This window comes from Rheinheimera sp., from assembly GCF_036782235.1.
Lineage (GTDB): Bacteria > Pseudomonadota > Gammaproteobacteria > Enterobacterales > Alteromonadaceae > Pararheinheimera.
In genome coordinates this window covers 1-57671 of record NZ_DAIPZL010000016.1, presented here as the reverse complement: position 1 = coordinate 57671, position 57671 = coordinate 1, and the positions used below count along the sequence as shown (strand labels likewise).

Here is a 57671-nt window from a genome sequence, read left to right as displayed (position 1 = left end):
TACCGCGGAGTTTTTCAGTTATTTTGAATAAAGTCTGACTATTTGCTTTAGCCAAAACCCACCCCTTAAGGAGTGGGTTTTTTCTTGAAAGCAAGTGACCATAAAAAAAGCCATCGTGAAGATGGCTTTTTTATGGTTAAAGCGCAGAGGCTTTGATTAGAAGTCGGCGTTGCCCGGTGTCCGAGGGAAGGCAATCACATCACGGACGTTGCCCACACCAGTGACATAAGACACCAGACGTTCAAAACCTAACCCAAAGCCGGCATGGGGCACTGTGCCGTAACGGCGCAAGTCGCGGTACCAGCTGTAGTCTTCTTTGTTCAGACCCATGGCGTCCATCCGTGCGTCGAGCTGCTCTAAACGCTCTTCACGCTGTGAACCACCGATAATTTCACCAATGCCCGGTGCCAGAATGTCCATGGCAGCAACAGTTTTGCCATCTTCGTTCATGCGCATATAAAAGGCTTTGATGTCTTTTGGATAGTTTTGCAGAATCACAGGGGCGCCAACATGCACTTCAGCTAAATAACGTTCATGTTCAGACTGTAAGTCCACACCCCATTCCACCGGGTATTCAAACTTCTTGCCGCAGGTTTTTAAGATCTCTACCGCTTCGGTGTAATCCATCCGCACAAAGCTTGAGCTGACAATATCCTGTAGACGGCTGATGGCTTTATCGTCAACACGCTCGGCAAAAAATGCCATATCATCGGCACGCTCTTCCAGCACAGCTTTAAATACAAACTTCAGCATGTCTTCTGCAAGCTGTGCCACGTCTTTTAATTCAGCAAAAGCCACTTCTGGCTCAATCATCCAGAATTCAGCTAAGTGACGGGTGGTGTTGGAGTTTTCCGCACGGAAAGTCGGGCCGAAGGTGTACACTTTTGACAAAGCACAAGCGTAGGTTTCAACGTTCAGCTGGCCAGATACAGTTAAGAATGTTTCTTTGCCAAAAAAGTCCTGTTTATAGTCCACTTTGCCTTTATCGTCACGTGGCAGGTTTTCCATATCTAAAGTACTGACGCGGAACATTTCACCAGCGCCTTCAGCATCGGCACCGGTAATAATAGGGGTGCTGATCCAGTAAAAACCACGTTCATGGAAAAAACGGTGAATGGCTTGTGCCAGGCAGTGACGAACGCGGGTAATGGCACCAACCATATTGGTTCTGGCACGCAAATGCGCCTGTTCACGCAGGTATTCCATCGAATGGCGTTTTGGCGCCATAGGGTAAGTATCCGGATTTTCAACAAAACCCAGTACTTCAACCGAATTGGCCTGAATTTCATAAGCCTGACCCTGACCTTCAGAGCGGGCAATAGTACCGGTCACCACCACAGAACAAGCTGTGGTCAGGCGTTTAATATCTGTTTCGTAATTATTTAATTCGGCCGGAGCGACGGCTTGCAGTGCATCAAAACAGCTGCCGTCATGTACGGCGAGGAAAGAAATACCGGCTTTGGAATCACGACGGGTGCGGATCCAGCCTTTGACGGTAACCAGGTCGCCGACTGCATATTTGCCGGCTAAAACATCTTTAATCACTGCATGCGTCATGCAATAGGCTCCAACTTGCTGCGTGTAAACATTTGAATTTAACTTAAGAGGTGTAATCATACGCAGGCGGCGGTTCAACACAAGCAAAAATTGACGGGAAGCCCGATTTGACTGAGCAAAATGTATCATTACCGAAAAAAAACCGCCGTCATGGTCCGGACTGGCTGTTACAAAGCATCAACTGGCTGTCGATTGCCGGTTGGGTGGTGTTTGTGATTGCGATGGGCATTAGTCATCTGGCCAAACCTGAAGTGCAGTTTGGCTTTTTGCAATATCTGAATATTCAGGTGAGGGATTATTGGGATCCCACGCTAACGGCCAGACTGATTTATTTATTGTGGTGGTGCTGCGGCATCAGTCTGTTTAGCTTGTTTTTAAACAGATTCAGGTTAAAACGCGCTGAAGATCACCTGAGTTACAACGTGGTGGTGTTATTGCTGATGTCATCGGCTGTGTTGTTATATCTGGCGTTTATTTTATAAAGCAGGCATTCAGTTTGGTGCACTTAAGGTAGCAATATTGTAAAAATATTGGATGTTAAAATGCGTAATCATATGATTATATTTATTTTATTGGCTCTGTTTGGTTGTGTTCAGGTGCAAACCGGCAACGATGTGATTGATGCCACATCAGCAGTAGCGAGTGGCGTTTACCTGCAGACCCAAGCCGATAAACAAAAAGAAAAATCCGGCAAAGCTGACCCCTTTAGGAAAAAAGATCCCAAAGTCGCCGCAATAGATGAGGCGATCAATAAAGCCCGTGCCAAACAACGGGGTGAGTTACAGCCTGAGTAAAGGCTGCTACAAAATAAATAGGGACCTTTGCGCTTGGTATCAACACAATCAGGCGCCAGGTAAAGGTGCCTGTGTTGTCAGGATAGGTTGTTGACAGACTTTGACTATGGCCTGGGTCAGGGCAGTCAGTTCGCTGCTGCTGATCAAAAAAGGTGGCATCAGGTACAAGAGTTTGCCAAAAGGCCGCACCCAAACCCCGAGCTCAACAAAAAGCCGCTGACATAAAGCCACATCCACATTACCCGTCATTTCTACCACACCCACAGCGCCTAATACCCGCACATCGGCAACCTGCGCTAATAACCTGGCAGGCGCAAGTTCAGTGTTAAGTTGCTGTTCAATGCACTGAACCTGCTGTTGCCATCGATTCTGTGCAATAAGCTTAAGGCTTGCCACTCCCACACTGCAGGCCAGCGGATTGGCCATATAAGTAGGACCGTGCATCAGGGCGCCCGCAATGCCGTCAGCGACTTTATCCGTGCAAAGTGTAGCGGCAAGGGTGATGTACCCACCGCTCAGTGCTTTGCCCAAACACAGAATATCCGGGCTGATGGCTGCATGGTCACAAGCAAATAATTTGCCGGTACGGCCAAAACCTGTGGCAATTTCATCACAAATCAGCAGCACATTAAATTCATTACACAATGCACGGCAAACTTTTAAATACTCTGGATGATACATCCGCATACCGCCGGCGCCCTGCAGCACGGGCTCTATGATCATGGCTGCCAGCGTCTGATGATGGCGCTCAAATAGCTGCCGCAGTTTCTGACCTTCTTCTTCTTGCCATGCGCCGTCAAAGCGGCTTTGTGGTGCTGGCGCGAACAAATGGGGGGTTAGCTGACTGCGAAATAAAGTATGCATGCCATCGTCAGGGTCACATACCGCCATAGCGGCAAAGGTGTCGCCGTGATAAGCCTTACTCAGGCTTAATATTCTGCTCTTGGCCGACACACCCTTTGACAACCAATATTGCAACGCCATTTTTAGCGCCACTTCCACAGCTATAGAGCCGCTGTCAGCAAAAAACACTTTGTTTAAACCAGTTGGCACCATCGACAGTAGCAGTTTGGCTAAATCCACTGCGGGTTGATGCACTATGCCGCCAAACATCACATGGCTCATATTGGCAAGTTGGGTGTTGACAGCAGCGTTGAGCTCTGGGTGGTTATACCCATGCACCGCCGACCACCAGCTGGAGGTGCCGTCTATTAAACTGCGGCCATCTTCCAGAAAAAGCCTGCAACCTTCAGCCCGCACCACAGGGTATACCGGCAATGGATTTTTCAGCGAAGTATAAGGATGCCAGATATGTTCACGGTCAAAAGCAAGATCAATAGCCATAAGTGCTCACAAATTAGCCAGCAGTAAACTTGCGTAACTGGTTGGCGTTGACTTCAAAAGGCAGGCGGCTAGACTAGCGGCAAATTCATCGAACTACAATGCCGCTATTTAAGGCTTACAGGGAAATTTATGTCGAATTCAGCAGTGCGCCACAACTGGACACTCAATGAAGTGAATGCACTTTTTGCGTTGCCTTTTAATGAACTGATGTTTCAGGCACAGCTTGTGCACAGAGCCAACTTTAATCCGCAAGAAGTGCAGGTGAGCACGTTGTTATCGATTAAGACCGGTGCCTGCGCGGAAGACTGCAAATATTGCCCGCAAAGTGGCCACTACAACACCGGCCTCGAGCGGGAACGTCTATTGGAAGTGGAAAAAGTACTGACCCAGGCCAAAGCTGCCAAGGACAAAGGTGCCAGCCGTTTTTGTATGGGCGCCGCTTGGAGCAACCCAAAACAACGTGATATGCCTTACATTATGGAAATGGTGAAAGGGGTTAAAGCCATGGGGCTGGAAACCTGTATGACCCTTGGCAAGCTCGACGCCGGTCAGGCGCGTGAGCTGGCAGAAGCCGGTTTGGATTATTACAACCATAACCTTGATACCTCGCCGGAGTTTTACGGTGAAATTATCACGACCCGCACTTATCAGGACAGGTTAGATACGCTGAGCCATGTGCGTGATGCCGGTATGAAAGTTTGTTGTGGTGGCATTGTTGGTATGGGTGAAAGTGCCAATGACCGCTCAGCGCTGTTAATGCAAATTGCCAATTTACCGGAGCACCCACAAAGTGTGCCTATTAATATGCTGGTGAAGGTGGCAGGTACACCACTGGAAAACGTGGAAGATCTCGATGGTTTTGAGTTTATCCGCACCATTGCCGTTGCCCGTATTATGTTGCCAAAAAGCCATGTGCGTTTATCGGCCGGCCGTTCACGGATGAATGAGCAAATGCAGGCGTTATGTTTTATGGCTGGCGCCAACTCAATTTTTTACGGTGACAAACTGTTAACCACAGAAAACCCGGAAGCAGACGCCGATATGCAGCTTTTTGCCAAACTTGGGTTAAAACCTGAACAGCGTCATGATGTGTCGGATGAAGCTTATGAAGCTGCCATGGCCGATGCCATACAGGAACAAAATATTCCATCGTTATTTCATGTGGCCAGCTGATGTATAACCAGCCGGACAGAGGGCAAATCAGGTGCAAATAGCTCAAATGCAGCAGCTGTTGGCAGAGCGTGAGCAGGCGGGGCTTTTGCGCCGGTTAAAAACGGCGCAGCAAGTGAGTGGCCGTTTTATCCGTTATCAGCACCGCGAACTTTTGAACTTTTCCGGCAATGATTACCTCGGCCTGGCTACTGCGCCTGAAGTTGTGACTGCACTGCAGCAAGGTGCCGCCGATTATGGGGTTGGCAGCAGTGGCTCACCGCTGGTCTGTGGTCAGCAGGCACCCCATCAGGCACTTTGTGATGAAATTTGCGACTGGCTTAATGTAGAGGCAGTGTTGTTATTCAGCTCAGGCTTTGCCGCTAATCAGGCAATGTTATTGGGGTTGGCTGGCGCGGATGAAACTTTATTGCTGGATAAACTCAGCCATGCCTCAATGATTGATGCGGCGTTGCAGCATCAGGGCGGGTATCAGCGTTTTTTGCACAATAATTTGGGCTCACTGCAAAAGCTGCTGCAAAAACACGGCAACAAAACCGTGGTTGCCACCGAAGGTGTGTTTAGCATGGATGGTGACAGCCCGGATCTGAGGCAATTAACACTGTTATGTCAGCAGTATCAGGCGCCATTGTTACTGGATGACGCCCATGGTTTGGGTGTATTTGGCCCTGAAGGTGCGGGTTCTTTGGCCGCAGCTGGCCTTGCCACCAGCAACAGTCAGTGTTTGATGGCCAATTTTGGCAAAGCGCTGGGCGGCCAGGGAGGTTTTCTTGCGACCAGCAGCTTAGTGGCAGATTATCTAACCCAGAGTGCCCGCCATTTTATTTACAGCACGGCCTTGTCGCCGGCGCTTGCAGTTGCGATGCGCCAGAGTATTCAGCTGTGCCGCAGCCAACAGTGGCGGCGCGATAAACTGATGGACAATATTCAGTATTGCCGCGAGCTGGCGGCGCAGTTTGAGCTCAAACTGTTGCCATCCACAAGTGCAATTCAGCCTTTGTTGATTGGTGATAACCACAAAGCGATGCGGGTCAGTCAGCAACTGGCAGAAAAAGGTATTTGGCTGAGCGCCATCCGCTCGCCGACAGTGCCAATACATCAGGCCAGATTACGTATTACCCTCAGTGCGCTGCAGAAAAAAGAGGATTTAAAGCGGCTCTTTACCACACTGAAGGAGTTGTTATGACGGCCATTTGTATTAAGGCTTCAGGCGCAGCAGCTGTACCTGCACAAATAGCAACAGTTTGTGCGATGCCTGACTCAGTTCAGACAGTCGCAACAGCGGATCCCCAAATCCGCCGGCATTTTGATAAAGCGGCACAAAGTTACCGGCAGGGGGCTTGTCTGCAGCAGCAGGTTGCCACCGATTTACTGGCGCTGCTGGCCAGCACGCCGCAGCTGTATCGCTCCCAAGCCAGAATGTTGGATTTAGGCTCTGGTCCGGGCTGGTTGCACCCCGAGCTAAAAAAACACTGTAATGAGCTTTGGGCGGCAGATTTAAGCGAAGCCATGCTGGCCGAGGCCGAAACATTGCACCTTGCCAGTCGTTATATTCAGGCCGATGCCGCTGCGCTGCCTCTGCCGGCGCATAGTGTCAGCTGTATTTTCAGTAGCCTGATGCTGCAATGGTGCCCAAAGCCGGAGGCAGTATTTGCCGAGTGTTACCGGCTATTAGAACCCGGCGGTCAGTTGTATCTGAGCACCCTGGTGACGGATTCCATGGCGGAGTTTCAGCAAAGCTGGGCCCAGGTGGATGATAAACCTCATCAGTTGGCCTTTTTGCCATCAGAGGCGCTGCTAAAAGCGGTCAAAGCGCAGGGGTTTAGCTGTCAGAGTCAGCAGTTGACCTATCAGTTGTTTTATCCGGATGTGCTGCATCTTTCGCGTAGTTTTAAACAAATTGGTGCCAATTTTGTGGCAGGTCGCGCCAACACTGGCCTTGGCGGGAAAAAACGCTGGGCTGCTTTTGCCAGTGCCTATGAAAAGTTTCGTACTACCCAAGGTTTGCCACTCAGTTATCAGGTGCTGCAAATAGTGGCCACCAAATCAAGCTGACATACGTTTAATTGATGTTTATAGCGGGTTTTAAAGCATACCGCTTGCCCCTTATCAGGATCTGTCCATGCAATCTGTTTTTATTACCGCAACCGACACTGATGCCGGTAAAACTTTTATCAGCAGTGTGCTACTGAAAGGTTTTGCCAGGCTGAATATTCCGGCTATTGGCCTCAAACCCATAGCGGCCGGTGTTGATGCAGATGGCAAAAATGCCGATGCCAAAATGCTGCAGACTTTGTCAGCGCTGGCGCTTAGCTACGCCAGTGTAAACCCTGTGCTATTTGACGAGCCGGTAGCGCCACATCTGGCGGCAACTTTACATCAAACCCGCATCAATACCGCAGTGCTGGATGCGCAGCTTGTTGAGACAGCGAAGCTGCCGGTTAAGCTTCGGCTGATTGAAGGCGCAGGTGGCTGGTTATTACCGCTTGATGATCACAGTTATCTTGCCGATTGGGTGCTGGCGCAAAAATTACCAGTGTTACTGGTGGTGGGCATGAAGCTTGGGTGCCTGAACCACGCCATGCTGACAGCGCGGGAGCTGGAGCGCTCGGGGGCCAGGGTGCTTGGCTGGGTTGCCAACTGTGTCGACCCACAGATGTTATTGCTCAACGAAAATATTGCCGATTTACAACAACGTTTACCCTGGCCTTGTCTTGGTGTGATGCCTTATCAGCCGTCTGCTACAGCTAATCAGGAAACGACGCTTGCAGAGCAACAGACAGCACTGGCCCAAGCGTTGGCAAACACACTGTCATTGACATAACAGTGGCTTGCCATGGCTGCCTGTACTTCAGAGCAGTAAAAATGCCGACAAATCAGCCCCCGGCAGCAGTGCGGTTTTACTGCCACCGATAAATAAATAACCGTCGCTCTGGCCTTGATAGGTTAAAGCAGCGCCATCGCGCACTAATGCTGTGCCTTCAGGCAGAGCAATGACCGCAGTCTCTGGATTTAACTGCATAAACTCGCCAAGGCGCATATCGCGGGTTTCACCATGAAAACCTTCAGGTTTGTAGTCGCTGTAATGGGGGTTTAGTTGCAGCGGCAATAAATCCAGAGCGGTAAAAGAAGGTGGCTCTACCACCGGCATATCATTGGTGGTGCGGATACTGAGCCCGGCAATATTAGAGCCTGCGCTCCAGCCAACATAAGGCACGCCTTTATTCACCTGGGCTCTGATCTGGTCAATCAAGCCATGGCGGTACAACTGCTGTAATAACACAAAAGTGTTGCCACCACCGACCACAATCGCCTCTGCCTGTTGCACGGCCTGCAGCGGATCTGCGTGTTGGTGAATACTATCCACTTGAATATCAATGGCTGAAAATGCCTGTTGAACCATCTGTTGATACGCATCGTAACTGAGGCTAACAGCGGCATATGGAATAAATAACACAGTCGCAACGCCCTGCAGATGGCTGGCAATCTGCGCCAGGTTAGGCGCCAGATAAGCACTATTGCCGGCGCGGGACGAACTTAATAACAATAATTTCATACGGACTCCATCAGGGATAAAACGCCACAGTGGCAGCAGACCTGACATCAACCTTTACAAATCAGGCACAAGCCAAGGTTGAAAACTAACGGTAAGCCCATATAGTAGCAACATCAAATGAAGTAACCGAGGTATTTATGAAGCGTATAGTGCTGTTTTTATTGACCAACTTAGCTGTGATGCTGGTGTTGTCTGTGGTTTTAAGCATCATTTTTAAAGTGTTTGGTATCGATCGCAGCAGCATGGGCGGTTTGTTGGTGCTGGCCGCCGTTTTTGGTTTTGGTGGTTCTTTTATCTCGCTGGCCATGTCGAAATGGATGGCCAAACGTTCTACTGGCGCAGTGGTGATTGAACAACCCCGCAATGCCACTGAGCAATGGCTGATGAGCACTGTGGCCCGTCAGGCACAACAAGCCGGTATTGGCATGCCAGAAGTTGCCATCTATGACTCACCGGAAATGAACGCTTTTGCCACAGGCATGAACCGCAACAACGCGCTGGTTGCCGTCAGCACAGGTTTATTACGCAATATGCGTGAAGACGAAGTGGAAGCCGTGCTGGCGCACGAAGTGTCACACGTGGCTAATGGCGACATGGTGACACTGACGCTGATCCAGGGTGTGGTGAATACCTTTGTGATTTTCCTGGCCCGTTTAATTGCCGGTGCTATTTCCAATGCTGGCCGCAGCAGTGATGAAGAGTCGTCCAGCGGTGGTTTTGCCTATATGATGACTGTGATAGTGTTGGAAATGATTTTTGGTGTGCTGGCCAGCATCATCGTGATGTGGTTCTCACGCCAACGTGAATACCGCGCTGACGCAGGTGCAGCCAAACTGGTGGGTGCCAATAAAATGGTGGCGGCGTTGGAACGTCTGCGTAATAACCATGAAAGCCAGCTAGAAGGTTCAATGATGGCTTTTGGTATTGCTAACAAACCTGCCGCTTCTGAGCTTTTTATGAGCCACCCACCACTGGAAAAACGCATTGAAGCTTTGCGCCAACAGCGTTAAATAAAAAATATACAGCCCCAGTCTCTGGCACTGAGGGAGTCAAAACGGGTTGCCTTGGCAACCCGTTTTTTTTGCTGACCTTGGGTGTTTACAATTTTCTTTGGCTGTGAAACAGTGTGAAACAATTGCGATTCAGTCACTTGGCTGTTTCATTTTCTGATTTGTTCTGGCAACTTTAGAAAATAACCAGAGTCACAGAACGAACAAAAGCTGAGTTTTGCAAGTCCGGTGTGCCGGCGCAAAGCGAACATCAACAACGGTTGTGCTGGTTCAGGATAAAACCAATGCCGGAAACATCCGTTTAAGGAGCAATAATGAAACCCTGGATTTTCTTTTTTGTATTGCTAAGCGCCTTGTTAAGTGGTTGTGCCTCACATCAGGGCAAAAGTGTATCGCAACAGCGTCAGGCTATTGAAAATATGCGTGCAGAAACCCTGAATACGCTGTACCGGCAAAAACCTTATGCTGCCGATACCATCGAACGTTCTGCCGGATATGCGGTGTTTAGCAATGCGAATGTGAATCTGCTGTTTGCCAGTGCCGGTGGGGGTTATGGTGTAGTACACAGCAATAATGGCACTGTCACTTACATGAAAATGGGGGAATTGGGTTTAGGCCTGGGTTTAGGGGCTAAAGATTATCGTCTGGTGTTTGTGTTCCATACCAAAGACGCACTGCGCCGTTTTGTAGAGCATGGCTGGGCTTTTGGTGGGCAGCTGGACGCAGCTGCCAAGGCCAAGGATAAAGGTGACGCCATAGGTGGCGAGATTACAGTTGATAGCATCACTATTTATCAGCTGACAGAGTCAGGCCTTGCTTTGCAGGCCACTATTAAAGGTACTAAATTCTGGCGTGATGACTCGTTAAATTAATACCCTGCGCTGGCGCTTACTCGCTTGTGCAGACCAAGCTGGACACAGCAATCACAAAAGGAGGCTTTATGCCTGTAAATGCTGATCTGAATGCCGAAATCCGTATTCTGAATTTATTTAATTTAGACAGTAGCCTTGAGGGCATCAAAGCCCATAAAGACGCCGACGACGCCAGTAAAGCCGCTATTGCCAGGCTTTATCACAAAGGACTGGTAACCCAGGAAGATGGTGGTTACCTGACCGATCTTGGCCGAACCTGCGCCGAACATATTCAGGTGGCACTGCGCATTCTGGCCGTAAAAACTGAGGTTTAAACAGCACTGCGCTCTGATAAAATAACTTTCCAATCACAACGCCGCGTCAGCGGCGTTGTTGTTTTAGCAGCTTTTTCAGTTGCCGTACTTCTGCTCTGAGTTGTTTTTCCGCTGAACCGTCACCAGCAAACACCAGCTGCTGATAATGGGTTGCCACAACTGCAGTTTGTTGCGTCAGAGCAGTTGGCTCGCGGCCCTCATTGCCCAAAGTGGCCAGATATTGCAGCACAGTTTGTGCGGGCGCCTTGGCTTGCCAGGGGCTCAGTTCGCGCACAAGCCAGACCGAAATGTCGGGTGCAGCTGTGGTCAGACGCAGCCATAACAGCCTGCTTAACAAGGCCGCGGTCAGCAGCAACAACACTATTTTGCTGTAATGCCACCAGTCCAGCGCGGCCAGCTCTAATAGCCGGTTTTTCACGCTGCTTAATAACGACTGTTGCTGTTCATTATCAAAACCAAGCACCCAGCGCGACCAGTAATAATCCAGATCTTCCAGTTGTTGCAGCAGTTGTTTGGCAAAACCGGCACGTCCCAGCCAATTGCCTTCCAACCTTAATAAATCAGCAGCTGATAACAAATCTTCCAGGCTGGCAAATAGTCGTTGTGGTGCCACCTGCAGTGTTGGATCAAATTGATGCCAGGCGCCCTGATGCAGATATTCCACCCAGGCGTGGGCAGCCCTTTGTGTGACTTCCAGATAACTTTGGTTATCCCGCCATTCGCCGCCCAGATAACCGCCGACAATACGCGCCGGTACACCAGCCGCCCTTAATAAAAAGGTGGTGGTCTGGGCATAATGGCTACAAAAACCACTTTTGCTTTGCCATAAAAACATATCAATCTGATCGCCCGACAAAGCTGGAGGGTTCAGGCTGTATCGAAAGCCGCCTTCACGTAGATAACGGCCAATGGCCAGCACCAATTGTTCCGGTGTTTTATGTTCAGCCGCAAGTTGCGCGGCAAGCGCCCGGCTTTTTGGGTTTCCAGGCGGTAATTGTAAATTGGCACTGTTTTTTGCACCCGGGAAATCAGGCACAGGTGCAAGCACAGACTGCAGCTGAAAACTGGCGCGTTGGCTCAGCACGCTGCGGCTACTCAGTAGCGCATCTGTATCGATGCGCTGCGGATAACTGACCTTCAGTGGCACGCCCAGGCTATACAAATGCCGCTGCTGATGTGGTTCAACAATAATTTTGTAGCTGAAGCTCAGGTTGCTGTTGTGTTTTATCTTACTAAAGTCAGCCAGATCGTTGTTATAACGCCGCCGCCAGCTGCTGCCATCAAAAGTATCGTAAATGCGGGCGCGCCAATACAGTTCATCGGGCTGTGGCAAGCGGCTTTGAAATTCAACCCGAAACGCCAGCTCGTCGCTTTCGACCAAACGTTCAATACTACCCGGGTTCAGTTCATCACCAAGGCCCGTCATCGCCTGTTTGGCACCGGGCAGTGCCCAGAGTGGGGCAATGCGTGGAAACAGCAAAAACAGACTTAACCACAAAGGCACAAAGATCAGGCTGGTTTTCATCGCAGATTTATAGGGAAATGTACTGCCGGGCGCGGCAAAAGCCAGGTAATGACTTTGCAGTTGTAATAACAACAGCATAAATACCAGAAGCGCCATGCCAAGTGCCTGGTGCAAAATAAAACAACAGGCAAATAAAAAATACTGCACCCACAACAGCTGCTGCACATCGGCATGATCGTGTTCACGAAAACCCAGCAGTCGTAAAATAGCCGCCAGCAGCAGCAGGTGGATCATCAGATGCAACACCCCCAGATCCCGGGCAAATAACAACAAAGCGGACACTATCGTCAGCGCAAGCAAATTGGATAACTTTAAACTCCAGGCCGGTCTGTTGAGCAACAACTGTGGCAGTTTGGCCAGCAGCAATAATGCAAAAATGGCCAGGCTCCAGAAATTAAAAGCCGGCGCCAGTAACAACAATAACAAACTTTGGATCAGCCACAATCGCCAGATCACAGGGGTTGGCACTGCGGGGTAGGATGCCTGATTTGCTAACATAAACTCAGTGCCTCCAGACAACGTTGTCGGTGCAGCTCTTCGCTGCTAAGGCCCGGCTGCGGCGCAGATTGTCCGCTTGCGTTTTGTGCAGTTGTGAGTTGTTCTCTCGTGAGCAGCCGGCCTTGTACTTCCAGGGTATAAGGCAGATGCCGGTGACTCAAATGCAGAATTTGCGCACAAATCTGCGATAGTGACTGTTCAAGCGCAGCGCCTGACAAGGTGGGCACCACCAGCTGGTGCAGCTCAGAGCCCTGTTGGCTGAACACCTTCACTACCGGCTGAGACGGCTGGCGTGATAGTCTTTTCCAGTCAATACGTTGCAGTGCATCGCCCATCTGATAAGGGCTTAAATGCGACCATTGCAACTCACCATCACCCGTTGGCAGATGCTGCTGCATTTGTTGTTGCAAGGGATTGGGATACACCCAATAACTTTGATTTAGCGCCGGATAACACCAGCAGCGTATTAAACCAAAAGGGTACAGACTCTGAATTTTAAAACGCGGCAGCCGGTAAAAACCACGGCGGGAACTGTCTACCTGCAACATCACCTCTGAGGGCAAAGTCCAGAATAACTGTCGATCGCCGTTTAAGCTGAACTCCAGCAACTGACGCCCCTGTTGATTGGCAAGGCGTAGCCGCACATTCAGCATGTCACCGGCAAAAGCGGCCGTGGTTTCGCCACTTTGTAGTACCAGACCATGCAGATTCTTAAAAGCGAGGATAATGGCCAGCAGCAGCAGTCCAATCAGCAAAAAACTGAGTAATAAAATCAGATTATTCTGATAGTTACTGCCTAATAAATACAAAATTGCCGCCAGCGCAAACAACGAAATGCCATATTTGCTTGGCAGCACATACAAAATGTTCTGGCGCAGTATCAGCTGACTGACAGGCGGCTGGCGCCGCTCCAGCCAGGCCCATATTTTATGCTTCACCCAGCTTTGCAGCTTTTGTCTCAGCAGCTGCATGGGGTTTCCTGAATTAACAGCGCACTGAGGTTGGACTGATGCTGCTGTTGCCGAGGTTGTAGTCTGTGTTCGGCGACTGCGGCAAACACCGCTTGCACGTCTTCAGTGGTGACAAACTGGCGCTGCTGTAAAAAGGCATAAGCTTTGGCGGCCCGCACCAGACCCCGTGCCGCACGCGGTGACAGCGGCAGCATGTCTGAGCGCTGCCGGCTTTGCCGGATGAGATCCAGCATATAACCCAGCACAGCGTCGGTGGCGGTAATTTGGGGCACCAGTGCCTGCAGTGCCCGAAGCCGCTCTGTGCTCAATAGCGCTGGCAACTGTTGCTGCTGGCGGTTTTGTTGGTCCTGTTGTAGCAATTGCAATTCGGCGGCGCGCTCCGGAAAACCTAAGGTCAGGCGCATTAAAAAGCGGTCAAGCTGTGATTCGGGCAGCGCATTGGTGCCACTGTGAAACAAGGGGTTTTGCGTGGCTATCACAAAAAAAGGTGCCGGTAAGGGCCTGGTTTCACCATCAACCGACACTTGCTGCTCTTCCATGGCCTCAAGCAGGGCGCTTTGGGTTTTGGGGCTGGCTCTGTTAATCTCATCGGCCAGCAGCACCTGGCTAAACACCGGGCCTGGCTGAAAGTTAAATTGCTGCGAGCGGGCATCAAAAATACTAAAACCGGTCAAATCGGCCGGCAACAGGTCGCTGGTAAACTGCACCCGGCGATAACTTAAACCCAGACTTTGTGCCAGTGCGTGGGCCAATGTGGTTTTGCCCATACCGGGTAAATCTTCCAGCAATAAATGGCCCTGCGCCAACAGGCAGGTCAGCGCCAGCCGAATTTGTGGTGCTTTGCCGAGGATCACCTGATTCAGTTGCAATTCTACTTGTTGAATATCTGTGTGCACTGTTTGTCCTTGGGTCGGGAAAAGCCGTTGATGGCGATAAAATGACGCTTTGGCAAATAGTTACAAAGTTCGTATACTGCCGCAAGCGCTATTTCCGGAATGTTTTTGTGATGAAAATACTCTTTGTTTGCCTGGGTAATATTTGCCGCTCGCCAACAGCCCACGCCATTTTCCGTCAGTTGGCGGCGGAAAATAACTTTGCCTGTGAAGTTGAATCGGCCGGCACCAGCGCCAGTCATAAAGGCGCTCCGCCAGATCCACGCAGCATCAAAGCGGCCATCGATGTCAGTTTTAAAGGCATTTATTCCCGCCCGGTACAGACGAACGACTTTGATTATTACGATTTGATTTTAGCCATGGATCTGGAAAATCTCGCGGCATTAAAACGCCGTTGTCCGGCGGAGCATCAGCACAAACTCAATTTGTTGATGAGTTACCACCCGGATTACGCCAGCCAACCCGAAGTGCCGGATCCTTATTATGGTGGTACCCGTGGTTTTGAGTTGGTGCGTCAGCTGATAGAACAAGCCTGCGAGCATTTATTGCTTGAATTACAGCAAAGGCGCTAATGGCGCTTTTGTTGTTTTTTTACCTCAGAATGCACATTGTCTTGGCTTTTGTGCTGCATTTTTCGCCAACAGACGGCTAAATTCTAGGTTATAACAAATTAGCGATTGAAATTGGCCGGTAATAAATTTACTTTGTCCTTGGATTAATAGCCAAAGTGAATCAATTCCCCATTTCATAACCTTAATAGGATACGCAAAGTGACGACCTGGACGCCTCAAAGTTGGCGAGCATTTCCCATCCAACAACAACCCCATTACGATGATCCGGCCCTGCTGGCCAGTGTGGAGCAGCAGCTGCATTCGTTTCCGCCTTTGGTTTTTGCGCAGGAAACCCGGGATCTCTTTAGTCAGTTAGGGCAGGTTGCCGAAGGCAATGCCTTTTTACTGCAAGGCGGCGATTGTGCGGAAAGCTTTAGTAACTTTAATGCGCCAAAAATCCGCGATACCTTTAAAGTGTTATTGCAAATGGCCGTGGTGATGACCTTTGCCGGTGGTTGCCCTGTGGTGAAAGTGGCGCGGATGGCGGGACAATATGCCAAACCGCGTTCAAGCGACCTAGAAACGGTGAACGGCATCAGCTTGCCAAGTTACCGTGGCGACATTGTGAATAGTTTTGAATTTACCGAAGCGGCGCGCCGGCCCGATCCAAACCGGTTATTAACGGCTTACCATCATTCGGCTGCAACCCTTAATTTGTTGCGTGCTTTTGCCCAGGGTGGTTTGGCCGATTTACATCAGGTCAGCCGCTGGAATATGGGTTTTGTCGAAAGTAACCCATTAAAAGGCCGGTATCAGGACATAGCGCAGCGTATTCAGGAAGCGCTGCGTTTTATGGAAATTTGTGGCATCAGCGCGCAAAATTCGCCGTCTATCCGTGAAACCACTTTATATACCTCGCATGAAGCTTTGCTGCTCAATTACGAAGAAGCTTTAACCCGCCGTGATTCGTTGACCGGCCTCTGGTATGACTGTTCGGCGCATATGGTGTGGATTGGTGAGCGGACCCGGCAGCTGGATCACGCGCATATTGAGTTTTTCCGCGGTATTCATAACCCGATAGGCGTCAAAGTAGGGCCAGGTATGGATGAGCTGGATTTGATCCGCCTGATTGACCAGCTGAACCCAGACAATATTCCGGGACGTCTGACCCTCATCACCCGGATGGGCGCGGACAAACTGGCTGATAAATTGCCGGCTTTAGTGCGTCGGGTGCAACGCGAAGGACGCAAAGTGGTCTGGAGTTCAGATCCAATGCACGGCAATACGGTCAAAGCCAGCAATGACTATAAAACCCGTGATTTTGAAGCTATTTTGCGCGAAATCCGAAACTTCTTCGCGGTACATCAGGCCGAAGGCAGCCATGCCGGCGGTATTCACCTGGAGATGACAGGTGAACATGTCACTGAATGTACCGGCGGCGCTTATGGTTTGTCGGAAAACGACTTAAGCCAGCGTTATTTTACCCAGTGTGACCCAAGGTTAAATGCCGATCAGGTACTGGAATTAGCCTTTTTAATCGCCGATACTCTGCAGACTGTCCGCAAGTAAGTCCCCTGATTATGGCGCCAACATCTGGCCTTGATATCCAATCTCAAACCTACAGTGCTGCGATTCACAGCACTGTAGGTATTGTTGGCGCAGGTAGCATAGGTTGTTTTTTAGGTGCCATTCTGGCGCAGGATAAAAGCCTTGCGGTGCAGTTTTTTGGCCGTGAAGCCTTAGGTCTGGAGCTGGCGGCTTATGGTTTGTCCGCGGGTTTCCCTGGGGGCAATGCCAGTGCCATAGCGCCGGCTTTTTATACTTCTATGGTCAGCCTGATTGAATGTGATGTTATTTTATTAACAGTGAAAGCTATCAGCCTGCCACATCTTATTCCGCAGCTAAAAAAGTTTATCCGCCCCGATGTGCCAGTGGTTGCACTGCAAAATGGTATTGGCGTGGATACCATGTTAAGTGCCAGCCTGAACAATCCGGTGTATCGTGCCGTGGTGCCTTTTAATGTGGTGAAAACCGGGCCTGGGCATTTCCAGCAAACCAGTTCTGGTCAGTTGCTGTGGCCGCAAAGCAATCAGCATAAACTGGATTATCTGGCGGCCATTTTCCGCAATTATGGCTCTGGTGTGCAGCTGTGTGCCGATATGCGTGCGGTTGAATATGGTAAGTTGTTGTTAAACCTGAATAATGCGCTGAATGCTTTGTCGGGGTTACCGCTGAAACAGCAGTTATTGCAGCAGGACTTGCGTCTGGTGCTGTCGGCAGCTATGCAGGAATGGTTGCAGGTGGCCAAAGCGCTGCAGGTCAAACCTCAGGCCATGACGCTGTTACCCAATGACTGGCTGCCCTGGTTGTTACGTTTACCCACCTGGCTGTTCCGGCTACTGGCACGGCAAATGTTGCTAATTGACGACGCGGCCCGCTCTTCGATGTGGGACGACATTCAGGCTGGCCGGCGCACTGAAGTGATGTATTTAAACGGTGCTGTGGTGCGTCTTGGCATTGAAACCGGCATTGCCACGCCGGTGAACGCCGCTATTGTCGAACTGGTGAAACACCTTGAGCAGGGCGAGTCATTAGAGCTTAGCCCGGCTCAATTGCGTCAGCAGTTGTTACAGCGCTGAGTTCCGTTAAGTGTTTTTGTTGTTTTCTGTGCTGGCTTCTGCCGGAAATATCTGCAGCCAGTCGTTTTTCATATCCACCAGTTGCCAGCCATAGTCACTGACCGCTTTTAGCGTTTTTTTCCCGGGGCAGTAGGCATATTCGCGCTCGGCGTCAGTGTGATGGATCAGCATACACAATGAGGTTTTGCTCTGACCTGCCCAACGTAACATCGCAATGTCACCCCTGCTGTTACCAAAAGCGGCAATAGGATGACGGTCAATATGACTTTCAATACAAAGCACTTTGCCTTTACCGTTATCTAAAAACCACGGAATAGGTTTGAGCTCCACCTCAAGCTGACCGTTTTTATCACGTAACCTGGTCATCAGCTGGCTGCCAAGCGCCTGCTCAGGCCCAATACCATAAGCCTCTTCAGAAAAAGCGCGGATAAAATAACAACTGCCGCCTGAGACCAGATAATTGCGAAAGCCATGCTGACGAAACAGCGCCAGAACTTCCAGCATCGGCTGATAAACAAGCCTGGGGTAAGGGCGTTGAAATCTCGGATGTAAAGCTTTGCCAAGCCAGCATTGCACCCAGTTTTTATAGTCATCGGTGCTGACCCCATCTATCCATTCCCGTAACAACCAGCGGGTGTCTTTAAGTACTTTTTCCATAAAAACCGCGAGGCTATGACGGATAAAACCCTGTACTGTGCCACAAAGTGGTTGAGGCCGGATTTCATCGTGCTGCATCAGATCTTTGATAAAAGTGATTTCGGTGACATGAGGTTTTTCCACCCATAAGGTGCCGTCGTGATCAAAAGTCGCGATTCTATCTTCCGGCGCCACATAACAGGCCGACTCAGGGTTCGTCACTTGATGCAGAAAGTTCAGAATGGCGTCACGGCGTGGGCCTGGACGCCAGGATGGTAAAGGCTGATGGGCTGTCATGCGACGATCCTTGTACTTCATTACTTGACCTGAAACGAACGGGTATTTTGCGCAACTGTTCGCAATCAACCTTAGCGCAAATCTTTGCAGAGCAAGCAGAACCTGCTGCATACAGCATATTAGTATTTTTGCCTTTTCAGACCGGTCTCCGCCATGATTTTTGCCGAAATCTCTTCAATCGACAAAGTAGTGGAATTTAAATAGGGAATTCGCTCTTTTTTATACAAATTTTCCACTTCCGCCAGCTCCAGTTTGCACTGACGCAACGACGAATAACGGCTGTTGGGCCTGCGCTGCTCACGGATTTGTGACAGCCGCTCCGGTGTGATGGTTAAACCAAACAATTTGCCTTTATGCTGCGCCAGCACTTTGGGCAAGCTCAGGTGGTCCATATCTTCTTCGACAAAAGGATAGTTGGCGGCTTTAATGCCGTATTGCAGCGCTAAATACAGGCTGGTTGGGGTTTTGCCGGAGCGGCTGACACCCACCAGAATAATATCGGCTTTGGCATAATCTTTTAAGTTAGAACCATCATCATTGGCCAGTGCATAGTTCACCGCATCAATCCGAAAATCATAGGTTTTTTCGTGAATACTGTGGGTCCTGTGAGTTTTTGGCATGGCCTGAATGCCCAGCTCTTTTTGCATCGGCTCAACAAAAGCATTGAGGAAGTCATAACAAACCGCCTCGGAGCTGTTGATAATGGCGCGCAGGCCTTCATCGACAAAAGTTAAAAACACTAATGGCCGCACGCCGGTAGTTTTATAACGATCGTTAATGCGTTGTTTAGTCTGTAAGGCTTTGTCGGCGGTTTCAACAAAAGGGATGGTTACATGGTCAAATTCTGCTGGAAAAAGAGAGAGTAAGGCGTGGCCAAATACTTCTGAGGTAATACCAGTGCCATCTGAGATATAAAAGGCTGTGCGCACGCTGAAGTCCCCATTGTTGTTATAAAATTACATTAAAAATTAAGGTTTTATTTAAGCCGTCTGGCAGTGTAGAATCTTTTTGCTTATGTAGCGAGCCTCGTAAGCTTACCTAACCTGCAACAAAAATTGGAGACATACTGTGCAAGAATTCGTTGTTTGGTATCAGGACTTGGGCATGCACGATGTTCCACGGGTCGGCGGCAAAAATGCTTCATTGGGTGAGATGATCAGTAATCTGGCTAACGCCGGAGTACAAGTACCAGGCGGGTTCGCCACCACAGCAGAAGCTTTTAATCAGTTTCTGGAGCAAAGTGGTGTTAATGAGCGGATTTATCAGTTATTGGATAAAACGGACGTAGACAATGTGACTGAGCTGGCCAAGGCCGGTGCTCAGATCCGCCAGTGGGTGATTGACACCCCATTTCAGCCGGAATTCGAACAAGCCATTCATGCAGCTTACGCCAAACTTTGTGAAGGTATGGGTAATGATGCCTCTTTTGCAGTCCGCTCTTCTGCCACTGCCGAAGATATGCCGGATGCCTCTTTTGCAGGGCAACAGGAAACTTTCTTAAACGTTCGTGGTTACGACGCTGTGATTGAAGCGATCAAACACGTATTTGCCTCTTTGTTTAATGACCGTGCTATTTCTTACCGTGTGCATCAGGGGTATGACCACCGTGGTGTGGCCTTGTCGGCCGGTGTACAGCGTATGGTGCGTTCAGACTGCGCCTCTTCAGGCGTCATGTTCTCCATTGATACCGAATCAGGTTTTGAAGATGTGGTCTTTGTGACTTCATCTTATGGTTTAGGTGAAATGGTGGTGCAGGGCGCCGTTAACCCTGACGAATTTTATGTACATAAACCCACAGTAGCTGCGGGCCGCCCGGCCGTGGTGCGTCGCACTTTAGGCTCAAAGTTAGTGCAGATGGTGTATTCATCTGACCAGGGTCATGGTAAGCAGGTCAAAATTGAAGATATTCCACAGGCCAAAAGCCGTCAGTTTTCACTGACCGATGCTGAAGTGGAAGAATTAGCCCGTCAGGCCATTACCATTGAAAAACATTATGGCCGTCCGATGGACATCGAATGGGCCAAAGACGGCATCGACGGCAAACTCTATATAGTACAGGCCCGACCTGAAACTGTGCGCTCGCGCGAAGACAGTAACTCAATGGAACGTTACCAGCTGGAAGGCAGCGCCTCGGTGCTCACTGAAGGCCGTGCTATCGGCCATAAAATTGGCTCCGGTACCGCCAAGGTGCTGGCCAGCATCGCTGATATGGACCAAATCCAGCCAGGTGATGTGCTGATCACCGATATGACAGACCCGGACTGGGAACCTATCATGAAACGGGCTTCGGCCATTGTGACCAACCGCGGTGGCCGTACCTGTCACGCAGCTATTATTGCACGTGAGCTGGGTATTCCGGCTGTGGTCGGTTGTGGTGATGCCACCAGCCTGGTAAAAACCGGTCAGCAGGTGACAGTGTCTTGTGCCGAAGGCGACACAGGTTTTGTTTACGACGGTATTTTGCCATTTAATGTGGTCACTTCCCGCGTTGACCAGATGCCACCGCTAAAAATGAAAATTATGATGAACGTCGGTAACCCGGAGCGGGCTTTTAGCTTTGCCAAGTTACCACATGCCGGTATTGGTCTGGCGCGGCTGGAATTTATTATCAACCGGGGTATTGGTGTTCACCCTAAAGCGCTGCTCAATTACGATGCTCAGCCAGCCGATGTCAAAGCTACCATTGACGAGATGATGGCAGGTTACGCGTCACCTGTTGAATATTACGTAGGTAAACTGACCGAAGGTATCTCCACTTTGGCAGCGGCGTTTTCACCAGAGCGTGTCATAGTGCGGATGTCCGATTTTAAATCGAACGAATACGCCAACTTAGTCGGCGGTCAGCAGTACGAACCCCATGAAGAAAACCCGATGATTGGTTTCCGTGGCGCCTCACGTTATATCTCTGAAGATTTCCGCGATTGTTTTGCGCTTGAATGTGAAGCGTTAAAACGGGTGCGTAACGACATGGGCTTTACCAATGTCGAAATTATGATCCCATTCGTGCGGACTTTAGAAGAAGCGGCAGCTGTGATTGACTTACTGGCAGAACAAGGCTTAAAACGCGGCGAAAATGGCCTGAAAGTCATTATGATGTGTGAGCTGCCAAGTAACTGTCTGCTGGCCGATGAGTTCCTGGAATATTTTGACGGTTTCTCTATTGGTTCTAACGACTTAACTCAGCTCACCCTGGGTCTGGACCGTGACTCCGGTCTTATTGCCCACCTGTTTGATGAACGTAACCCGGCCATTAAAAAGTTGTTGTCGATGGCCATTTCCACCGCCAAAGCCAAAGGCAAATATGTTGGTATTTGTGGTCAGGGCCCATCCGATCATGAAGACTTTGCCGCCTGGCTGATGGAGCAAGGCATTGATTCAGTGTCGCTGAACCCTGATACTGTGCTGGAAACCTGGTTGTATCTGGCGAAAAAATACGGCGGTTAAATGTAACCTCTGATAAAAAGCCAACCCAAGCCGGTTGGCTTTTTTTATCTGCCAGATTTAGTGAAACCGACCATGCGACTGATATTTTGTGTCTTAGCCTGAACTGCGACTGAGACCTGTGTTGAAACTTTTCTGATAAAGAATTTTTTATGCTGACAATAGTGTTATTAGGTGCCAGCGGCCAGTTGGGTCAGGCACTGTTAAAAGATTTAACGGCGCTTGGCACAGTGTTGACGCCAAACCGGCAGGAGCTGGATTTAACCGATGTTGCTTCGGTGCAACAATGGTTTTTACAGCATCCGGCGGATTTAATTGTCAATGCTGCCGCTATGACAGACGTTGACGGTGCAGAGCGCAATGCCGTTTTATGCGAGCAACTGAATCACCAGTTGCCGGCGACTCTGGCTGTGATTGCCAAAGAGCGGCACAGCTGGTTATGCCATTTTTCCACCGACTATGTGTTTGATGGTCAAAAAACCGAGCCTTATGTCGAATCTGATGATACGGGGGCGCTGCAACAATATGGCCGCAGTAAAGTGGCTGGCGAACATGCCATTATTAGCTCAGGTTGTCGTCATTTAATTTTCCGCACCAGCTGGTTATATAACCACAGCGGCCGCAATTTCCTCACCACTATGCTGTCGCTGGCACCAAACCGGCAGGAGCCTTTTTTGGTGGTGGATGATCAGGTGGGCGCGCCCACCAGCGCTACTGCAGTGGCAGACGCTGTGGTCAGTATTTTTAGCCAGATTTTTGCCATGTCACAGGAGCAAGCGCACGCTGTGAGCGGCATTTATCACTTAACAGCGGCTGGTGAATGCAGCTGGTATGAATTTGCCAACACCATTTTTTATTATGCGGTGGACGAAGGGTTACTTGAGCAGCAACCCGAAGTGCTGCCGACTGATAGTGTGAGTCTGAACAGAGCGGCCAAAAGACCGGCCAACTCCAGACTGGACAACCAAAAAATCCAAAAGACTTTTGGCATCAGTTTAAACGCCTGGCAACAGCAACTGACAGATTGTTTACAGCTGATAAAAAAACATACAGAAACTGGTAAATAATCAATATCTTAAGTAAGCTAGCCTTGGATAAATTTCAAGCGGAGTGACCAATGGACAACAGCGCAGTCAGCAATGAGCAACAGCAAAAAATAACTCGTGCCCAGGGCGCACTGGTGGCTTTGCTGGCGGGTGACGCGTTGGGGGTTCAGGCCGAGTTTTTGCCGCTTGAAGAGCGCCGTGCTCTGGGCGCAGGCAGCTTGTTAAGCTTTTGCGAAGGTCCCTGGCATACCTTGCCGGGCCAGCCCACTGAAGAAGGTGAGCTGGTGTTGTTGTTATGCCGTATGCTGGCGTTTTGCCGCTGTTACCAAAGTGCCGATGCGGCTTCGGCCTATCAGTATTGGCTGCAAAGCCAGCCTTTTGCTATTTCGGCATCATTGCAACAGGCGTTAACGGTAAAACCCTCTGAGCAGGATTTAGGGCTGGCCGCGCTTGGCCGCCAGTTGCCTGTAGCCATCATGGGCGTGCATTATTCACTGCCGCAAATTGCCGCCTGGGCCATGGCAGACACCGCCATCACTCAGCCTGCGCTGTTGTGCCAGCAAATCAGTGCTCTGTATGCCATGGTGCTGGCCAAAGCCATCGACACTGGCGCCGGCGTGGATGAGCTGTATCAGGATCTGCAACAGTGGGCACGGGAGCTCAAGGTAGAAGCAGTGCTTCGCCAAACCATTGATCAGGCGCTTTTTATGCCGCCTGCCAACTATGAAAACCCGGCGAACCCGGCCCTTTGTGCTTTTCACCATGCTATCTGGCAGCTGCTTTATGCCAAATCTGTTGGCGAAGCCATAGTGGACAGTATCCGTCAGGGCGGTGACACCGGCAGCCACGCTGCCATAGCAGCTGCTTTAGTGGGTGCAGTGCAGGGAGTGGACAAACTGGACCCTGAGTGGCTCAGCGTGCTTGCCAGTTGCAAACCACAGGAAGGAGTGACAGGTGTTGATCAGCCAAGACCGGAAGTGATGTGGCCGGTCGATGCGCTGCAGCTTGCCGCCAATCTGGTGCTGTTAACACCTGCTGAGCTATTGAGCTAACACATTTTGGTCAATTTTTGCACCCTTAATAAAAAATCCCGCCAGCAGGCGGGACTTTTTAATTAAAACTGACTATGCGGATGTTGTTTAAGCTCGTCTGAGCGCCTTAATTTGGTTAAAGCATCCACCAGCCACACAGCAGATAAGCGATCAAGCTGGCCACAGCACAAAACACAGCATAAGGCATTTGCGTACGCACATGCTCCAATAAGTCGCAGCCGGCTGCCACTGAACTCACCGCAGTGGTATCTGAAATTGGCGAGCAGTGATCACCAAATACACCACCGCCTAAAATGGCAGCCAGCACAAGCGCCGGGGGTAAGTTCAGCTCCAGCACCAATGGCATGCCAATAGGGATCAGAATAGCAAAGGTGCCCCAGGAGGTGCCTGTGGTAAATGAAATCAAAGCGCCTGCCAAAAACATCATGGCCGGAATTAAAAACAGCGGCATTGAACTTGCGACTAAACCTGCTATAAAGGTGCCTGTGCCCAGAGTTTTTAAGCTGGCACCAAGCGCTATGGCTAACAATAATATTGTGGTTAATGCCAAAAGTTCGCTCATGCCCTTGTAACCAATATCCACCAGCTGCTGATGGCTGAATTTATTGTCAAACCGAAGCAAAGCATAAGCGACTAAACAAGCCAACGCTGTGGCATATAACACAGATTTAGAGCCTGAGCCTGCAGCTAAATCGCCCTGGCCCGTCCAGTACATAAAACCTACCATCGACAGGATCATCGTCAGCAGAGGCAGCAGCATATAACGGGCTTTTCCTTCATTGATTCCTGGCCCTTCGCCAAGATCTGTAGTCGCGTTGTGCAATTGTTGTTGCCGCTGCCAGGCGGTTTTCATCGGGCCATAATGGCGACCACTGATAATGGTAAAAAGTACCAGGGCCAGAGTGAACAACGGATAGAAGTTAAACATAATGGTTTGCATCAGGATGCTGACCGGGTTTTCCTGAAGCTGATAACTTCCAAGTAAACCAAGCACATAAGCACCCCAGCCGTTCAATAAAATCAGAATACAGATAGGCGCGCTGGTGCTGTCGATAATATAAGCAAGCTCGGCTCTGCTGATTTTAAACTTATCAAATAAACCGCGAGATAAAATACCGGCCGTCAACACGGATAAATTAGATTCAATAAAAATGGCCACACCGGTAAAAAATGCCAGCAGTTTGCTTTGCCGGCCATTTTTGGCAATGCCCCGTGCCACCAGGCGGCTGACCAGCGCATTGACACCACCTGAGTAGCGCATATAGGCCATTAAAGCTCCCACCAGCAGCGCAAATAACAATAAGCGGGCATTGCCCGGATCTGACATCACTTTAATGAGAGCTTCAAGTGTGTTCAGGCCACCGAGCGCAGTGGCGGTAACAACAGACTCACCCTGTTGACTTAATAACAGCAGTTCGGCGCAGAACAACGACAGCAGCAGCGCCACTATCACTTCTTTTTTCCACAGCACCACAATCAAAGCCACCAGAGCGGGCAGCAGCGTCAGCCAGTCAGACAAAATTCACCTCGTTGTCAGTTCTTGTTGTTATTTATTGTTGTTTGTTGATGTTCTTTGTTGTGACAGTGCGCCATGCCGGGCTTGTCAGTACCATGCATCGGACATAGGCCCGCTGCGGGCGCTGTTTGTTGTATTAATTGCAAAAAAGCATCCGGCCGATACTTTGCCAGTAAGGCCGATAATACTGCAATGCTTTTATCATCGGCCTCACCCGAGATCTGCTCAGGTACAAAATGTCGCTGAAAAGCACTGAAATACAGCCTGCTCTGATCATCATGCTGACCTGTAACCTGAATAGCATAACCGTATAGCCTCAGCGCCTGTTGTAACTGGGTTATGCCGCCGGTCAACACCGGCTGCTGATAATACTGGCGCACTGTGTGGTTGTCATACCAGGCGCCAATGCCCTGGCTTGCAAGCCACTGCCAGGGAAAACGTGGCCCCGGATCCTGTTTTTTCGCCGGGGCAATATCACTGTGTGCCAGAACACGGCTGGGGCTGATGTCGGGGTAACGTTTGAGAATATCTTTCAGCAGCAGCGCCAGCAGCTGCATTTGCTGCGGGTCAAAATCCGGGGTCAGGCAAAGAGCCGGGCGAGCTTTACTGGTGGCAGTTGCTTTGATTGGGTGGTCACAATGACCTGTGTTCACAAGCTCAATGCCGATGGATTGGTCGTTCAGATTCTGCCGGTCTTCAAATGCACTTTCACCGGCATGCCATGCACGGGCCGATTCAGGCACCAGCTGATATACCTTGAGTTTCTGCTCTGGGTAGGTGTTATCAAAAGATTCAGGGATCAAATAATGGCTGCTGACCGGACGGGCTGACTTTTGGGTCAGGATATCAAACGATTGTTGCCAGTTGCCGGCGGTGTAATGCAGCACCACAAAACGCACCCGCTGATTCTGATTTTCCGAAGGGTGTTCGCTGATGTCCAGCTGTACCGGCGACAGAGTAGTAGCGCAGCCTTGCAGTAAGGTGCCAAGGCTACACAGCAGCAGATACCAAAGCGCCCGAACTCTTAAGGACAATTTTTGTCGGAACATACACCTAACCTGCAAACAAGTTGTCAGTCGCAGTACAACACACTGCCAATCAGCGCCAAAAGTGCAAAGATAACATAAAAACAGCGGCTGCTACTATGAGGGTTTCAGGCTATCTGGTTGTAATTTATTACGTTTTATGGCGATATAGGCTTTCACCTGATCAGGGATCTGAACCGATGAGCCATCAACAGTTGTTGTCCATCAGACTGGCGTCTGAACACGCGCTTTATTTGGATCTGGCGACAGAACCCTCACCGGCAGCGCTGGCGCGGCTGGTGCAACTACAGCAGCAGTTAAAACAGCACTTTGGTCATCATCTTCGTGACATTGTGCCGGCTTATTTGTCGTTATTGCTGATTTTTGAACCTGAACATTTTGCATATCAGCCACTTTGCGCTGAATTAACCGCATTTTGCCAGCAGCTATTTCGCAAGTCGGCGCCTGAGCTTGCCGGTAAAACAGTGCAGTTGCCGGTGTATTATGGCAAAGACAGCGGCCCTGATCTGGCACGTCTGGCTACATTTCATGGTCTGTCACAAAAACGAATTATTGAACTGCATCACAACCAAGCCTATCTGGTATATGCCATTGGAGTTGCGCCGGGTTTTGCCTATTTAGGTTTTGTGCCACCCAAGCTGCAAAGCCCCAGGCTGGCTACGCCAAGACCTTCGGTTTTAAAGGGTTCTGTGGGTATTGCTGACCGGCAAACTGCGGTCTATCCGGCCAGCTCGCCGGGCGGCTGGAATATTATTGGCAACTGTCCCTTGCCGCTGTTTGATTTGAATGCCGCGCCGCTGATGCCAGTGGCAGTTGGTGACGAAGTGCAGTTTGTGCCGATAGAAAGAGCGGAGTTTATCCGGCTGGGGGGCCAATTGTGGACGGACTAAAACAAGGTGGTTTTTACCTGCTGAAAAGCCATGCGCTTTGCCAGTTACAGGATCTCGGACGTTTTGGTGTGGCAGCTCTTGGTTTAACCGAGGGCGGTGCCTGTGATCAACAATCGGCGATGCTGGCAAATCTGCTGCTGGGTAATGTGGCCGGCGCGCCATTGCTGGAAATCGGCGTGGGAGCTGTCAGTTTAAGAGCCCAAGCCAATACTTATCTCGCATTAACAGGAGCCCAGATGCCATTTTTAATTAATGGCCGGTCTGCGCCCCGCTATTGCACTATTGCAGTGCAATCCGGCGATTTGATTGAAATTGGTTACGCCAGAGCTGGCCTTCGTTGTTATCTGGCGGTAGCCGGTGGTTTTTTGGTGCCGACAACCCTCGGCAGTGTATCAACTGTATTGCGTGAAGGCATTGGCGGATTAAATGGTCAGGCGCTTGCCGATGGTGACTGGCTGGCAGTCCATCCTTGTGAGTCCATAGCGCTGCGATCTTTGCCTTATCAGTTACAACCAAAATTTAGTGCAGTGACAGCTCTGGACTGGCTGGCCGGAGCCCAATATGACTGGTTTAACGAAGAGGCTATAGCGCGGCTTGATCAACAACTCTTTCGCCTCACTAAGCAGTCGGATCGGATGGGCTGCCGGCTCAGTGGTGGTAAAATTAAGGTCAAACAACAGGCGCCACTATACTCCGAAGGGGTCTGTTGTGGCGCTATTCAAATCAGCAACGACGGCCTGCCCATTGTGATGCTGAACGATCATCAGACCATAGGCGGTTATGCCAAACCAGGCACAGTTACAAGGCTGAGTCTGAATGCGCTGGCGCAGTGCCGGCCCGGCAGTCTGGTTCGTTTTGTCCAACGTGATTTGTCATATGTGCAGGCCAAGGCGGCGCGCCAGCGTGAATGGCTGGCACAGCTGCAAAAAGAATGGCAACATCAGGGCTGAGCAACTGCCGCTCAAAGGTTGGCTGAGGTTTGACAAAAGTCTGATGGCAGTTGCGCTCTCAAGGCCTGGCCGGATATTGCGCCAGCTGTTGCACCCATTGGTCCAATAAAACTCTGCCGGTTGTGGCTGCTTTGGGGCTATTAACCATGGCCACAAAAATCCAGGGTCTGTTCTTGGCGTCATACACATAACCGGCAAGGGCTGTGACATTTTTCAGAGTGCCGGTTTTCAACCGCGCTTTTTGATAAGCAGCCCCGGTTCGGAAGCGGTTTTTTAAGGTGCCATCTGTGCCTGCCAGTGGCAAGCTGGCAATAAACTCAGGCCCGTAATAAGCCGTTGTGTGATGGCGCAATAATGCGGCCAATAAGGATGCGCTCAGACGTTCCTGCCGGGATAAACCAGAACCGTTTTCCAGCACCAGTTGTTCAGATGTGATCTGCTGCTGCTGTAACCAGCTTTTGATTTGCGCTGCGGCCAGATCTGCTGTCAGGCTGTCCATATTGTCCTTATTGTCCTTATTGTCCTTATTGTTTGTACCGCTACCGTTTCGATTGTCCGTGCTGATTTCCGCCTGGGCCGCGCCCAGCGATAAATACAATAAGCGGGTCAGTGCATTGTCGGAGGATTTATTAACCCTTCTGACCAGCTCCCCCAAAGGCCGGCTGAAATGCATGGCAACAGGCACTGCATCAGTAGGTACTGTACCTTGTTGTAACCAGGCCGTTTGCGAATATTCAGTCAATAAAGGGGTGGGGTGATCAGCCGAAGATAAAGCCATCTTTTGATGCATCGCCTGACAACAATGGTGTTTATGCTGGTTTTTTGCTGCTCCTTTACCTCTGGGCTTAGAGCCTGGTTTGCTATCAGCTGCGTGACCGATAGCTCCGGCATTATGGCCGGCGCTGAGGTGATTGTTGATAGTGCCACCAAGTTGTTGCCATTGCTGCAGCAGAGTTAAAAACAGCGCCTGATCGCGGTCTATCAGCTCAAAACTTTGTTGTTGCACACAATTTTTCGCAAAGCTGCCGCGAAGTTGAAGCTGTAACTTTGATGAAACCATTAGCAGCTGTGCCTGTAACGAGGTTAAATCGGCTTGTTCACAAGGTCTGTTGTTAAGCGTCACCCCGGATAAATCCAGCTGCAGCAAAGGCCAATAGGGCAGCAGCGTGGCCTGCACCCTTTGCTGGTCTGAGCTTAGTTTAAGTATCTGCTGACTTTGCCCGAGATACAGGGCATCCGGCCTGTGGTTATAACGAGCTTTAGGCGCATTATCAAAATCCGGCGACCCCAGATCAGAACGTACAGGTGAAAAACTGCTGCGATCCAGCACTATGCTGCTGAGTTCGCTGACGCCTTGAGCACGCAACTGACTGAATAAATCGCCCAGTTCAGCGTAATTTAAATCGGCATCGGCGCCGGCCTGCAGATACAAGGGATTTGTTAAACGAAAACCGCTCTGTTTTTGGTGTTGTTGCAAAGCATCATAATCAGCTTTAGCCAGCAGCAAACGGGTAGTGCCGCGCCAATCGCTACCCAGCCTGGCCAAGGCAACAGTGCTGGTGAGCAGTTTCATGGTCGAAGCTGGCGCCATGGCCGCATCGGCACGATAAAAAAATGGCGCTGCACCTTCAAACAGCGGCTCCATCACCAATGCAACTTCTTGTGGTTGCAAGCCGTTTTGCTGCAGCTGATGGTGAAGACCTTGTTGGTTGATTGGGGCAGAGCTGCATGCAGCTAACGTCAGCAGCAACAGGTTTAGCGGCAGATAAAAACGATGGCGCAATAATTTCAAAATAACTCCGGCACATAAGTGTTTTGGTGTTGTTGCTTTTGCGGTTTTATCTTGCCAGTTTTGGCAAGGGCTGAACACTACAACAACGGGCTTTTTGGCTGCCGCCTGCCAGCCTGAGATTTGCCAGCGGTAATACAGTGTCAACTTCGGCACCGCAAAACGGCAGCACAGATTGACTGATACATGGTACAGCTGTCAGCTTGCCCGGCGAGCGCTTGCTATTATGGTAGTTACCGGGTTTCTGATAAATGCAGCTGATATGGACAATTTGCGCAGACAGGAAAATAAAGTGGGCGTTAGACAAAGAGTTACACCCAGACTCTGGCTTGCTCTGGTATTGCTTGGTGTTTTTGGTGCTGCTGTTGGGGCACAGGCACAACAAACAGAAACTACAGACCAAAGTTCAGCAGCTTTTAGCAAAGCAGAACTTCGTTATTTAACACAAAAAAAAACGCTGCGATATTGTATTGACCCCGACGGGCTACCGTTTGAAGCAATAGATGCACAAGGCAGACATATTGGCATCAGCGCTGGTTATCTGCAGTTATTTCAAAAGATGCTGCCAGTGCCTTTAAAGCTGGTACCTACGCAAAATAGAACCGAATCCATCAGTTATGCCAAAAGTAAGGGCTGCGACTTTATGCCGTTGTTGATTAAAAGCCCCGAACTCAGCACAGATTTAAATTTTACCTCTGCTTATCTGAACATTCCAACAGTGCTGGTGACCACGTTGGACAAAGCTTATCTGAATGATGTAGCAACATTACCGCAACTGCCGCTGGGTGTGCGCCATGGGGATGGCGTGGCTGAACTTTATCAACACCTGAACCCGGCATTACAGCTGTTGCAGTACCAAAGTGATGAGCAAGCCTTGCGGGCGGTGCGCCAGGGCATTTTGTATGGTTATATCGCCAATATGGCAAGCGTCAGTTACCCGATGCAACAAAACAACATGCTGGATCTGAAAATTGCAGGCCGTCTGCCTGGCGATCTCAGCTTGTCCTTTGCCAGCCGTTCCGACGAACCACAGCTTGGCCGTATTTTGCAGAAAATGTTGATGCGGCTGTCGGTGCCACAACAGCAGCAAATTCACCAGCGCTGGCTGCAGGTCCATTATGAGCAGGGTGTTGATCCACAACTGGTATGGCAGGGGATCCTGATAGTCACTGCTTTTGGGCTGTTGTGGTTGTGGGCTTGGGTGAAACTGCGCCGGCTGAACAGTGCGCTGCTTTTTGCAAGCAATGAGCTTACACGGCTTAGTCAACAGGACCCCTTAACCGGACTTTATAACCGGCAATTTTTTGAACAAAAACTACCTGAAGCCTTGTCTTTATGTCAGCGGCAACAACTGGTGCTGACGCTGGCAATGATGGATCTGGATCACTTTAAAAAGCTCAATGACGAATACGGTCAAGGTTATGGCGATGCCTGTTTGCGCGAGTTTAGCCGTTTGTGCCGCAGCTTTTTCCAAAGACCACAGGATGTCTTGGTGCGGTATGGCGGCGAAGCCTTTGTGTTGATAAGTGTTGGCACCGCGCCTGCGGTCATGGAAAAACTGCTGCGGGCTTTTGTTGGCGTGATTGCCAGCAGTGAAATAAATGACGGTGAACATTGCGACAACTGTACTGTCAGTATCGGCGCTTATTGTGATGTGCCAACGCAGGAACTGGATGTTAAAACCCTGCTGGACAAAGTGACGCAGGCATTAGCTCAGGCAAAACAACAAGGCCGGGATCAACTGGTGTTGCTCCCGGCACAGTCAGCGCAAAAAAATGATGATCACACTGTTAAAAAAAATGGCGATCACAGCCTGCTTTAAGCAACTTCAGGCTCGGTCAAAAGTGCCTGTGCTTCTAAAAGCAGCGGGTTGTCGCTTTGTTGTAAGGCTACAAAATCCTGTTTGCTGTGAAGGCCGGCATAACCAATCCCAATCAGGCTTTGCGCCACGGCACCACCGAGGTTTTGTCCTGGCCCTAACAAAATCAGTTTATCAGGCGCAAACTCTTTGACCGCCACCTGCAAAGCACGGCTAAAGTGGTAACAATCCGCGACCTGGGTTTGAAAGGTATAACGCCACAGCGCAGTGCTATCCACAGCGCCCGGATGCCAGATGGTGCCACTGCCGTCAATCAGCGCTGTCTGTGGCCGCATAAATTGTTCTGTGCTAAAACACGCCAGGGCCGCTTCAGATGCCTGCTGCATCAAAGGGCTGTGAAAAGCAGCATGGCCGTGTAATAACAGCGGAAAACGTCCATCCACGGGCGGCAGTGTGGCCATAGCGGCGCTCACAGCTGCTTTGCTGCCGGCCATCACGGCATAACCGCCGTATTCAATTGACATCCAGAGCTGGCCCTGGTGCAGCGCCAGCTGCTGTTTTACTGCAGCCTCTTTTTGCGGATCCAGCCGCCACTGCTCGTCCAACAGCGGATAAATAAATTGCTGTCCTTCCGCTTTTGCCGTCAGTTGCGCCATAGCCGACACCACTTCAGTGCCAAAAGCGCTATCCCAGACCCCGGCACAGGACAGCGCTGTGTACCAGCCCATCGAATTGCCGGTGACTGCCACTATGTCGTATTGTGCTGCCAAATCCTGTTGCAGGCGTTGAAATTGCGCCACACCTGCGGCATAAATCAAAGCGGCATTATTCTCTGGTTTTTGGTGACTGGCGGTTAAATACAAAGGGGCACTGTCAAGCTCGGTTACAGTGGCAAGCCCCAGTTGATGCCGTGTTTGATCAATAGCTTTGAGCGCTTTTGAGCCGTAAAAAGCGGCCAGTGAGCCTAATTCTGTTTTTTGATAGGTGCCCCGGCCCGGGCAGACCACCACTGCGGTTTGTTTCATCCAACCTGCTCCAGTTTGTGCTGAGATTTACCGAGCAACAGCATCGATTGTTCAATAATTTGGCTTACAGAGGGCAGCACGGTGTAAGCAGCGCTGCCAAGTGGAATAAAACTGTCCTGGGCGCATAAACGCGACAGCTGATACCAGTTGGGTTTATGTTCATGCAAAGCGGTAAACAGCTCTTCACTGAGCGAACCCCGGCGGCGGCATTCATCGACAATCAGCACTTTTTGGGTTTGGCCAATGGCTTTGGCAATTTTGTCGATATGCAAAGGCACCAGATAACGTAAATCCAGCACTGTGGCCGCAATGCCCTGCGCAGCCAGCTGCTGCTGTGCCTGACAGCTTAAATAAAAGCCGTTGGCGTAACTGATGATCACCAGATCTGTGGTTTTTTCCAGTGCATGCGGACGCACCGCCGGCGTGCCAGGCTCTGGCAAAGGTTCATCCAAAGCAGGCAATTCACAGGCCCAAAGGTTATCGCCCGGCTGATGCAAATCACGGGTCATATAAAGTGCGATGGGCTCTAAAAAAATCACCAGCCGTTTTTCACTGTGGGCAAGCGCTAACGCCTGACGCAGCAATAAACTGGCGTCGCGACCGTTCGACGGGCAAAACAGCAATAAACCCGGAATATCCCGAAACACCGCAAAAGAATTGTCGTTATGAAAATGGCCGCCAAAACCGCGCTGATAAGCCAGACCGGCAATACGCACCACCATAGGGTTTTGATATTGGCCGTTGGAGAAAAACGGTAAAGTCGCGGCTTCACCACGGATTTGATCTTCGGCGTTATGCACATAAGCCAAAAACTGAATTTCCGGCACAGGTAAAAACCCCTGCTGCGCCAGGCCAATACCAAGCCCCAGAATGCTTTGTTCATCCAGCAGGGTGTTGATCACTCTGTTGCTGCCAAATTGCTGCACCAGCTGTGAAGTGACGTTATAGACACCGCCTTTTTTGCCAACGTCTTCCCCCAGCACTATGGCATTGGGGTAACGCGCCATGGCCTGATGCAAAGTCCAGTTGATAATTTTCGCCAGATGCTGAGGTTTACCCAGGTTATGTTTATCAAAATCCAGCGTATTGGCAGGGACGCTCAGTGCCGGGGCTATGGCTGTGGCGGCTGTTGTTGCAGAAGCTTTAGGCACAATACTTTGCATCACAGCTTCAGCTGTGGTGAGTTTTGGTTTATTGCTGGCAACAGAGGCCACCCGGGCGGTTTGTTGATCCAGTTTTAATACCAGTTCCAGCAATTCGTTTTGCTGGTAAATACCACGTTTTAATAGCAGAGCAGTGGCGTATAACAGCGGATCTTCGTCCAGCTCAGTTTCTATTTGTTGTTTTTTCCGGTAGGCCACTTCAGCGTCGGCGCCGGCATGGCCAAATAACCGATAGGTTTTTAAATGCAAAAGCGCCGGCCTGCGGTTTTTGCGTACAAAATCCACCGCTGCTTTGGCGGCTTGTGCTACATCGGCTAAATCGCGTGAGTCGGCAGTAAAAGTTTGCATATGTGGGCTTAAACTGTGCGCTATCCAGCCACAGGGGGTTGGTGTGGAAATCCCCAGGCCATTGTCTTCACATAAAAACAGCACTGGCACAGGCACATGCTGATAATCGGCCCAGCAGGCGGCGTTGATGGCGCCCTGGGCTGTGGAGTGGTTGGCGGATGCATCACCAAAGCTACAAAAGGCAATGGCATTTTCCGGCCACTGGCCCTGGAGCTTTAATCTTTTACTTAAATCGATGGCAAAAGCAGTCCCCACAGCCTTGGGTAAATGCGAGGCGATGGTGCTGGTTTGGGGCGGAATAGACAAAGCCAGGCTGCCAAGCACCTTATGCCGGCCACCTGAGATGGGGTCTTCACTGGAGGCGGTAAAAGACAATAACAAATCGTAAATGGGGGTAGAGCCTGGCAATTGTTTGCTGCGTTCAATAAAAAAGGCACCACTGCGGTAATGCAAAAAGGCCGGATCTGTCACCTGCAAAGCCGAAGCCACCACCGCATTGGCTTCATGGCCACTGGAACCTATGGTGTAAAAACTCTGCCCCTTGGCCTGCAATAAGCGTGAGCGTAAATCCAGCAGCCGGCTTGACAGCATCGAATCAAAATAACGGCAAATTTCATAATCGCTTAGAAGCAAAGCGTCTGATTTGGGGGTCGGCAGCTTATGGTGCTGAATTTTCTCCAGATAAGCCGTGGTCCATGCATGTTGTTCGTAGGGGGCCATGTAAGATCCTGCCATGTGGTTGTTGTGATCGACAGAAAAAAGGCCAGGGCATTTGCCGCTGGCCTTGATTAATCAGCAGAACGCCTGCAGGCCGGTAATGGCACGGCCTAAAATCAGCGCATGCACATCATGGGTGCCTTCATAGGTATTGACCGCTTCTAAGTTCATCACATGGCGGATCACATGGTATTCATCAGCAATACCGTTACCACCGTGCATATCACGGGCGATACGCGCAATATCCAGTGCTTTGCCACAAGAATTGCGTTTGATCAGCGAAATGGTTTCCACCGGCAGGGTGCCTGCATCCATTAAACGGCCGGCCTGTAAACAGCCCAATAAACCTAAACTGATGTCAGTTTGCATATCAGCCAGTTTTTTCTGAATAAGCTGATTAGCCGCCAGTGGCCGGCCAAACTGCGAACGGTCCAGCGTATACTGGCGCGCCGCATTAAAGCAGAACTCAGCAGCACCCAAAGCACCCCAGGCAATGCCATAACGGGCTTTATTTAAACAACCAAAGGGCCCACTCAATCCCTGAGCATTGGGCAATAACTGGTCCTCTGACACTTCCACACCATCCATCACAATTTCGCCTGTGATAGAGGCACGCAGTGAAAACTTGCCTTCAATTTTCGGGGCGCTTAAGCCCTTCATACCTTTTTCCAGAATAAAACCGCGAATAACACCATCCAGTTTGGCCCAGACCACAAACACATCGGCAACCGGGGAGTTGGTGATCCACATTTTGGTTCCGGAAATGCTGTAACCACCGTCGATTTTTTTTGCTGTGGTGCGCATTGAGGCCGGATCTGAACCTGAATCCGGCTCGGTTAAACCAAAACAGCCGATCCATTCGCCGCTGGCAAGTTTGGGCAGATATTTCATCCGCTGTGCTTCTGAGCCATAAGTGTAAATAGGGTGCATCACCAGGGAGGATTGCACACTCATGGCACTGCGATAACCGCTGTCGACTCTTTCTACTTCACGGGCCACCAAACCATAACTGACATAATTCACCCCGGAGCAGCCGTATTTTTCCGGCAAAGTGGCACCTAATAAACCCAGTTCACCCAACTCACGCATAATGGCGACATCAAAATGTTCATGGCGGTTGGCTTCCAGAATGCGCGGCATCAACCGTTCCTGACAATAACTCTGGGCCGTTTCCTGAATTAACCTTTCTTCTTCGGTTAATAAGCTATTGAAGGCAAAAGGGTCTTGCCAGTTAAAAGGCGTTTTGCTCATGGTTGTTACTCAATGCTGTGAAAGTTATTGCTATCTTATGGAGGGCGGATTTAAAGTAAAAACATATAGAAGCTTGGTCAGGTATAGTTTTTATCTATGGATATGCGTCAGCTTGGTTATTTTGTCGCGGTTTTTGAGCAGGGCAGCATCAGTGCAGCAGCAAGGCACCTGGATGTCGCTCAGCCTTCAGTGTCTGCAGCTTTATTGGCTTTGGAAACAGAACTTGGGGTGGTGCTATTTATTCGTTTACCCCGTGGTGTAAAAGCCACCGAAGAAGGTGAAAGGTTATACAGCCAGGCCTGCCAGATTTTAAGTCAGCTGCAGGCGGTGCAGGCCTCTTTTAAAAAGCCGGCCAAACGGCTGCAATTCAGGCTTGGGCTGGTGCGGGCTTTAGGGGTAGAACGAATGAGTGCACTATTAAAAGACTTTAACAGTCAGCTGCCTGGTCTTGAGCTGCACTTAGTCGAGCCGGATGAGCCCTGTGATGCCCGTATTATTAATATCCGCCAGCTCAAGGCCGGAGAGCTTTATCAGCCGCTTTGGAGTGACGCTTATTTGTTGGCCTTACCGGCGCAGCACCCTTTATGCGCCAAAGCGCAAATCAGTATGGACGATTTTAAAAAACTGCCGCTGATCAAACGCACTCCTTGTGATGCCTGGGATCAGCTACAAACAGCACTGAACAGGCACAATATTAAAGCCGATATCCGCGCCAATATTCATACCATTGAATACGCCATAGGGCTGGTGGGCGCCGGTATTGGTTGTGCTTTAGTGCCAGCTTTTGAAAGCCACCGCAACAGGGCCGAGATGCAAACCAGGCCACTGGAGCTGCCCCTTGCCGAACGGGAGCTGGTGCTGGCCTTTGATAAAAACCAGCAACATCAAAGTGCGGTAAAAACCTTATGTGAAGTGGCGAAAAAACAATAAAGCAGGGAATTGCTGATACTGCTGTTATTTGCTGCCGGGCGTAAAAAACCGGCAGCAAAGCTGCTTTATCAGGACATCAACAACGAAATAGACAGTGAAAGCAGCAGGGCGCCCGCCACCAGATAAAAAGGTGATAGTTTGGCTTTCACCAGTAAAAACACTGCAAGGAGTACCCACAAAAAATCGCTGACAGAGCCAATACTGCTGCTGGCCACCGGCTGCAAAAAAGCAGAGGCCAGCACACCCACCACAGCAGCATTTACACCCGCCATAGCCTGCTGCACCCGGGCTTTATATTTTAGTTGTTGCCAATATGGCAAAGCACCCAGCACCAGTAACATGGCCGGTAAAAAGATGGCAACACTGGCAACAAAAGCCAGCAGCAAAGGTGAATAGGGCAGCGAACTTGCAGCACCTAAAAAGCTGGCAAAGGTAAAAAGCGGACCAGGTAAAGCCTGGGCTATACCATAACCTGCCAAAAAGCTCTGGTTATCAATTAATTCCGGCACAAGTTCGGCCTGCAGCATTGGTAAAACCACATGACCTCCCCCAAACACCAGACTGCCGGCACGATAAAACTTATCCATCAGGCTCAAAAGGCCGTTTTCACTGATGGCCGCCAATAGAGGCAGTAGCAGCAGTAAGGAGAAAAACACGCCCAGTAACAATGGTGCGAGTCGCGGTTTTGATGAGCTGGCTGGCGGCTGTTGTGGCAAAGGCGATACAAAATAACGGCCACAAAATGCAGCTATGGCAATTAAAACAAGCTGTTGCCAAACTCCGGGTTGCCAGAGCAGAAGCAGCATCACGGCAATAGCAAATAAACGGCGTGGCCAGTCGGGGCACATGCTTTTACTCATGCCATAAAGCGCCTGCGCCACGACGGCAACGGCCACCAGTTTTAATGTATGCACTATAGCGGCATCAAAACCGCCGGCCTGGTGCTGTAAATAAAGTGCAAACAGAAGCATCAGCACAAAAGAAGGCAGGGTAAAACCTAAAAAGCTCACCAAAGCACCTGCATAAGAGCGTGTTAAAAAGCCAATCGCCATACCGACCTGACTGCTGGCGGGGCCTGGCAAAAACTGACATAAGGCCACCAACTCGGCGTAATCCTGGTCGCTCAGCCAACGGCGTTTTTCGACAAATTCAAAACGAAAAAAACCAAGGTGGGCTAAAGGGCCGCCAAAGCTGGTACAGCCAAGTGTCAGAAAAATAATAAAAAGCTGCCATAACGACGGGGGCATAAGCTGCTGTTGTTCTGTGAATGAGCTTTGTTGCTGCTGCACTGGCATGCAAATCCTTTGGAAAAAACAAGACTCAGCCTGCTGAGTCTTGTAAATACGGTTATTTGTGTTCAGCGTTTAAAGCGCGAAGCTTAAAGCTCGAATATGACAGAAATATTACATATAAGCTTTGCTAAAGGCTTCTTTGGATTGCTGAATATAAGCGCGGGCTTTTTTCGCATGCTGCTCCCAGGCAGCTTTATCTTTGGCATCGGTAAAGGGGTTTTGCTCAGGCGCTACCGAACGTTCAAACTTTTCGTAAAAAGTAATAGAAGAGGCGGTAATTTGGTTAAACCTTTCTTTAAATTCCTGCAAAGCTTCCAGCTGCTCACGGGTTTTTAATAAATATTGCACTAATTCTGTGTTGTTCGTGGAGGTCATGTTTTCGCTTGCCAGGTACGACTGCGCTTTATTGGTCACATTCAGCGCCACCTCGTCGATGATATTGGCGCGGATAGACTCTTCTTTACTCATCACCCGACCGTAATTTTCCTGAGTGCGGGCAAGGCCAGCATGTTGCAGATAATTACGCAGGTGTTTGTCTAAATCTTTTCGGAACAGTTCTACCATTTTGGCCATTTGTTGTAAGTCCTGATCCAGCGTCGACACCTGCACCAGCTCACGTTCCAGCTCATTTAAAAAACGTTCGGCGTTTTCGTAAATTTTCAGCCCGTTTTCTTCGGCAAATTTGCGATCTTTACGGCTTAAATCGGCATTTTCATAATTGGATTTATCAAAAGTTGCGGCCAGAAAAGATTTAAAAGGCTCGGCAAAAGCAGAATAAGTGCCGGCGCTGACCACATTTAACGTGGCGGTCACTAAGTCACCAAAAGGTTTCACCATCGAATTTAACCGTGCTTGCTGCAGTGGGGAGGCCACTCTTTTGGTGTCGGCCAGAATGGTGCGAAATGAGGCATAAGCCATAGGGTTCGACATTTTGTTACGCTCGGAACTTGCCAGTACAAAAGTAATACTGGAATAAATGGCGTTGGCGTATTCTAGGTATTGGCGCTGACTTTCCAGCTGGGCAGCGTAATTTTTACCTAATGTGCGAAACGACTCGGCCTGTACTTCGTAGTTCCGGTTTTGTTTCAGCTGATCCAAAATACCACTGATAATTTTTTGTTCGTTTTTTTGCAGTGCAGTGTCAAGCAAAATTCGGTCAACCACCACGTCGTCAATCACCACAGCACCATTGCTGCTTTCAATATCCAGCCGGATATATTTACGGCCAGGGTCATCAATCGAAATCCGATGGGCAATAAAGTCGGTACTGCCGGCCTGGGTTTCAATCAAACCGACCTGTTGCCAGACACTGTCGATGCGGATAGAAGGGGACGTCAGAATATTAATGCGGTAACTGGTATAAGCATTTTCCGGCTTGACCCAAAGCTCCAATAAACCCAGCTCTGCCAGAGGCTGGCGGCTGATTAAAGAGCTGGCACCGCGGCCACAACTTAATGCCCGAATACCACTTTTCACCACATCTTTTTGCAGGCTGCAACCGGATAAAATATTAAATTGTTGTTCATTCTGCTCAAAGTTGCTCTGAAGAATGGGTTCACCGGGCATGGCAGCAACACTGCTGGCGAACAAGCTAAAACCTAAAGCAAATAACAAGCGCATAACAACCTCGGAGTGAGTTTTTTGTCAGTGTAAAGTAGGACCAAACGGCAGAACAGAGCTTGCCGGGCCCTGAATGTACCAGAGCTGAATTATCCGGGTAAGGGGAACTGTAAAAATCAGGGGCTAACCGGCGGTTTTTACGCCGGTTTTGCTCTTTATTTTGTGTTTTGAGGCACCGGTTTTGCCACACTGAAATTATCCTGCCGGGCTTTGTGCTCAACCTAAAGCTTTAAGGCAAAGTGACGGTGTTATTTGTTATCATTTTGGACTGCGATGCCAGTTGTTGTAACCAGAACGCAAAATCATCATCCATGCTATTACCCCAGCTTTGCACCAAAGCCTGATAACGCGGGTAATCACCCTGGCGGGTAAAAATCAGCATCTGTTTTATTTTATCTGGATGTTGCTCAAACAAATAACGAACTGCCAGATAACCCCAGCGATATATTCGGTCACTGCCACTGTTTTTCTCATAGCCGGTATGAAACAGCTCGCTGAGTTTATAAACCGCACTGTTGGCAAGTTTTTCGGCTACGCTGTTTTGTTTGCCATGGGCAATATATTCCGCCATGCCTTCAGTCCACCACACCAGATAAGGGCTTTGTGGTGCCGGGCGCGGGCAATTTTCCGGTGCGGCGTGGGAGTCGTGCAGATTGGCGCAAAAGTCGCCATAAAGATTAAAACGACCATCCAGATAATGCACATATTCATGCGCCAGATTCCAAACTTCACCGCCGGCATGCTGATAAGCGACAAATTCAGCCTGATTACCGGGCTGATGTGGCAAACCTTCCAGATACATACCGCCGTTGTTGGTGGGCATGGAAAAGTGCAGACCTGCAAAAGCGGCATATTGGGATTGTGACGCGTAAATATTGGCTCTGAGCATATGGTTGCCGTCGTGCAGCACAGGTGCCGGTTTGTCAAATAACAACTGAAAGCGCTGCTCAACCTGAGCCAGTTGCTGACAAATCTGCGACGCCTGACTGGCGGTTAAAGCAGCTGAACGCAACTGCAAGCCAGGGCTGCACTGATGCACCTGAGTCAGCATCGCTGTCACTGCCTTGTCTGGTGCTGCCGGTGGCCTTGTATCTGCAGTAGCGCTGCCGGCAACAAAGAGCGCAGCTGGTAGCCAGATCAAAGCTGCGGTTTTGGTAAAAGACATAACAACTCCTGATGTTTCAATATTGTTTGATAAAACCAGAGAGAATGCACAGAGCCGCCTCAGTGGTGTTGAACTGCCCACTTTTTACGCTGTTGGGCCTGGCCTTTGCCGCTTACTTTTTTGGTCTCAACCATTCCTTTTTGATTTAATATATTGTATACAATATTCTTAATCAATCAAAACCAGCTTTATCTACAGGATCTTATGTTGTTCAAAAATGCATTTGCGTCATGGCAGCCGCCTTCACACTGGCAGCAGATCAGTTGTCTGGATTGCCACACAGGCGGCGAGCCGCTGCGGATTGTGACCTCAGGTTTTCCTGCACTTGAGGGCGACACTGTGCTGGCGCAGCGCCGGGACTGTCAGCAACGTTTTGACCATTTACGCCGGGCGCTGATGTTTGAACCCAGAGGCCATGCCGATATGTACGGTTGTATTATTCTGCCGCCTGAGCGTAGTGACAGTGCTTTTGGTGTGTTGTTTTTGCATAACGAAGGCTACAGCACCATGTGTGGCCACGCCATGATAGCGCTGGCCAAAGTGGCGGTAGAGGCCGGTGTAGTGGCGGCCACTTATCCGGTAACCCACTTTCAAGTGGATGCCCCCTGCGGCCAAATTCAGCTTTATGCCGAACTTGTGCCTGCAGCTCAAAACCAGGCGGATCACAACAGCAAAGCACCGAAGGTGCAGCGTTGTTGGTTCGACAATGTGCCTTCTTTTGTCCTGGCTGCTGATCAGCAAACCCAGGTTGCAGCTATTGGCGCAGTGCCTTATCAGCTGGCTTATGGTGGTGCTTTTTATGCTTATGTTGAAGCAAGCCGGATTGGCCTTGAGCTTCAGATGAATAACCACCGGCAGATTATCCGGTATGGCGAGCTTATCAAGCAGCAGCTGCTGGCTGAAGTTTCGGTGCAACATCCTTTTGCCGATGATCTGAGTTTGTTATATGGCGTGATTTTTACCGGACCAGCTGCAAAAGCCGGAGTTTTGCAGCGCAACGTCTGTGTTTTTGCGGATGGTCAGCTTGATCGCAGCCCAACCGGCAGTGGTGTGTCCGGACTTGCCGCTTTGTTATATCAGCAGGGCAAATTAAGCCTTGGGCAACCTATCCGAATTGAAAGTATTGTCGGCTCTGAGTTTAGCGTGGTGATTCAATCGCAGTGTGAGTATGGGCCTTATCAGGCGGTGATCCCGCAGGTGGCCGGCACCGCTTATGTCACAGCCAGCCAGCAGTTTGTGTTTGACCCCTTGGATCCACTGGCAGAAGGATTTATTTTCCGATGAATACCACAATTCCGATGAAAGCCGAACCTGTTGCTGTGAGTCACAGTGCAAACAAAAGCGCATGCCTGACCGCTGATCAGACCGCAAAACAACTCAAGCCACAATTTGCCGAGAGGTTAAGCCGCTTTCGCTACCAGATGGTGCAGGCCGGACAGGATGCAGCGCTGATTTTTTCGCCGGTAAATTTACGTTATTTATTGAATTACAGTGGCGAAGCCTTGATGGCGATAGTCAGCCCTTCCACTGTGGTGCTGATCACTGATTATCGTTTTATCGCGCAGGCAAAGCAGGAGGCGCCGCCAGAGCTTCAGGTCAGCTGTTATTGCCGCGACCGTGACCGGCAGAGCCTGAGCCAGGCCATTGCGATGGTGCTGGGTGACATCAAAGCCCGCCGTGTCTGGTACGAAGACAGTGATATTAGTGTGCTGCAATGGCGGGCCATTGGTGAAGGCAACGGCCTGATCGAATTTAGTCCTTGTCCGCCCCATCTGGCGGCGCAGCGTATGGTGAAAGATGAATGGGAAGTGGCGCAGATTGAGCAGGCGGCCGCTATCGCCGATTTGGCATTACAGCGGGCATTACCGCTGCTGCAACCGGGGATCAGTGAACAGGAATTTGCCACCGAGCTTGAATATCAGCTGAAAAAAGCCGGCGCTGAAGATTTTTCATTTGCCACTATTTTGGGTTTTGCCGAACGCTCCGCCTTACCTCATGCCTTGCCTGGTGCTAAAAGATTAAAAAAGGGTGATTTGATAGTGCTGGATTTTGGCGCTGTGGTGAACGGCTACCGTTCGGACATGACCCGCAGTTTTGTCTGTGGTACGCCAAGCCCATTGCAAAAGCAAATGTACCAGACGGTGTTACAGGCGCAGCAGGCGGCGCTTGACGCAGTGCGGGCCGGTATCAGCGGCGCTGCGCTGAATAATATTGCTGCAGATGTGCTGGCAGCTTCGCCTTTTGCCAAAGATGTCGGGCCAGGCCTTGGTCATGGTGTGGGTTTGCAGCTGCACGAACAGCCTTTTCTTGGCCCTTTGTGCCGGCAGTTGTTGCCGGAAAATGCCGTGATCACTATTGAACCGGGCATTTATATCACCGACTTTGGTGGGGTTCGCATTGAAGATGATGTGCTGGTGACCAAAGAGGGCTGCCGTGTGCTAACCAAAGCCCCTAAACAATTTGAATTGCCAGAGAGGTTTTAATCATGCGGATGCTCAATGGCGCTGAAGTCAGCGCGCTACTGGATTACCCGTCGTTAATTCAGGCTTTACATCGGGGATTTGCCGGCGATTTTAGCGCGCCTCCACGCAGTCTGTATCCGCTATCGGAAGGGCAGCATGATGCTTTTGCGCTGTTGCCGGCCTGGAATGAGCGCTACATCAGCGTGAAAGCTTTTACTTATCTGCCGCAAAACGTCCAAAAAAACCGGCCTGTACTGCATTCACAACTGATGTTGTTTGCGCGGGAAAGCGGTGCGCCGCTTGCTTTTATCGACGGAGTTGCTGTTACCTGCGCCCGCACTGCGGCGGTATCTGCCTTGGCGGCCTTTCATCTGGCGCGACCTGATGCCAGCAGCTTGTTATTGCTGGGTACCGGCAATCTGGCAATGCCACTGTTAAGAGCGCATCTGGCCCTGAGGCCACTTTGCAAGATAAGCCTGTGGGGCCGAAGTGCGGAGAAAACCAAAGCACTTTACACAGAGGCAAAAAACGAGTTATTGCCCTTGTATCCAGATGTGCAGATTGATATTGCCGCAGATTTGGCCAGCGCGCAAAAAACACATCAGATCATTATCGCGGCAACGGGTTCAGCTGCGCCATTGTTGTTTGGGGAGCTCATTGCTGCCGGTACTCATGTGGATTTGCTGGGTAATCACAATGTGGATAAAAGAGAATGTGACAGTGCCCTGGTGCAAAAAGCGCGGGTTTTTGTTGATGATAAACTCAATGTGCTCAGAGAAGCCGGTGAGTTGTTATTGCCTATTGCCGAAGGTTGTTTTCACGAAACACAAATTCAGGGGGATTTGGCCACTTTATGCCGGGGTGGTTTTTTGCCACAGGCTTTGGCGCAAACTGCAGCGCAGCTGCCGCCTGCACGGCAACAACACAGCGACATCACTTTATTTAAGTCGGTCGGGACTGCGCTCAGTGATTTGCTTTGTGCTGCTTTGGTCTATGAGCGCAAGCTCAAAACGGAGCAGCAGAGCGAATGAGCATGGTGACATCAGAATCGACCTCAGCACCTTCTGGCCAGCACCCGGCGGCCCGTAGTGACGCAATGGTGTCTGCCTTAGTTGCAACCAAAGGCAAAGCAGGGCGCAGTGCTTTTCCGGCGGCTTTTTATCTGGCCAATGGCATGGAGATTTTTGAGCGGTTGGCCTGGTATGGTTTTTTTACCTTGTCGTCTTTGTATCTGACCAGTCCGCTTAGTCAGGGCGGTCTGGCTTTTACTGAACAACAACGGGGTTTTGTGCAGGGCATGATCCCGTTTTTATTGTATTTATTGCCGGTGCTTACCGGTGCCATGGCCGACCAATATGGTTACAGGCGCATGTTTTTATTATCTTTTATGCTAATGGCACCGGGTTATTATCTGCTGGGTCAGGTGCAGGATTTTTGGGCATTTTTTGCGGTGTTTTTGCTGGTTGCGCTCGGTGCCGCTTGCTTTAAACCCGTGGTGGTGGGTACTGTCGGGCGCAGTACGGATGACAGCAACAGAGGTCTGGGTTTTGGTATTTTTTATACCATGGTCAATATCGGTGGTTTTATCGGGCCTTTGGTCGCCGGTTATGTACGTGCCATCAGTTGGGACTGGGTTTTTATCATGTCGGCTTTTTGGATCAGCCTGAATTTTATTCCAGCCTTATGCTGGTATCAGGAACCCAAAGTGCACAAACCGGCAAGGCCGGACTTGCCACTGCTGCAGGAAATTCAGCTGGTGCTGGGCAATGGCCGGCTGGCGCTACTGGTGGTGCCGCTGTTGCTGCTGTTGATGTTCAGTAGTTTAACCGCTTTAAGTTTCTGGCAAATTGCCGCTGTGGCCGGTTTGTGGATCACACTCAACGCGCTCTGGAGTCTGCTGCTGGCCGCCGGCAACAGTAAGGCAACACGCTGGTACTCATCACCGATGAAAATAGGTAATAAAGCTTTTGTTTGTTATTTATTGATCCTGACCGGCTTTTGGACCATCTACAACCAGCTGTTTATTACAGTGCCGCTCTTTATCCGCGACTTTGTCGATACGCGTGATTTAGTGCTGAGCATTGCCCGGTTTGCTCCTTCCTGGCTGGATTATCTGGCGGTAGTGGATATAACGCAGCTTTCACAGTTATTGCCAGAGCTTGCTGATGCCTATCAGCAGCAAAGTCAAAACCTGTTGCAAATCAGTCAGACTTTGTATCACTACAAAGTACGGGTCCCGGCCGATGAACTGGTGGCCGGTTTACAGGCGCTGGCGCAGCATCAGACCGATGCCCTAAGCCTAGCCACAGCCTGGCAACAGCAGCACCGGCAGCTCAATCCGGAATATATCGTGAATCTGGGGTTTGCGCTGATAGTGCTATTGCAGATTGTCATCAGTTTATTTATTCAGCGTCTGCCGGCGCTTGCGGTGTTGGTTGTTGGCACTCTGGTATTAAGTGGTGGTCTGTTTTGTTTTGGTGTCAGTGGTTTATTGCCGATTGGCGGTTTTGCCATCACAGGCGCTGTGCTGTTGTTTTCGCTTGGCGAGATGCTGGCGTCGCCTAAAAGTCAGGAATATGTGGCCGCAATAGCGCCAGGCCATCAGACTGCGATGTATATGGGTTACTATTTTGTCGCTATGGCACTTGGTTATTTATTTGCCGGTTTATTGTCGGGCTGGGCTTATCAGTTATTTGCTGTTGAACAACAACAACCAATGTTGATGTGGGTGTTTTTTGCCAGTCTGGGGCTTTTAACCTCAATGTTTCTGATGTGGCTGCATCTGAGTCTGAAGCCACAGCAAAAAACACGTTGTTAAACCTTTTGTTAAACCTTTTTTTGCTTGCGCCACACTGGCAGCGGCTTTGTAAGTGTCGCTGCCAGTACAACACAGCAGGATGATTATGTCAGCTGAGCGCGAAAACCGGCGCGACGCTGCAAATAGTTAAACAGCGGTGTGGCCATCATGGTGGTCACTATTGTCATCAACACCAATACTGAAAATAAATCGGCTTTGATCACGCCATTTTGCAGCGCAATATTCAGCAAAATTAATTCCATCATGCCACGGGCATTCATCAGAATACCAACTGCCAGTGCCATGGCATGGTTTTCACCACAAAAACGGGCTGCCAGATAACAGGCCACCGCTTTGGCAAAAATAGAAGCGGCAATCACCGCCAGTGCCACTTGCCACAAAGTGCCCTGAAACAGTAAGGACAAATCAGTTTTTAAACCGGAAACGGTAAAAAACAGCGGCACCAGACCTATCAGCACCACAGGTTGTAACCGTTGAATTAAATGTGCTGCCAACAGACCCCGTGGCATAGCCACACCCAATAAAAAACCACCAAAAACGGCATGCAGGCCAATCCATTCAGTGGTGCTGACGCTCATGACCCACAACACCAGAATCACCAGCAGCAATGGCGGTGTTAAACGCCCGTCTTTTTGATACCAACTTTCCAGCTGCGCTGTGTGCTTGCGCACCAGCGTTAACATCAATACCGCAAACACCACAGCACCAATCACGGCTTTGTAAAACAAGCTGTCGTCACCACTAAAACTGGCCAGCAATAAGGCCATCAGACACCAGGCCGCCACATCGTCAATGGCGCCGGCCGCCAGTACTAAAGTGCCAATTTTACTATTGGCAAGGCCCTGCTCCTGTATCACCCTGGCCAACATCGGAAAAGCGGTAATGGCAATAGAAGCGCCTAAAAATAACGTGGCCTGAGTCCAGCTGATATTGTCGGCAAACAAAGCACCAAAACTCAGCAACCAGCTGGCCAGCACACAGGCCATCACAAAAGGCACTAAAATGCCGGACGCTGAAATGGCAATAGCACTGCGGGCCCGGGTTTTAAACATGCTGTTGTCAAATTCCAGTCCGACCAAAAACATATAAAGACCTATGCCTATCTGAGCGCCTAATGATAAAAAGGGCCGGTATTCAGCGGAAAATAACTGTTGTTGCAGCTCTGGTGCGAATGCGCCAAACAAGGTGGGACCAAGCAAAATACCGGCAATCATTTCACCGACGACCCGCGGCTGACCAAGCTGGATAGCCAGCCAGCCCACTATTCTGGCCACCAGCAGAATAACCAGTAATTGGATAAAAAAGGCACTGACGCCCACAGGAAGCATGTCCACTCTGTACTCCGGCAATCACACAAAAGCAGCGATTGTAATGGCCAACACATGACAGCAACAAGTCGGATCAACAAGGATGCTCAGACCCAAGTTAAAAAGTCAGTCCGGCAGAGGCCTGGCTTATTGTGTTATCACGGGATCTGGTGGCTGTATTGCACCAACAGCAACGCAACTTAGTTGTCGCCCAATTTAGTTTGCAGATATTGCAGCACCAGTTTAAGCCCGGCTTTCATATGGGTGCGGTGGGGGTACACCAGATGAACGGGCAAAGGTTTTGGCATATAGTCGGGCAGGACAGACACCAGCATGCCGGACTGTAACTCTTCCTCCACCTGGTAACGGGTGACAAACATCAGCCCCAGACCAGAGAGCACTGTGGGTTTGGCGGCTCTGTTGCTGTTGGTATAAAAAGGGCCATTGGCTGGTACTTTCAGCACCTGGCCCTTGTCCAGAAACTCCCAGCTGGTTTCTGGCCCGCCGCTGCCGGTTGAGATACAGGCATGGTGCACCAGATCGCTCGGATGTTGTGGCACACCATGAGTCGCCAGATAAGCCGGTGACGCCACCAGCACTATCGGCAGATGGGTCAGTGGCCGGGCTATTAAACTGGAACTGGGCAATTTGCCAAAACGAATAGCCAAATCCACTTCATCGGCCACCAAATCAACCATTTTGTCGTTGAGATCAAGTTCTAACTGCAGCTTCGGATAACGTTGTAATAACTCAGGGATAAGTGGTGCTATGACTTTGGAGCCGTAGGTCACTGCCACACTGATGCGGATACTGCCGATGGGTTCATCCCGCAGTTCAGCCAGATGATGCTCGGCCTGATCGGCCTGACGCACCACCTGCTGGCAATAGACAAAAAAGGCCTGACCCTCGCTGCTGAGCTTAAGCTGGCGGGTCGTTCTTTGTAATAAGCGCACTGCCAGATGTTGTTCAAGTCTCGCTATGGCTTTACTGACCGCACCTTTGGACATCCCCAGTGCAATAGCAGCCTGGGTAAAACTGCCACTTTCCACCACTCTGGCAAAAATGGCCATATCACTCAGTCTTTGTAATAACGACATTGTAACCCCGTATTTAACAGCAGCTGTGGATGATACCAATAAGATATCGGGCTGATTGTTTCTTTTAGGAAACAAAGTATCTCTGAGTTGCTGTCTAATCAAGGTAACAATCTGCTTTTACAATACGCAGGTCGCAATCGGCAACAAGGAGCCTGGTGATGTTTTTCCAAATTTTATTCAGAGTGTTTAAAGGAATGCTGGAAATGGACGGAGTGATGGTGGATAAATTACCGCCACCACAACAAGACAAAACAAGCTGCTGTGACAGTGCCTGTCAGGCCAAAGTAAAACCCTGATCTAAAAGCCAGATCTCAAATCCAGAGCAAAACGCCGGTTGGCTTGATACCGGCGTTTAAGATGGCAAGGTAGGGTGTGGCTGTGTTGCAGCAGAGATACAGCACTGCAGTCAGACTTGGCTCTGCTGGTAATTTTCCATCGCCTGATCAAGTTGTAACAGCGTTGGCGGGTTACAACCCTTGCTGGCAATATTTAAGCTGGCTGCCAGCATAGCCCGGGTTAAACATTGTTCCAGCTGCACGGCATGACACTGGCTCGCGTCAGGTAAACCCAGTTTTAACAGTGCAGCAAGTAAATTGGCCCAAAAGGTGTCTCCAGCGCCGACAGTATCGACAAAGGGCACTGCGGTTATCACCGGTAATCTGATCTGGTGATCTTGCCAGAAAATCGCTGCACCTTTATCCCCTTCGGTCAGCGCCAGCAAAGCAGCAGGTGCAGTTTGCCTGATTGTGGCTATCGCATCGGGCAGCGCCAGAGCGGCAAAAAGTAACTGTAAATCTTCATCGCTGGCTTTAATAAAATCACTTTGTTGAATCATTTCAAGGACAAAGCTGCGGTAGGCTGCAGGGTCAGATACCGCATTCAGCCGCACATTGATATCAAGTGCAATCTGAATACCACGCGCTTTTGCCGCTGCAACCACCTGACGGATGCGGGGCGCGTCTTCGCTCTCCAGTGCCAGTGAGCCTAAATGCAGCAGTTGGCAAGCGGGCGGCAAAGCGGTAATTTGTCGGTCGGCACAGATATCACGATCGGCAATCCCACTGCGGTACAAACTGTATTGAGGCTGTAGTTGCTCGTTGATACTGACCAGTGCCAGCGAACTTGGGCAGCGGCTGAAGCTATCAAGGCCATAGGTTGCGCCATTTTGACGCAGATAATCAGCGAACTGCCGACCAAAGTTATCCTGTGACAAAGGTGAAATATAACTGACCTGAATTTGTTGCCTGGCCGCGCCTATAGCAACATTAAAAGGCGACCCACCCAGACATGGCCGGTACATGCCATTGGCGTCAGGCAACAAATCAACAACGTTTTCTCCAATTACAGCAAGCATAGTAGTATCCTGTGGCAGTCAGCTCAGCCAGAAGCCGCGGTTGGCTATTGTTTAAAAATCATATAACTTAATCAATTAAGATGAAAGCCTGAAGTGACCGGAATATGAGTAGATTAACGCTGAAAAGTGTGGCAAAAACGCTGGGGGTCTCGACAGCCACCATATCCAATGCCTTCAACAGACCTGATCAGCTGTCGGTTGGGCTCAGAGAAAAAATACTCAGTGCTTGTGCCGAGCTTGGTTATTTTGGCCCAAACAAAGCAGCACAGTCGCTGCGTACCGGTAGTTCAGGCATTGTGGCCGTGATCTTATCTGACTCTCTGGAATATATGGTCAGCGACCCTGTGGCCAGTCAGTTTTTACAAGGAGTTACCCGTGAGCTGGAGCGGCATAAACTGCATTTGTTGTTGTTTTCCGGTAGCAGTGCAAATTTGGAAGCGATCAGTGATTTTGTTGATGGTTTTATTTGTTATGGCGCACCACGTAATCTGGGGCTGATTGAACAATTAACACGCAGCCCAAAGCGGGTGTTGACCGTCGATTTTGATTTACCCGGCCGGCCCTCCGTGAATATTGATAATGAGCAGGCAGCCTATCAAAGTGCGCTGGCGGTGTTAAAGCCCACTGATACAGTCGCCATTTTAGGTTTACGGCTGATTGATGCCCCCAACAGCCGTCCTGTGTTGCAAGCGCCCATGTGGGACAACCAAAGTTCGATTGCCCATCGCAGGCTGGATGGTTATCTGCGGGCAATGGCAGAGTGCCGCTTAACACTGCAGAGCGAGTATCTGTGGCATTTGCCTGAAAGTAATCAGCATTATGGTCAGCTTGCTGCCAAAGCTGTGCTGGCGCTTGAACCCAGACCAACAGTGCTGTTGTGTATGAGTGATTTAATTGCCCTCAGCGCCATGCGCGAAGCATTACAACAAGGCATTGAGATCCCGAATCAGCTCAGAGTGGTTGGTTTTGATGGCATTGAAGAAACGTTACGCTATCACCCGACCCTAAGCACTGTCTGGCAGTTCAGCGATGCCAAAGGCCAGGCTGCAGTGCGGGCATTTTTGTCCGGTGACGACAGCCCCCAGCTGTTACCTTATGAGCTCAGGCTGGGGGAGAGCAGTTAATCTTTGGAATGCGTTGCCACAACACTTGCTGGTTTAACAAACCAGCAAGTCAGCCAATTGCAGTTGTTGTGCTGCCTGTCCCTGATGTTGCCAGGCAAGGGTGGCTGTCAGGCTATCCAGTTGCAGGCTTAAACTGGCCTGATGGCCGCCGTGTTGCCAGTTCAGTTGATACAGGTTTGGCGCTAAAGTCTGGCTAAAGTCGCCATCAAAGGCTTGCAGGGTACGGCGCAGCTGGATGAGTTTCATCAAGGCTTTTACCACAGGTTTTTGCAGTGCCAGCTGCAGGCTGCTCTCATCAAAATACGGCCTGTTAATGTCACGGCCCACCGCAGTTTTCTTTAACAGCGCAACGTCATTTTCTGCTGCCAGCAGTCCGCCATAATAAATCTGACTGATGCCAGGGCAAAACAGCTGAATAGCACGCGCCAGCAGATAGTGCTCGTTGTTGCGGCCCAGGGCATCGTAAAAACTGCAATTAACCTGATACAAATCAACATTATTGGCGGCGTTGCCTGTTGCCAGTTTTGAGCTGCCGCCGCTGTTGTGATGGATTTTTTCCACCAGGCTATCCAGTTCTGGATCTGTTAAGAGTCCCGCAGCGCCCTGATAATCCGCTGCGTCAACAATACCAATGCCGTCATGGGTGTCGAGCACAGTGATACAATTGCGTGGGGCTATATCCAGCCAGGTTTTTAAGGCATAGGCGCTACCGCTGAAAATGGTATGCAATACCAGAGGTGGCAGCGCAAAGTCGTACACCATGTCACAGCGTTTGGCGATTTCTATCTGCGTTTTATGATAACCATGAATTTCAACCAGGCAGGTCATGCCACGCGCCTTGGCTTGCTTTGACAGTTTTTCAATAAATTCAAAGGTTTCAGGCAGCATAAAACAGCTGCTGCCGGCTTTTTTAATGGCATAACCTGCCGCATCCAACCGGATATATTTAACACCATGGTCGGTAAAACGCTGCAAAATGGCCTGCAGGTAGGCTTCACCCTGAGCAGAAGTTACATCGATATCAATCTGATTGGCGGTAAAAGTGGTCCAGAATGCTTTGGTGTCACCATTGGCTAAGCGAATATCGGTAAAGCAGGGGGTTGGCCTTGGCCGGTAAATGGCATCGAGCTGAGCCTGATCCGGCTGCTGACCAAACACTTTGTCACGGGTTAAAAACAGTGGCCAGTAGGGGGAGCTTTCGCCTTGTTGCAGGACATCCAGAAATTGCGGCGACTGCGCCGACATATGATTAACAATCATATCCGCCATAATGGGGTAATCGGCCGCCAGACGTTCAATATCAGCCCAGCTACCTAAGCGGCTGTCCACTGCGGTATGGTCTGTCGGGTCAAAGCCTGCGTCTTCACCGTCAATAGGCGGGTAAAACGGCAGCAAATGCACAGCATCAAACAAGCCGGCCAGTTGCCCTTGAAGTAGCCTATGTAAATCCGTTATTTTTCCGCCACTTAATCTATCAACATAGGTGATTAACTGGATCTGGTTGGTCTGTACAGCATGGGTCATTGTGCGCTTCCTAAAAAAATATTTGCATCTTAAACGATTAAGATATAGCTTTAAGCCAGCACACAACTTTGTCAAGCCCCCAGGGAATAATTACAGGGCGAAGGTACAAAGCACTGTCACCAGGCGTCTAAACCGGATGAGGAATGAAGGCCAGCCTGCTGTAACCACGGGGAATAAAATGCAGACAAGTAAAACGCATGGGGTCGCTGTTTCTGCCGATGGCACCCTTGATGCAACACAACAGGCGACACAACAGGCGACACAACAGGCGACAGAACAGATGCAGCGCCAGGTGCGCTGGATGACTTATCTGATGTTTTTTGTTTTTGCCATGACCACAGACGCAGTTGGCGTCATTATTCCGCAGGCCATGGCGCAATACCAACTGAGCTTATTTCAGGCCAGTGCTTTTCATTACGTTCCTATGGTGGCCATTGGCCTGGCCGGACTGTTCCTTGGGCGGCTGGCAGATAAATTGGGGCGTAAAAGCCTGATTATCGTGGGTCTGAGTCTGTATGCTGGCGCTTGTTATGCTTTTACTGCCGGCGACAATGCGCTGTTTTTTATCCTGCTGATGGGCATTTGTGGTTTGGCTATTGGCCTTTTTAAAACGGCCGCTCTGGCCCTTATCGGCGATATCAGCCCTGACAGCTTAAGCCACACCAGAACCATGAATAAAGTGGAAGGTTTTTTTGCACTCGGCGCTATCGCCGGCCCTGCATTAGTGACAGTGATGATTGCTGCATCAGTACACTGGAAACAGTTATATCTGGTTGCCGGCTTGTTGTGCACTGTACTGGTGATTATGGCCGCCCGATTGCCATATCCACCTTATCAGGCTGCGGCCGAACAGGTTTCGCTGCGTCAGTCACTGGCTTTATTAAAAGATCGCTACGCACTGGGTTTTTCCCTGGCCATTGCACTTTATGTGGGCTGTGAAGTGGCTATTTTTGTCTGGTTGCCGACTCTGCTGGCCGATTATCAAGGCAGTTTTGCTGTTGTTGCGACGCATGCCATTACGCTGTTTTTTATGCTTCGTGCCGCCGGCCGTTTTGTCGCCGGACTTATCCTGCAACATTTTTGCTGGAGCAGTGTGATGGCAAGCTGCACCCTGGCCATCTTCGCCTGTTTTTTCTTTAGTATGCTGGGTGGCAAAGCGGTTGCGCTTTGGTTAATGCCGCTGTCCGGTCTTTTTATGTCAATGATTTACCCCACATTAAATTCCAAAGGCATCAGCTGTTTTGGCCGTCAGCAACACGGTGCTGTTGCCGGTTTGATCCTGGCTTTTACTGCCTTATCAGCAGCGCTGGCACCGGCGCTGATGGCGCTTATCGGAGATTTAGCGGCCGATGTCAGTGCCGGTTTTTATCTTGCCACTGTTTTTTCGGCATTGCTTGCGGCGGCCATGCTTTACAACTACCTGGCACAACCGGCCAAACGCCGGCTTGATTACCGCCGGCAATCATAACCTGATACCTAAAATGATAAGTCAGATCGATGTTGTCGGTTTAATAGACTTAAACGATTAAGTTTTTAATAAAAGAGCTGTCCAGTCAAAGAGATAGCACAATCAACACGGGAGCTAGACGATGAAAATACAACAGATAAAACCTGCTTATCTTGCGCTGGCGGTCAGCCTGGCCCTGGGCAGTGGTTATGCACAGGCACAACAGAATGAGTCAAAGGCAGAGCCTGCCGATGACAATAAAACTCAGGCTGAGCCTGCAGCCGTTGCTGGCCTTGATTTTGAGCGTATTGTGGTCACAGGCGCTGTTGCCCGTAAACAAACTGTGATGCAATCAAGCGTCTCGGTCAGTACTTTAACGCCCACTGATATTGAAGTGGCAACGCCACGCAGCACAGCGGAGATTTTCCGTATGTTGCCTGGCGTGCGCAGTGAATCAACCGGCGGCGAAGGCAATGCCAATATTGCCGTGCGCGGTTTGCCGGTTGCATCGGGCGGTGCCAAGTTCTTAGCACTGCAGGAAGATGGTTTGCCGGTATTGCAATTTGGCGATATCGCCTTTGGGAATGCCGATATCTTTTTGCGATCTGACGCCACCTTAGCCCGTCTGGATGTGATCCGTGGCGGGTCAGCCAGCACAGCTGCCAGCAATTCACCCGGAGGTATTATTAATTTTGTCAGTAAAACCGGTGAAAACGAAGGCGGCAGTATCGCCCTAACCAATGGCCTGAATTACGACACTTTGCGCACCGACTTTGAATATGGCGGTGATATCAATGCAGAAACCCGCTTTCATATCGGTGGTTTTGTGCGTCAGGGCGAAGGTGTAAGGGATGCGGGTTATCAGGGCGAAAGTGGTTATCAGCTCAAAGCCAACCTGACCCGCGAGTTTGACAGCGGTTATGTACGGTTATATCTGAAACACCTGAACGACAAAGCCGCCAGTTACATGCCAATGCCGATGCTGGCGGATGGCAGCTCAGTTGCTGGTTTTGATGCAAAGCGTGACACTTTACAGTCGGCCTATTTAACACAAACTGTGCGCCTTAACGGCGATAATCAAATTTCCCGCGGTGATGTGCGTGACGGTATGAACCCACAGGTGAACAGTGTGGGTGCTGAAGCTGTGTTTGAGTTGCCGGAAGGCTGGACCATGGAAAACCGCTTTCGTTTAAGCGATATCAGCGGCAATTTTATCACCCTGTTCCCGGCAGAAGTTGGCGACAGCCAACAAATGGCAAACAGTATTGCAGGCGCTGGGGCAGCACTGAGTTACGCCGTAGGGCCAAATGCAGGTCAGGCCTATAACGCCAAAAATGCCATGCGTATTCATACTTTTGATGTTGAGCTCAATGACTTTGGTTCTATCGTCAATGATCTGAAATTGTCCCGCAGCTTTGGCGATGTGGATGTTAACCTTGGTTATTATGTTGCCGACCAGAACATCAGTATGTCCTGGTTATGGAACAGTTATCTGATGGCACTCAAAGGGGACAATGCTGAGCTTTTGAATGTGACAGCTGCCGATGGCACCGCGTTTTCCGAACAAGGTTTAGTCGCTTATGGCGTGCCCTATTGGGGCAATTGTTGTCAGCGTAATTACGATACCAGCTACAGCATAAAAGCGCCTTATGCCGGTTTGAGCTGGGCTTTTGGCAGCTTGTCACTGGACGCCAGTGTGCGTCGTGATAATGGCGATGCGTCCGGCACTTATGCTGGCGCGGCACAAAGTGCACGCGATATGAATAATGACGGTGTAATCAGCCGTGTTGAGCAAAGTGTGTCCGGCATCAATCTGGCCCAGCCAAACCTGGTCAACTATAGCTGGGGTTATAACTCTTATTCCGCCGGCGCCAACTATCAGCTTGAGACAGACTGGGCGCTGTTTGCCCGTGTCAGTCAGGGTGGCCGTGCCAATGCGGATCGTTTGTTATTCGGCAAGGTAAATGCCGATGGCAGCGTTGCCAAAGAAGATGCCGTTGATGAAGTGACTCAGTATGAATTTGGCAGTAAAAGCCGTCATGGTGATTTAAATCTGTTTGCGACGGCCTTTTACGCCGAAACCGAAGAGCAGAATTTTGAAGCGACCAGCCAGCGCTTTTTTGACCGGGTTTATCAGGCGCAAGGCCTGGAGCTGGAAAGCAGCTACCGCTTAGGTGATTTGGAACTGCGCGGCTCTGTCACGCTGACCGATGCCGAAATCAGCAAAGATGTGTTAAATCCGGAGCTGGTCGGTAATAAACCACGGCGCCAGGCGGATCTGTTGTATAGCCTGCTGGCCCGTTATTACCTGGAAAAAGCTCAGCTGGGACTCAGCATTATTGGCAGCAGTGACGCTTATGCGCAGGATAATAACGACCTGAAGTTCAGTGGTTATGCGCAGGTCAACGCTTTTGCCAGCTACAATTTGGCGCAAAACCTTGATCTGTCGGTGAATATTAACAACCTCTTTGACAAAGTTGGTTTAACCGAAGCAGAGGAGGGCTCAGTGCCGGCCAACGGTATTATCCGTGCCCGCACTATTAATGGCCGTACCGCCTCACTGGGTTTGAAGTATCAGTTTTAAGTCTGTAAGTTTTAATTAAAAATACCCCGCACTGGCGGGGTATTTTTTTATCTGGCTTAAAAAATATGTGAAGTTGTAGCATCAGCGCGTCCGCCATTGCAGGCGCCGTTTTTTGAAAGCGAACCGGCGACCTTCGGGTTATCTGTTCGGCATGTCTGTTGTCATTACCAAATTACAGATAAAAAAAACCGACATCAAGTCGGCTGATTAATTGCATTTTATTGACCAAATTATTGCAACGGTTCCTTACCACGTGTTGCAAAATAA

The 57671-nt window shown here is 50.1% G+C and carries 49 protein-coding genes (1 of these 49 running past the window's edge); 28 read left to right on the top strand and 21 right to left on the bottom strand.

What is annotated here, in order from left to right:
• Positions 1–31 carry the 3' portion of an NAD(P)H nitroreductase gene (locus tag V7P87_RS14705; RefSeq protein WP_260657849.1) on the top strand. The gene continues 530 nt to the left of window position 1, outside the view, so 31 of the gene's 561 nt are visible here — the last part of the coding sequence; the start codon falls outside the window, past its left edge; its stop codon occupies positions 29–31.
• Positions 32–156: 125 nt separating this feature from the next.
• On the opposite strand, the gene asnS is transcribed toward V7P87_RS14705, so the two are convergent.
• On the bottom strand, positions 157–1557 hold the full coding sequence (gene asnS, locus V7P87_RS14700) for an asparagine--tRNA ligase (protein ID WP_296298850.1): 1401 nt from the start codon (positions 1555–1557) through the stop codon (positions 157–159).
• 107 nt (positions 1558–1664) lie between these two features.
• Between asnS and V7P87_RS14695 the strand changes: the two genes are divergently transcribed.
• Both V7P87_RS14695 and V7P87_RS14690 read left to right on the top strand, forming a co-directional pair.
• Positions 1665–2039 (top strand): hypothetical protein, encoded by a 375-nt coding sequence (locus tag V7P87_RS14695; protein ID WP_333798099.1) that lies wholly within the window; start codon positions 1665–1667, stop codon positions 2037–2039.
• Between the two features lie 60 nt (positions 2040–2099).
• A complete protein-coding gene (locus V7P87_RS14690) occupies positions 2100–2351 on the top strand; it encodes a hypothetical protein (RefSeq protein ID WP_333798098.1) in 252 nt (83 codons plus the stop codon).
• A 48-nt stretch (positions 2352–2399) separates the two neighbouring features.
• Here the strand turns inward: V7P87_RS14690 and bioA are convergent, their stop codons facing one another.
• Positions 2400–3695 carry an adenosylmethionine--8-amino-7-oxononanoate transaminase gene (bioA, locus tag V7P87_RS14685; protein WP_333798097.1) on the bottom strand — a complete coding sequence of 432 codons (1296 nt, stop codon included), beginning with the start codon at positions 3693–3695 and terminating at the stop codon, positions 2400–2402.
• A gap of 129 nt (positions 3696–3824) precedes the next feature.
• Between bioA and bioB the strand changes: the two genes are divergently transcribed.
• The 4 genes from bioB (at position 3825) to bioD (ending at position 7689) form a co-directional block, all read left to right on the top strand.
• A complete protein-coding gene (bioB, locus tag V7P87_RS14680) occupies positions 3825–4868 on the top strand; it encodes a biotin synthase BioB (protein WP_333798096.1) in 1044 nt (347 codons plus the stop codon).
• A gap of 46 nt (positions 4869–4914) precedes the next feature.
• A complete protein-coding gene (locus V7P87_RS14675; protein ID WP_333798095.1) occupies positions 4915–6051 on the top strand; it encodes an aminotransferase class I/II-fold pyridoxal phosphate-dependent enzyme in 1137 nt (378 codons plus the stop codon).
• On the top strand, positions 6048–6920 hold the full coding sequence (gene bioC / locus V7P87_RS14670; protein ID WP_333798094.1) for a malonyl-ACP O-methyltransferase BioC: 873 nt from the start codon (positions 6048–6050) through the stop codon (positions 6918–6920). Before V7P87_RS14675 ends, bioC begins: the two co-directional genes overlap by 4 nt.
• A 67-nt stretch (positions 6921–6987) precedes the next feature.
• Complete coding sequence (gene bioD / locus V7P87_RS14665) at positions 6988–7689, top strand: dethiobiotin synthase (RefSeq protein WP_333798093.1); 702 nt, start codon at positions 6988–6990, stop codon at positions 7687–7689.
• A 27-nt stretch (positions 7690–7716) separates the two neighbouring features.
• Here the strand turns inward: bioD and pepE are convergent, their stop codons facing one another.
• On the bottom strand, positions 7717–8421 hold the full coding sequence (gene pepE, locus V7P87_RS14660) for a dipeptidase PepE (RefSeq protein WP_333798092.1): 705 nt from the start codon (positions 8419–8421) through the stop codon (positions 7717–7719).
• 137 nt (positions 8422–8558) lie between these two features.
• Here pepE and htpX point away from each other — a divergent pair, with 137 nt between their 5' ends.
• From htpX to V7P87_RS14645, 3 genes are all read left to right on the top strand, one after another.
• Positions 8559–9431 carry a protease HtpX gene (htpX, locus tag V7P87_RS14655; protein WP_333798091.1) on the top strand — a complete coding sequence of 291 codons (873 nt, stop codon included), beginning with the start codon at positions 8559–8561 and terminating at the stop codon, positions 9429–9431.
• 314 nt (positions 9432–9745) lie between these two features.
• Entirely contained in the window at positions 9746–10303 is a 558-nt protein-coding gene (locus V7P87_RS14650) for a YSC84-related protein (RefSeq protein WP_333798090.1), read from the top strand.
• 68 nt (positions 10304–10371) lie between these two features.
• The gene (locus V7P87_RS14645) at positions 10372–10617 is read left to right on the top strand and encodes a TIGR02647 family protein (RefSeq protein WP_333798089.1); all 246 of its coding nucleotides are present in this window, start codon (positions 10372–10374) and stop codon (positions 10615–10617) included.
• A gap of 46 nt (positions 10618–10663) precedes the next feature.
• On the opposite strand, the gene V7P87_RS14640 is transcribed toward V7P87_RS14645, so the two are convergent.
• From V7P87_RS14640 to V7P87_RS14630, 3 genes are read right to left on the bottom strand one after another with little or no spacing between them, the layout of a single operon-like run.
• A complete protein-coding gene (locus V7P87_RS14640) occupies positions 10664–12640 on the bottom strand; it encodes a transglutaminase family protein (protein ID WP_333798088.1) in 1977 nt (658 codons plus the stop codon).
• A complete protein-coding gene (locus V7P87_RS14635; protein ID WP_333798087.1) occupies positions 12634–13611 on the bottom strand; it encodes a DUF58 domain-containing protein in 978 nt (325 codons plus the stop codon). The genes V7P87_RS14640 and V7P87_RS14635 overlap by 7 nt, the downstream gene beginning before the upstream one ends.
• Positions 13599–14507, bottom strand: coding sequence for an AAA family ATPase (locus tag V7P87_RS14630; protein ID WP_333798086.1), 909 nt, complete (start codon positions 14505–14507; stop codon positions 13599–13601). Before V7P87_RS14630 ends, V7P87_RS14635 begins: the two co-directional genes overlap by 13 nt.
• Positions 14508–14617: 110 nt before the next feature.
• On the opposite strand from V7P87_RS14630, the gene V7P87_RS14625 reads away from it, so the two are divergent.
• The 3 genes from V7P87_RS14625 (at position 14618) to V7P87_RS14615 (ending at position 17694) form a co-directional block, all read left to right on the top strand.
• The gene (locus V7P87_RS14625; protein ID WP_333798085.1) at positions 14618–15076 is read left to right on the top strand and encodes a low molecular weight protein-tyrosine-phosphatase; all 459 of its coding nucleotides are present in this window, start codon (positions 14618–14620) and stop codon (positions 15074–15076) included.
• A 198-nt stretch (positions 15077–15274) separates the two neighbouring features.
• Positions 15275–16624 (top strand): class II 3-deoxy-7-phosphoheptulonate synthase, encoded by a 1350-nt coding sequence (locus V7P87_RS14620; protein ID WP_333798084.1) that lies wholly within the window; start codon positions 15275–15277, stop codon positions 16622–16624.
• Between the two features lie 11 nt (positions 16625–16635).
• Positions 16636–17694, top strand: a complete 1059-nt coding sequence (locus V7P87_RS14615; protein WP_333798083.1) for a 2-dehydropantoate 2-reductase — start codon at positions 16636–16638, stop codon at positions 17692–17694.
• Between the two features lie 6 nt (positions 17695–17700).
• Here V7P87_RS14615 and V7P87_RS14610 read toward each other — a convergent pair whose 3' ends face one another.
• Together V7P87_RS14610 and ppsR are read right to left on the bottom strand one after the other, a co-directional pair.
• Positions 17701–18648: an HAD family hydrolase gene (locus V7P87_RS14610; protein WP_333798082.1), complete on the bottom strand. Its 948-nt coding sequence runs from the start codon at positions 18646–18648 to the stop codon at positions 17701–17703.
• Between the two features lie 98 nt (positions 18649–18746).
• Positions 18747–19556: a posphoenolpyruvate synthetase regulatory kinase/phosphorylase PpsR gene (gene ppsR, locus V7P87_RS14605; protein ID WP_333798081.1), complete on the bottom strand. Its 810-nt coding sequence runs from the start codon at positions 19554–19556 to the stop codon at positions 18747–18749.
• A gap of 139 nt (positions 19557–19695) precedes the next feature.
• Here ppsR and ppsA point away from each other — a divergent pair, with 139 nt between their 5' ends.
• The 3 genes from ppsA to V7P87_RS14590 all read left to right on the top strand — a co-directional run bounded on the left by ppsA (position 19696) and on the right by V7P87_RS14590 (position 24166).
• Positions 19696–22071: a phosphoenolpyruvate synthase gene (gene ppsA / locus V7P87_RS14600; RefSeq protein ID WP_333798080.1), complete on the top strand. Its 2376-nt coding sequence runs from the start codon at positions 19696–19698 to the stop codon at positions 22069–22071.
• A gap of 149 nt (positions 22072–22220) precedes the next feature.
• Entirely contained in the window at positions 22221–23135 is a 915-nt protein-coding gene (gene rfbD, locus V7P87_RS14595) for a dTDP-4-dehydrorhamnose reductase (protein ID WP_333798079.1), read from the top strand.
• 50 nt (positions 23136–23185) lie between these two features.
• Positions 23186–24166 (top strand): ADP-ribosylglycohydrolase family protein, encoded by a 981-nt coding sequence (locus V7P87_RS14590; protein WP_333798078.1) that lies wholly within the window; start codon positions 23186–23188, stop codon positions 24164–24166.
• Between the two features lie 115 nt (positions 24167–24281).
• Here the strand turns inward: V7P87_RS14590 and V7P87_RS14585 are convergent, their stop codons facing one another.
• Both V7P87_RS14585 and V7P87_RS14580 read right to left on the bottom strand, forming a co-directional pair.
• The gene (locus V7P87_RS14585; RefSeq protein WP_333798077.1) at positions 24282–25685 is read right to left on the bottom strand and encodes a Na+/H+ antiporter NhaC family protein; all 1404 of its coding nucleotides are present in this window, start codon (positions 25683–25685) and stop codon (positions 24282–24284) included.
• Between the two features lie 14 nt (positions 25686–25699).
• Positions 25700–26731: an N-acetylmuramoyl-L-alanine amidase gene (locus V7P87_RS14580; protein WP_333798076.1), complete on the bottom strand. Its 1032-nt coding sequence runs from the start codon at positions 26729–26731 to the stop codon at positions 25700–25702.
• A gap of 176 nt (positions 26732–26907) precedes the next feature.
• On the opposite strand from V7P87_RS14580, the gene pxpB reads away from it, so the two are divergent.
• Entirely contained in the window at positions 26908–27618 is a 711-nt protein-coding gene (gene pxpB, locus V7P87_RS14575; protein WP_333798075.1) for a 5-oxoprolinase subunit PxpB, read from the top strand.
• On the top strand, positions 27606–28568 hold the full coding sequence (locus tag V7P87_RS14570; protein WP_333798074.1) for a biotin-dependent carboxyltransferase family protein: 963 nt from the start codon (positions 27606–27608) through the stop codon (positions 28566–28568). Before pxpB ends, V7P87_RS14570 begins: the two co-directional genes overlap by 13 nt.
• Positions 28569–28626: 58 nt before the next feature.
• Here the strand turns inward: V7P87_RS14570 and V7P87_RS14565 are convergent, their stop codons facing one another.
• A complete protein-coding gene (locus V7P87_RS14565) occupies positions 28627–30360 on the bottom strand; it encodes a D-alanyl-D-alanine carboxypeptidase/D-alanyl-D-alanine-endopeptidase (RefSeq protein WP_333798073.1) in 1734 nt (577 codons plus the stop codon).
• Between the two features lie 289 nt (positions 30361–30649).
• Between V7P87_RS14565 and V7P87_RS14560 the strand changes: the two genes are divergently transcribed.
• Positions 30650–32179 (top strand): diguanylate cyclase, encoded by a 1530-nt coding sequence (locus V7P87_RS14560; RefSeq protein ID WP_333798072.1) that lies wholly within the window; start codon positions 30650–30652, stop codon positions 32177–32179.
• Here the strand turns inward: V7P87_RS14560 and V7P87_RS14555 are convergent.
• The 3 genes from V7P87_RS14555 to V7P87_RS14545 all read right to left on the bottom strand — a co-directional run bounded on the left by V7P87_RS14555 (position 32176) and on the right by V7P87_RS14545 (position 36680).
• Positions 32176–33201 carry a malonyl CoA-ACP transacylase gene (locus V7P87_RS14555; protein ID WP_333798071.1) on the bottom strand — a complete coding sequence of 342 codons (1026 nt, stop codon included), beginning with the start codon at positions 33199–33201 and terminating at the stop codon, positions 32176–32178. The genes V7P87_RS14560 and V7P87_RS14555 overlap by 4 nt on opposite strands.
• A complete protein-coding gene (locus V7P87_RS14550) occupies positions 33198–35432 on the bottom strand; it encodes a thiamine pyrophosphate-dependent enzyme (RefSeq protein ID WP_333798070.1) in 2235 nt (744 codons plus the stop codon). Before V7P87_RS14550 ends, V7P87_RS14555 begins: the two co-directional genes overlap by 4 nt.
• Before the next feature lie 72 nt (positions 35433–35504).
• Positions 35505–36680: an acyl-CoA dehydrogenase gene (locus tag V7P87_RS14545; protein ID WP_333798069.1), complete on the bottom strand. Its 1176-nt coding sequence runs from the start codon at positions 36678–36680 to the stop codon at positions 35505–35507.
• Between the two features lie 96 nt (positions 36681–36776).
• Here V7P87_RS14545 and V7P87_RS14540 point away from each other — a divergent pair, with 96 nt between their 5' ends.
• Positions 36777–37610, top strand: a complete 834-nt coding sequence (locus tag V7P87_RS14540) for a LysR family transcriptional regulator (RefSeq protein WP_333798068.1) — start codon at positions 36777–36779, stop codon at positions 37608–37610.
• A gap of 68 nt (positions 37611–37678) precedes the next feature.
• On the opposite strand, the gene chrA is transcribed toward V7P87_RS14540, so the two are convergent.
• The 3 genes from chrA to V7P87_RS14525 all read right to left on the bottom strand — a co-directional run bounded on the left by chrA (position 37679) and on the right by V7P87_RS14525 (position 41687).
• The gene (gene chrA, locus V7P87_RS14535) at positions 37679–38905 is read right to left on the bottom strand and encodes a chromate efflux transporter (RefSeq protein WP_333798067.1); all 1227 of its coding nucleotides are present in this window, start codon (positions 38903–38905) and stop codon (positions 37679–37681) included.
• 108 nt (positions 38906–39013) lie between these two features.
• Positions 39014–40522: a BAR domain-like protein A BdpA gene (gene bdpA, locus V7P87_RS14530; protein ID WP_333798066.1), complete on the bottom strand. Its 1509-nt coding sequence runs from the start codon at positions 40520–40522 to the stop codon at positions 39014–39016.
• Positions 40523–40751: 229 nt separating this feature from the next.
• A complete protein-coding gene (locus V7P87_RS14525; RefSeq protein WP_333798065.1) occupies positions 40752–41687 on the bottom strand; it encodes a collagenase in 936 nt (311 codons plus the stop codon).
• Between the two features lie 207 nt (positions 41688–41894).
• Here V7P87_RS14525 and V7P87_RS14520 point away from each other — a divergent pair, with 207 nt between their 5' ends.
• Genes V7P87_RS14520 through V7P87_RS14505 form a run of 4 tightly spaced genes read left to right on the top strand, consistent with a single transcriptional unit; the run spans position 41895 to position 46967 of the window.
• Positions 41895–42971, top strand: a complete 1077-nt coding sequence (locus V7P87_RS14520; RefSeq protein ID WP_333798064.1) for a proline racemase family protein — start codon at positions 41895–41897, stop codon at positions 42969–42971.
• Positions 42968–44170, top strand: a complete 1203-nt coding sequence (locus V7P87_RS14515) for a M24 family metallopeptidase (RefSeq protein WP_333798063.1) — start codon at positions 42968–42970, stop codon at positions 44168–44170. The genes V7P87_RS14520 and V7P87_RS14515 overlap by 4 nt, the downstream gene beginning before the upstream one ends.
• A 2-nt stretch (positions 44171–44172) precedes the next feature.
• A complete protein-coding gene (locus V7P87_RS14510; protein ID WP_333798062.1) occupies positions 44173–45180 on the top strand; it encodes an ornithine cyclodeaminase family protein in 1008 nt (335 codons plus the stop codon).
• Positions 45177–46967, top strand: a complete 1791-nt coding sequence (locus V7P87_RS14505; RefSeq protein ID WP_333798061.1) for an MFS transporter — start codon at positions 45177–45179, stop codon at positions 46965–46967. Before V7P87_RS14510 ends, V7P87_RS14505 begins: the two co-directional genes overlap by 4 nt.
• An 83-nt stretch (positions 46968–47050) precedes the next feature.
• Here V7P87_RS14505 and V7P87_RS14500 read toward each other — a convergent pair whose 3' ends face one another.
• A complete protein-coding gene (locus tag V7P87_RS14500; protein WP_333798113.1) occupies positions 47051–48295 on the bottom strand; it encodes a cation:proton antiporter in 1245 nt (414 codons plus the stop codon).
• A gap of 179 nt (positions 48296–48474) precedes the next feature.
• Positions 48475–49371, bottom strand: coding sequence for a LysR family transcriptional regulator (locus V7P87_RS14495; protein ID WP_333798060.1), 897 nt, complete (start codon positions 49369–49371; stop codon positions 48475–48477).
• Between the two features lie 158 nt (positions 49372–49529).
• Here V7P87_RS14495 and V7P87_RS14490 point away from each other — a divergent pair, with 158 nt between their 5' ends.
• Positions 49530–49667, top strand: a complete 138-nt coding sequence (locus V7P87_RS14490) for a hypothetical protein (protein WP_296298771.1) — start codon at positions 49530–49532, stop codon at positions 49665–49667.
• A 110-nt stretch (positions 49668–49777) separates the two neighbouring features.
• On the opposite strand, the gene V7P87_RS14485 is transcribed toward V7P87_RS14490, so the two are convergent.
• Positions 49778–50725, bottom strand: a complete 948-nt coding sequence (locus V7P87_RS14485) for a PfkB family carbohydrate kinase (protein WP_333798059.1) — start codon at positions 50723–50725, stop codon at positions 49778–49780.
• 104 nt (positions 50726–50829) lie between these two features.
• On the opposite strand from V7P87_RS14485, the gene V7P87_RS14480 reads away from it, so the two are divergent.
• Positions 50830–51849 (top strand): LacI family DNA-binding transcriptional regulator, encoded by a 1020-nt coding sequence (locus V7P87_RS14480; RefSeq protein WP_333798058.1) that lies wholly within the window; start codon positions 50830–50832, stop codon positions 51847–51849.
• A 33-nt stretch (positions 51850–51882) separates the two neighbouring features.
• Here the strand turns inward: V7P87_RS14480 and gtfA are convergent, their stop codons facing one another.
• Positions 51883–53373, bottom strand: a complete 1491-nt coding sequence (gtfA, locus tag V7P87_RS14475) for a sucrose phosphorylase (protein ID WP_333798057.1) — start codon at positions 53371–53373, stop codon at positions 51883–51885.
• A gap of 178 nt (positions 53374–53551) precedes the next feature.
• Between gtfA and V7P87_RS14470 the strand changes: the two genes are divergently transcribed.
• Entirely contained in the window at positions 53552–54841 is a 1290-nt protein-coding gene (locus V7P87_RS14470) for an MFS transporter (RefSeq protein WP_333798056.1), read from the top strand.
• A 121-nt stretch (positions 54842–54962) separates the two neighbouring features.
• Positions 54963–57404, top strand: coding sequence for a TonB-dependent siderophore receptor (locus tag V7P87_RS14465; protein WP_333798055.1), 2442 nt, complete (start codon positions 54963–54965; stop codon positions 57402–57404).
• Positions 57405–57671: the final 267 nt, after the last annotated feature.

Bases quoted from the DNA above. Each gene is read 5' to 3' on its own strand.
- asnS (WP_296298850.1), bottom strand. From the start codon at position 1,557: ATGACGCATGCAGTGATTAAAGATGTTTTAGCCGGCAAATATGCAGTC.
- V7P87_RS14690 (WP_333798098.1), top strand. From the start codon at position 2,100: ATGCGTAATCATATGATTATATTTATTTTATTGGCTCTGTTTGGTTGT.
- bioA (WP_333798097.1), bottom strand. From the start codon at position 3,695: ATGGCTATTGATCTTGCTTTTGACCGTGAACATATCTGGCATCCTTAT.
- bioB (WP_333798096.1), top strand. From the start codon at position 3,825: ATGTCGAATTCAGCAGTGCGCCACAACTGGACACTCAATGAAGTGAAT.
- V7P87_RS14675 (WP_333798095.1), top strand. From the start codon at position 4,915: ATGCAGCAGCTGTTGGCAGAGCGTGAGCAGGCGGGGCTTTTGCGCCGG.
- bioC (WP_333798094.1), top strand. From the start codon at position 6,048: ATGACGGCCATTTGTATTAAGGCTTCAGGCGCAGCAGCTGTACCTGCA.
- bioD (WP_333798093.1), top strand. From the start codon at position 6,988: ATGCAATCTGTTTTTATTACCGCAACCGACACTGATGCCGGTAAAACT.
- pepE (WP_333798092.1), bottom strand. From the start codon at position 8,421: ATGAAATTATTGTTATTAAGTTCGTCCCGCGCCGGCAATAGTGCTTAT.
- htpX (WP_333798091.1), top strand. From the start codon at position 8,559: ATGAAGCGTATAGTGCTGTTTTTATTGACCAACTTAGCTGTGATGCTG.
- V7P87_RS14650 (WP_333798090.1), top strand. From the start codon at position 9,746: ATGAAACCCTGGATTTTCTTTTTTGTATTGCTAAGCGCCTTGTTAAGT.
- V7P87_RS14645 (WP_333798089.1), top strand. From the start codon at position 10,372: ATGCCTGTAAATGCTGATCTGAATGCCGAAATCCGTATTCTGAATTTA.
- V7P87_RS14640 (WP_333798088.1), bottom strand. From the start codon at position 12,640: ATGTTAGCAAATCAGGCATCCTACCCCGCAGTGCCAACCCCTGTGATC.
- V7P87_RS14635 (WP_333798087.1), bottom strand. From the start codon at position 13,611: ATGCAGCTGCTGAGACAAAAGCTGCAAAGCTGGGTGAAGCATAAAATA.
- V7P87_RS14625 (WP_333798085.1), top strand. From the start codon at position 14,618: ATGAAAATACTCTTTGTTTGCCTGGGTAATATTTGCCGCTCGCCAACA.
- V7P87_RS14615 (WP_333798083.1), top strand. From the start codon at position 16,636: ATGGCGCCAACATCTGGCCTTGATATCCAATCTCAAACCTACAGTGCT.
- V7P87_RS14610 (WP_333798082.1), bottom strand. From the start codon at position 18,648: ATGAAGTACAAGGATCGTCGCATGACAGCCCATCAGCCTTTACCATCC.
- rfbD (WP_333798079.1), top strand. From the start codon at position 22,221: ATGCTGACAATAGTGTTATTAGGTGCCAGCGGCCAGTTGGGTCAGGCA.
- V7P87_RS14590 (WP_333798078.1), top strand. From the start codon at position 23,186: ATGGACAACAGCGCAGTCAGCAATGAGCAACAGCAAAAAATAACTCGT.
- V7P87_RS14580 (WP_333798076.1), bottom strand. From the start codon at position 26,731: ATGTTCCGACAAAAATTGTCCTTAAGAGTTCGGGCGCTTTGGTATCTG.
- pxpB (WP_333798075.1), top strand. From the start codon at position 26,908: ATGAGCCATCAACAGTTGTTGTCCATCAGACTGGCGTCTGAACACGCG.
- V7P87_RS14555 (WP_333798071.1), bottom strand. From the start codon at position 33,201: ATGAAACAAACCGCAGTGGTGGTCTGCCCGGGCCGGGGCACCTATCAA.
- V7P87_RS14550 (WP_333798070.1), bottom strand. From the start codon at position 35,432: ATGGCCCCCTACGAACAACATGCATGGACCACGGCTTATCTGGAGAAA.
- V7P87_RS14545 (WP_333798069.1), bottom strand. From the start codon at position 36,680: ATGAGCAAAACGCCTTTTAACTGGCAAGACCCTTTTGCCTTCAATAGC.
- V7P87_RS14540 (WP_333798068.1), top strand. From the start codon at position 36,777: ATGGATATGCGTCAGCTTGGTTATTTTGTCGCGGTTTTTGAGCAGGGC.
- chrA (WP_333798067.1), bottom strand. From the start codon at position 38,905: ATGCCAGTGCAGCAGCAACAAAGCTCATTCACAGAACAACAGCAGCTT.
- bdpA (WP_333798066.1), bottom strand. From the start codon at position 40,522: ATGCGCTTGTTATTTGCTTTAGGTTTTAGCTTGTTCGCCAGCAGTGTT.
- V7P87_RS14525 (WP_333798065.1), bottom strand. From the start codon at position 41,687: ATGTCTTTTACCAAAACCGCAGCTTTGATCTGGCTACCAGCTGCGCTC.
- V7P87_RS14515 (WP_333798063.1), top strand. From the start codon at position 42,968: ATGAATACCACAATTCCGATGAAAGCCGAACCTGTTGCTGTGAGTCAC.
- V7P87_RS14510 (WP_333798062.1), top strand. From the start codon at position 44,173: ATGCGGATGCTCAATGGCGCTGAAGTCAGCGCGCTACTGGATTACCCG.
- V7P87_RS14505 (WP_333798061.1), top strand. From the start codon at position 45,177: ATGAGCATGGTGACATCAGAATCGACCTCAGCACCTTCTGGCCAGCAC.
- V7P87_RS14500 (WP_333798113.1), bottom strand. From the start codon at position 48,295: ATGCTTCCTGTGGGCGTCAGTGCCTTTTTTATCCAATTACTGGTTATT.
- V7P87_RS14495 (WP_333798060.1), bottom strand. From the start codon at position 49,371: ATGTCGTTATTACAAAGACTGAGTGATATGGCCATTTTTGCCAGAGTG.
- V7P87_RS14490 (WP_296298771.1), top strand. From the start codon at position 49,530: ATGTTTTTCCAAATTTTATTCAGAGTGTTTAAAGGAATGCTGGAAATG.
- V7P87_RS14485 (WP_333798059.1), bottom strand. From the start codon at position 50,725: ATGCTTGCTGTAATTGGAGAAAACGTTGTTGATTTGTTGCCTGACGCC.
- V7P87_RS14480 (WP_333798058.1), top strand. From the start codon at position 50,830: ATGAGTAGATTAACGCTGAAAAGTGTGGCAAAAACGCTGGGGGTCTCG.
- gtfA (WP_333798057.1), bottom strand. From the start codon at position 53,373: ATGACCCATGCTGTACAGACCAACCAGATCCAGTTAATCACCTATGTT.
- V7P87_RS14470 (WP_333798056.1), top strand. From the start codon at position 53,552: ATGCAGACAAGTAAAACGCATGGGGTCGCTGTTTCTGCCGATGGCACC.
- V7P87_RS14465 (WP_333798055.1), top strand. From the start codon at position 54,963: ATGAAAATACAACAGATAAAACCTGCTTATCTTGCGCTGGCGGTCAGC.